Source organism: Curtobacterium sp. MEB011 (genome assembly GCF_030209655.1).
In the GTDB taxonomy this organism is placed as follows: Bacteria; Actinomycetota; Actinomycetes; order Actinomycetales; family Microbacteriaceae; genus Curtobacterium; species Curtobacterium poinsettiae.
The window spans coordinates 1-47,212 of record NZ_JARVRN010000016.1; the positions used below are offsets into that span (position 1 = coordinate 1).

At 73.3% G+C, this 47,212-nt stretch carries 54 protein-coding genes; 26 read left to right on the top strand and 28 right to left on the bottom strand.

The window, feature by feature from the left end; all coding sequences use genetic code 11:
- Positions 1-204: 204 nt before the first annotated feature.
- From QRN30_RS16685 to QRN30_RS16730, 10 genes are all read right to left on the bottom strand, one after another.
- On the bottom strand, positions 205-939 hold the full coding sequence (locus tag QRN30_RS16685; RefSeq protein ID WP_284761488.1) for a zinc ribbon domain-containing protein: 735 nt from the start codon (positions 937-939) through the stop codon (positions 205-207).
- A gap of 2 nt (positions 940-941) precedes the next feature.
- Complete coding sequence (locus QRN30_RS16690; protein WP_017886072.1) at positions 942-1,787, bottom strand: Nif3-like dinuclear metal center hexameric protein; 846 nt, start codon at positions 1,785-1,787, stop codon at positions 942-944.
- 180 nt (positions 1,788-1,967) lie between these two features.
- Complete coding sequence (locus QRN30_RS16695) at positions 1,968-3,062, bottom strand: hypothetical protein (RefSeq protein ID WP_284761490.1); 1,095 nt, start codon at positions 3,060-3,062, stop codon at positions 1,968-1,970.
- Positions 3,063-3,169: 107 nt separating this feature from the next.
- Complete coding sequence (locus tag QRN30_RS16700) at positions 3,170-3,784, bottom strand: RBBP9/YdeN family alpha/beta hydrolase (RefSeq protein ID WP_284761491.1); 615 nt, start codon at positions 3,782-3,784, stop codon at positions 3,170-3,172.
- A 64-nt stretch (positions 3,785-3,848) separates the two neighbouring features.
- Positions 3,849-4,832 carry a helix-turn-helix transcriptional regulator gene (locus tag QRN30_RS16705; RefSeq protein ID WP_284761492.1) on the bottom strand — a complete coding sequence of 328 codons (984 nt, stop codon included), beginning with the start codon at positions 4,830-4,832 and terminating at the stop codon, positions 3,849-3,851.
- A gap of 118 nt (positions 4,833-4,950) precedes the next feature.
- Positions 4,951-5,364, bottom strand: coding sequence for an ATP-binding protein (locus QRN30_RS16710; RefSeq protein WP_017886069.1), 414 nt, complete (start codon positions 5,362-5,364; stop codon positions 4,951-4,953).
- A complete protein-coding gene (locus QRN30_RS16715) occupies positions 5,364-5,699 on the bottom strand; it encodes an STAS domain-containing protein (protein WP_017886068.1) in 336 nt (111 codons plus the stop codon). Before QRN30_RS16715 ends, QRN30_RS16710 begins: the two co-directional genes overlap by 1 nt.
- 59 nt (positions 5,700-5,758) lie before the next feature.
- Positions 5,759-6,961, bottom strand: coding sequence for a multidrug effflux MFS transporter (locus QRN30_RS16720; RefSeq protein WP_284761493.1), 1,203 nt, complete (start codon positions 6,959-6,961; stop codon positions 5,759-5,761).
- A 602-nt stretch (positions 6,962-7,563) separates the two neighbouring features.
- Positions 7,564-10,221, bottom strand: a complete 2,658-nt coding sequence (locus tag QRN30_RS16725; RefSeq protein WP_042537011.1) for a phosphoenolpyruvate carboxylase — start codon at positions 10,219-10,221, stop codon at positions 7,564-7,566.
- Positions 10,222-10,356: 135 nt separating this feature from the next.
- Complete coding sequence (locus QRN30_RS16730) at positions 10,357-11,040, bottom strand: biliverdin-producing heme oxygenase (protein WP_017885635.1); 684 nt, start codon at positions 11,038-11,040, stop codon at positions 10,357-10,359.
- A gap of 84 nt (positions 11,041-11,124) precedes the next feature.
- Here QRN30_RS16730 and QRN30_RS16735 point away from each other — a divergent pair, with 84 nt between their 5' ends.
- Both QRN30_RS16735 and QRN30_RS16740 read left to right on the top strand, forming a co-directional pair.
- Positions 11,125-11,970, top strand: a complete 846-nt coding sequence (locus QRN30_RS16735; protein ID WP_284761497.1) for a siderophore-interacting protein — start codon at positions 11,125-11,127, stop codon at positions 11,968-11,970.
- Between the two features lie 125 nt (positions 11,971-12,095).
- Positions 12,096-12,662 (top strand): GIY-YIG nuclease family protein, encoded by a 567-nt coding sequence (locus tag QRN30_RS16740; protein WP_071251087.1) that lies wholly within the window; start codon positions 12,096-12,098, stop codon positions 12,660-12,662.
- Positions 12,663-12,711: 49 nt separating this feature from the next.
- On the opposite strand, the gene QRN30_RS16745 is transcribed toward QRN30_RS16740, so the two are convergent.
- From QRN30_RS16745 to QRN30_RS16755, 3 genes are all read right to left on the bottom strand, one after another.
- The gene (locus QRN30_RS16745; protein ID WP_284761499.1) at positions 12,712-14,262 is read right to left on the bottom strand and encodes a GMC family oxidoreductase; all 1,551 of its coding nucleotides are present in this window, start codon (positions 14,260-14,262) and stop codon (positions 12,712-12,714) included.
- Positions 14,259-15,644, bottom strand: coding sequence for an alpha/beta fold hydrolase (locus QRN30_RS16750; RefSeq protein WP_284761501.1), 1,386 nt, complete (start codon positions 15,642-15,644; stop codon positions 14,259-14,261). The genes QRN30_RS16745 and QRN30_RS16750 overlap by 4 nt, the downstream gene beginning before the upstream one ends.
- Before the next feature lie 82 nt (positions 15,645-15,726).
- Positions 15,727-16,707 carry a putative endonuclease domain-containing protein gene (locus tag QRN30_RS16755; RefSeq protein WP_017885640.1) on the bottom strand — a complete coding sequence of 327 codons (981 nt, stop codon included), beginning with the start codon at positions 16,705-16,707 and terminating at the stop codon, positions 15,727-15,729.
- 155 nt (positions 16,708-16,862) lie between these two features.
- Between QRN30_RS16755 and QRN30_RS16760 the strand changes: the two genes are divergently transcribed.
- On the top strand, positions 16,863-17,423 hold the full coding sequence (locus QRN30_RS16760; protein ID WP_284761502.1) for a histidine phosphatase family protein: 561 nt from the start codon (positions 16,863-16,865) through the stop codon (positions 17,421-17,423).
- Positions 17,424-17,493: 70 nt separating this feature from the next.
- Here QRN30_RS16760 and QRN30_RS16765 read toward each other — a convergent pair whose 3' ends face one another.
- Together QRN30_RS16765 and QRN30_RS16770 are read right to left on the bottom strand one after the other, a co-directional pair.
- On the bottom strand, positions 17,494-18,516 hold the full coding sequence (locus QRN30_RS16765) for an SLAC1 family transporter (RefSeq protein ID WP_284761504.1): 1,023 nt from the start codon (positions 18,514-18,516) through the stop codon (positions 17,494-17,496).
- 68 nt (positions 18,517-18,584) lie between these two features.
- On the bottom strand, positions 18,585-19,415 hold the full coding sequence (locus QRN30_RS16770) for a DUF1684 domain-containing protein (RefSeq protein WP_240048608.1): 831 nt from the start codon (positions 19,413-19,415) through the stop codon (positions 18,585-18,587).
- Positions 19,416-19,791: 376 nt separating this feature from the next.
- On the opposite strand from QRN30_RS16770, the gene QRN30_RS16775 reads away from it, so the two are divergent.
- Positions 19,792-21,018 carry a cobalamin-independent methionine synthase II family protein gene (locus QRN30_RS16775; protein WP_259495942.1) on the top strand — a complete coding sequence of 409 codons (1,227 nt, stop codon included), beginning with the start codon at positions 19,792-19,794 and terminating at the stop codon, positions 21,016-21,018.
- A gap of 102 nt (positions 21,019-21,120) precedes the next feature.
- Here QRN30_RS16775 and QRN30_RS16780 read toward each other — a convergent pair whose 3' ends face one another.
- Positions 21,121-22,077, bottom strand: a complete 957-nt coding sequence (locus QRN30_RS16780; RefSeq protein WP_284761506.1) for an SDR family NAD(P)-dependent oxidoreductase — start codon at positions 22,075-22,077, stop codon at positions 21,121-21,123.
- A gap of 75 nt (positions 22,078-22,152) precedes the next feature.
- On the opposite strand from QRN30_RS16780, the gene QRN30_RS16785 reads away from it, so the two are divergent.
- Together QRN30_RS16785 and QRN30_RS16790 are read left to right on the top strand one after the other, a co-directional pair.
- Positions 22,153-22,413, top strand: a complete 261-nt coding sequence (locus tag QRN30_RS16785; RefSeq protein ID WP_017885652.1) for a hypothetical protein — start codon at positions 22,153-22,155, stop codon at positions 22,411-22,413.
- Positions 22,414-22,547: 134 nt separating this feature from the next.
- On the top strand, positions 22,548-23,405 hold the full coding sequence (locus tag QRN30_RS16790) for a glycoside hydrolase family 16 protein (protein ID WP_284761508.1): 858 nt from the start codon (positions 22,548-22,550) through the stop codon (positions 23,403-23,405).
- Between the two features lie 27 nt (positions 23,406-23,432).
- On the opposite strand, the gene QRN30_RS16795 is transcribed toward QRN30_RS16790, so the two are convergent.
- Entirely contained in the window at positions 23,433-23,648 is a 216-nt protein-coding gene (locus QRN30_RS16795) for a hypothetical protein (protein WP_139179681.1), read from the bottom strand.
- A 23-nt stretch (positions 23,649-23,671) separates the two neighbouring features.
- On the bottom strand, positions 23,672-24,010 hold the full coding sequence (locus QRN30_RS16800) for a DUF3140 domain-containing protein (RefSeq protein WP_056068404.1): 339 nt from the start codon (positions 24,008-24,010) through the stop codon (positions 23,672-23,674).
- A 114-nt stretch (positions 24,011-24,124) separates the two neighbouring features.
- Between QRN30_RS16800 and QRN30_RS16805 the strand changes: the two genes are divergently transcribed.
- Complete coding sequence (locus QRN30_RS16805; protein WP_156155412.1) at positions 24,125-24,271, top strand: hypothetical protein; 147 nt, start codon at positions 24,125-24,127, stop codon at positions 24,269-24,271.
- Between the two features lie 115 nt (positions 24,272-24,386).
- Entirely contained in the window at positions 24,387-25,334 is a 948-nt protein-coding gene (locus tag QRN30_RS16810) for a methyltransferase family protein (protein WP_056068402.1), read from the top strand.
- Between the two features lie 192 nt (positions 25,335-25,526).
- Here QRN30_RS16810 and QRN30_RS16815 read toward each other — a convergent pair whose 3' ends face one another.
- Both QRN30_RS16815 and QRN30_RS16820 read right to left on the bottom strand, forming a co-directional pair.
- A complete protein-coding gene (locus tag QRN30_RS16815) occupies positions 25,527-26,144 on the bottom strand; it encodes an acyltransferase (protein ID WP_052481956.1) in 618 nt (205 codons plus the stop codon).
- Between the two features lie 135 nt (positions 26,145-26,279).
- Positions 26,280-27,236 carry an AraC family transcriptional regulator gene (locus tag QRN30_RS16820; RefSeq protein ID WP_017885659.1) on the bottom strand — a complete coding sequence of 319 codons (957 nt, stop codon included), beginning with the start codon at positions 27,234-27,236 and terminating at the stop codon, positions 26,280-26,282.
- 106 nt (positions 27,237-27,342) lie between these two features.
- Here QRN30_RS16820 and QRN30_RS16825 point away from each other — a divergent pair, with 106 nt between their 5' ends.
- Positions 27,343-27,672 (top strand): hypothetical protein, encoded by a 330-nt coding sequence (locus QRN30_RS16825; RefSeq protein WP_017885660.1) that lies wholly within the window; start codon positions 27,343-27,345, stop codon positions 27,670-27,672.
- Positions 27,673-27,707: 35 nt separating this feature from the next.
- Here the strand turns inward: QRN30_RS16825 and QRN30_RS16830 are convergent, their stop codons facing one another.
- Positions 27,708-28,022 (bottom strand): hypothetical protein, encoded by a 315-nt coding sequence (locus tag QRN30_RS16830; protein ID WP_139179682.1) that lies wholly within the window; start codon positions 28,020-28,022, stop codon positions 27,708-27,710.
- A gap of 202 nt (positions 28,023-28,224) precedes the next feature.
- On the opposite strand from QRN30_RS16830, the gene QRN30_RS16835 reads away from it, so the two are divergent.
- A complete protein-coding gene (locus QRN30_RS16835) occupies positions 28,225-28,722 on the top strand; it encodes a hypothetical protein (RefSeq protein WP_017885662.1) in 498 nt (165 codons plus the stop codon).
- 25 nt (positions 28,723-28,747) lie between these two features.
- On the opposite strand, the gene QRN30_RS16840 is transcribed toward QRN30_RS16835, so the two are convergent.
- The gene (locus QRN30_RS16840; protein WP_284761513.1) at positions 28,748-29,101 is read right to left on the bottom strand and encodes a hypothetical protein; all 354 of its coding nucleotides are present in this window, start codon (positions 29,099-29,101) and stop codon (positions 28,748-28,750) included.
- Positions 29,102-29,394: 293 nt separating this feature from the next.
- Here QRN30_RS16840 and QRN30_RS16845 point away from each other — a divergent pair, with 293 nt between their 5' ends.
- The gene (locus QRN30_RS16845; RefSeq protein WP_194590553.1) at positions 29,395-30,582 is read left to right on the top strand and encodes a glycosyltransferase; all 1,188 of its coding nucleotides are present in this window, start codon (positions 29,395-29,397) and stop codon (positions 30,580-30,582) included.
- Between the two features lie 191 nt (positions 30,583-30,773).
- Here QRN30_RS16845 and QRN30_RS16850 read toward each other — a convergent pair whose 3' ends face one another.
- Positions 30,774-31,442 carry an arsenate reductase/protein-tyrosine-phosphatase family protein gene (locus tag QRN30_RS16850; protein WP_214519813.1) on the bottom strand — a complete coding sequence of 223 codons (669 nt, stop codon included), beginning with the start codon at positions 31,440-31,442 and terminating at the stop codon, positions 30,774-30,776.
- A 51-nt stretch (positions 31,443-31,493) separates the two neighbouring features.
- Between QRN30_RS16850 and chrA the strand changes: the two genes are divergently transcribed.
- Positions 31,494-32,699 (top strand): chromate efflux transporter, encoded by a 1,206-nt coding sequence (chrA, locus tag QRN30_RS16855; protein WP_284761531.1) that lies wholly within the window; start codon positions 31,494-31,496, stop codon positions 32,697-32,699.
- Positions 32,700-32,713: 14 nt separating this feature from the next.
- Entirely contained in the window at positions 32,714-33,106 is a 393-nt protein-coding gene (locus tag QRN30_RS16860) for an arsenate reductase ArsC (protein WP_017885667.1), read from the top strand.
- Here QRN30_RS16860 and QRN30_RS16865 read toward each other — a convergent pair.
- Positions 33,084-33,878 carry an alpha/beta hydrolase gene (locus QRN30_RS16865; protein WP_017885668.1) on the bottom strand — a complete coding sequence of 265 codons (795 nt, stop codon included), beginning with the start codon at positions 33,876-33,878 and terminating at the stop codon, positions 33,084-33,086. The two genes, QRN30_RS16860 and QRN30_RS16865, sit on opposite strands and share 23 nt — an antisense overlap.
- A gap of 2 nt (positions 33,879-33,880) precedes the next feature.
- Entirely contained in the window at positions 33,881-34,408 is a 528-nt protein-coding gene (locus QRN30_RS16870; RefSeq protein ID WP_017885669.1) for a phenolic acid decarboxylase, read from the bottom strand.
- Between the two features lie 63 nt (positions 34,409-34,471).
- On the opposite strand from QRN30_RS16870, the gene QRN30_RS16875 reads away from it, so the two are divergent.
- Together QRN30_RS16875 and QRN30_RS16880 are read left to right on the top strand one after the other, a co-directional pair.
- Positions 34,472-34,942 (top strand): MarR family winged helix-turn-helix transcriptional regulator, encoded by a 471-nt coding sequence (locus tag QRN30_RS16875; protein ID WP_017885670.1) that lies wholly within the window; start codon positions 34,472-34,474, stop codon positions 34,940-34,942.
- Positions 34,943-35,182: 240 nt separating this feature from the next.
- Positions 35,183-36,127 (top strand): nuclear transport factor 2 family protein, encoded by a 945-nt coding sequence (locus QRN30_RS16880; RefSeq protein ID WP_214562145.1) that lies wholly within the window; start codon positions 35,183-35,185, stop codon positions 36,125-36,127.
- A 31-nt stretch (positions 36,128-36,158) separates the two neighbouring features.
- On the opposite strand, the gene QRN30_RS16885 is transcribed toward QRN30_RS16880, so the two are convergent.
- On the bottom strand, positions 36,159-36,734 hold the full coding sequence (locus QRN30_RS16885) for a GrpB family protein (RefSeq protein ID WP_284761517.1): 576 nt from the start codon (positions 36,732-36,734) through the stop codon (positions 36,159-36,161).
- A 105-nt stretch (positions 36,735-36,839) separates the two neighbouring features.
- On the opposite strand from QRN30_RS16885, the gene QRN30_RS16890 reads away from it, so the two are divergent.
- The 5 genes from QRN30_RS16890 to QRN30_RS16910 all read left to right on the top strand — a co-directional run bounded on the left by QRN30_RS16890 (position 36,840) and on the right by QRN30_RS16910 (position 39,904).
- Entirely contained in the window at positions 36,840-37,688 is an 849-nt protein-coding gene (locus tag QRN30_RS16890; RefSeq protein WP_284761520.1) for an alpha/beta fold hydrolase, read from the top strand.
- On the top strand, positions 37,681-38,253 hold the full coding sequence (locus tag QRN30_RS16895; RefSeq protein ID WP_284761521.1) for a TetR/AcrR family transcriptional regulator: 573 nt from the start codon (positions 37,681-37,683) through the stop codon (positions 38,251-38,253). Before QRN30_RS16890 ends, QRN30_RS16895 begins: the two co-directional genes overlap by 8 nt.
- Entirely contained in the window at positions 38,250-38,684 is a 435-nt protein-coding gene (locus QRN30_RS16900; RefSeq protein ID WP_284761522.1) for a hypothetical protein, read from the top strand. The genes QRN30_RS16895 and QRN30_RS16900 overlap by 4 nt, the downstream gene beginning before the upstream one ends.
- 49 nt (positions 38,685-38,733) lie before the next feature.
- The gene (locus QRN30_RS16905; RefSeq protein ID WP_139179683.1) at positions 38,734-39,273 is read left to right on the top strand and encodes a hypothetical protein; all 540 of its coding nucleotides are present in this window, start codon (positions 38,734-38,736) and stop codon (positions 39,271-39,273) included.
- Positions 39,274-39,376: 103 nt separating this feature from the next.
- Positions 39,377-39,904, top strand: a complete 528-nt coding sequence (locus QRN30_RS16910) for a COG4315 family predicted lipoprotein (RefSeq protein WP_017885677.1) — start codon at positions 39,377-39,379, stop codon at positions 39,902-39,904.
- Between the two features lie 63 nt (positions 39,905-39,967).
- Here QRN30_RS16910 and QRN30_RS16915 read toward each other — a convergent pair whose 3' ends face one another.
- On the bottom strand, positions 39,968-40,621 hold the full coding sequence (locus tag QRN30_RS16915; RefSeq protein ID WP_284761523.1) for a TetR family transcriptional regulator: 654 nt from the start codon (positions 40,619-40,621) through the stop codon (positions 39,968-39,970).
- 178 nt (positions 40,622-40,799) lie between these two features.
- On the opposite strand from QRN30_RS16915, the gene QRN30_RS16920 reads away from it, so the two are divergent.
- The 6 genes from QRN30_RS16920 to QRN30_RS16945 all read left to right on the top strand — a co-directional run bounded on the left by QRN30_RS16920 (position 40,800) and on the right by QRN30_RS16945 (position 46,398).
- Positions 40,800-41,297, top strand: coding sequence for a hypothetical protein (locus QRN30_RS16920; RefSeq protein ID WP_259495968.1), 498 nt, complete (start codon positions 40,800-40,802; stop codon positions 41,295-41,297).
- A 24-nt stretch (positions 41,298-41,321) separates the two neighbouring features.
- The gene (locus QRN30_RS16925) at positions 41,322-42,125 is read left to right on the top strand and encodes a trypsin-like serine protease (protein ID WP_284761524.1); all 804 of its coding nucleotides are present in this window, start codon (positions 41,322-41,324) and stop codon (positions 42,123-42,125) included.
- A gap of 192 nt (positions 42,126-42,317) precedes the next feature.
- Positions 42,318-43,409, top strand: coding sequence for a tyrosine-protein phosphatase (locus QRN30_RS16930; protein ID WP_284761525.1), 1,092 nt, complete (start codon positions 42,318-42,320; stop codon positions 43,407-43,409).
- Positions 43,410-43,571: 162 nt separating this feature from the next.
- A complete protein-coding gene (locus QRN30_RS16935; protein WP_284761526.1) occupies positions 43,572-44,591 on the top strand; it encodes a LacI family DNA-binding transcriptional regulator in 1,020 nt (339 codons plus the stop codon).
- A 134-nt stretch (positions 44,592-44,725) separates the two neighbouring features.
- Positions 44,726-45,376, top strand: coding sequence for a 2'-5' RNA ligase family protein (locus QRN30_RS16940; protein ID WP_017885683.1), 651 nt, complete (start codon positions 44,726-44,728; stop codon positions 45,374-45,376).
- Positions 45,377-45,378: 2 nt separating this feature from the next.
- Positions 45,379-46,398, top strand: coding sequence for a LacI family DNA-binding transcriptional regulator (locus QRN30_RS16945; RefSeq protein WP_284761527.1), 1,020 nt, complete (start codon positions 45,379-45,381; stop codon positions 46,396-46,398).
- A 59-nt stretch (positions 46,399-46,457) separates the two neighbouring features.
- Here QRN30_RS16945 and QRN30_RS16950 read toward each other — a convergent pair.
- On the bottom strand, positions 46,458-47,212 hold a 755-nt coding region (locus tag QRN30_RS16950; RefSeq protein ID WP_284761529.1), incomplete at its 5' end, for an inositol monophosphatase family protein.

The window sequence follows — 47,212 nt, forward strand, 5'->3', positions numbered from 1 at the left end:
ACGACGGACCGGAGGCGCGGCGCGGCGCAACCACGAGCCTCCCGCCGGGCGGCGCGCGCGGTCACGACTCCCCGCTCAGGTTCGCCGATTGGCCACCTGCCGTCGACCGGCACCGCCGCAGGCGACGCGTTGCGACCAGCCCACGACGGACCGGAGGCGCGGCACCAGCCGGCACCGCGCCTCCGCTCCGGACGTCGCTCGCGTCTACAGCCCGGACTCGGCCGTCCGCACCAGGATCGCGTCGCTGTCGGGGCACAGCAGCACGTCGTCGGGCGCAGCCCGGCGGATGGTCTGCAGGTCGGAGTTGTTGAGCGCCACGCCTGAGGCCGTCGACACGCCACCCTGCAGCAGCGAGGCGCCGAAGCCGTAGCGCGCACGCTGCCGGTCGTACAGGGCGAGCAGCTCGGCCGGCACCTTCGCGGCGACGTCGGCGCGGGCCTGCTCGGCGGACTCGCGGTCGGCGGTCAGCCGGGCGATCTCGGCGTCGCGCTCGGCGACCAGACCGCTGCGCGCGGACTCCACCTCGGCGAGCTTGCCCTCGATGTCGCCGACCCGGGCACGGAGCCCGTCGAGGTTCTCCATGATCTCGAGCTCGGCGGTCTCGAGGCCCCCGATGCGCCGCTGCAGCGAGTCGAGCTCGCTCTGCAGTCCGGCGGCGTCCTTCGCGTTCGCGACGTTCTGCAGCATCGTGGTGTCGCGCTCGACACGGGCCTGCGCAACCGCGGTGTCGGACTCCAGACGGGCGAGGTCGCGCTCGGCGTCCTCGACCTCGCCGGTGGCGGCGACGAGTTCGCTGCGGAGGCCCGCGGCCTGCTTGCTCAGCTCGGTCAGCCGGTCGCCCTTCTGCAGCGATGTGATGCGGTGCGCGATGCGGGTGACGTCGTTGTCGAGACGCTGGACGTCGAGGAGGATGACCTGGTCCTCGGGTGCTGCCTTCATGGTCAGGCTCCTTCTGTGGGGGTGGTGGGTTCGGCGGCCGGCAGGACGGCGAAGTCCCACGGGTCGGTACGGAGGTCGCTCACGGTGACGCGGACCCCGGCGTGGGCGCGGAGCTGCTCTGCCGCGACGTCGAGCCAGAGCCACTCGGTGGCCCAGTGTGAGGTGTCGATGAGCGCGGGTCCGCCGCCGAGCAGTGCCTGTTCGCGGAACTCGGACGCCGGGTGGTGCCGGAGGTCGCTCGTGATGTAGACGTCGGCGTCCAGTACCGCCGGATGCCCGAGCAGGGAGTCGCCGGCACCGGCGCAGAGCGCCACGGTGTGGACGGGCTGGTCGAAGTCGCCGGAGACGCGGACCCCGGTCGCGGTGGGCGGCAGCAGGTCGACGAGCTTCCGGGCGAGCGCGCCGAGGGTGGTCCCCGCGGGCAGGACACCGACGCGACCGATGCCGGTGTCGGGGTCGGCTCCGGCGTCGAGCGGGCGCTGCGCGGTCAGCCCGAGGCGGTCTGCCAGGACGGCCGAGGTGCCGGTCGTCACGACATCGGCGTTGGTGTGCGCCGCGAGCAGGGCGCTGCCGCCGCGCACGAGGGTCGCGAGGACGCTGCCCTTGTAGGTGGACTCGGCGATCGTCGTCACCCCGCGGAGCAGCAGCGGGTGGTGCGTCAGGAGGAGCCCGGCGCCGAGCTCCACGGCCTCACGGGCGGTGGCGGGGACCGCGTCGACGGCGAGGTGCACGTGCTCGACGGTGGCGTCCGGGTCACCCGCGACGAGCCCGACGGCATCCCACGACTCGGCACCGGCGGCGGGCCACAGGTCCTCGATCACGGCCTGGAGTTCGCGGAGCGTCGGCATCCCGTCAGTCTACCGAGGCGACCGCCCCGCCACGGGCAGCCGGACCGTGTGAGGTGATCCGGGCCTCCAGGCGGTGCGACCAGAGAGGGTGCAACCGGAGGCAGTACAGCCGGACCCGGTGCAACCGGACCCGGTGCGACCGGAGCCGGTGCGACCGGACGAGGGCCGGACCGAGGACGGTCAGCGACGACCGAGCAGGCCGAGCAGACGCTCGACGAGTCGCGTCCACCAGCCGGCCGGGCCCGGCGTCGTGGTGACCGCCGCGTCGGCGGCGTCCGCGACCGGAGCCGGAGCCGGGACGACGGGTGCGGCGACGGCGTCCGGTAGGACGACCGGCGTGCTCGCGGTGGTGCCCTGGTGCGCCGTGAGGGCGGCGGCGAAGGCCGCGCGGTCGATGACCGTCGGGCCCGTGGCGGGCAGGACGAGCGGGGTGGGTCGCGTGGACGCGGACACCGGCGACACGGCCGGGAGGCCCAGCACCGGTCGGACGGGTTCGTCGCGTTCCGGGACGACGAGTTCCACGACCGGGGCGGGTTCCCGGGTGGGTGTCGGGTCCTGCGCTGTGGTCGCGTCCTGTGGTGCGGTCGCGTCCTGTGCTGCAGTTGCGTCGTGTGCTGCTGTTGCGTCCTGCGCTTCGCGCGCCGGGAGGCGCGCGGGCCGGGTCACGAGCGCCACCGGCGCGGTCGCTGCGCGACGGGCTGCGGCACGGTCGCGGCGGTCCGCCTCGGCGGCGGCGTCGGCGAGCAAGTCGGAGAAGACGGTGTGCGCGAAGGCGCGGGCGGCCGTCACCTCGGGGTCGTCGGAGCCGGCGACGGTGGCCTCCCACGCGGCGAGGCGCGCGAGGTCCTCGTCACGGCGGCGGACCTCGTCCTCGAGCAGGACGATGCGGTCGATGGTGCTGCGACCCGTGGACCGCGATACCTCGACGGCCAGGTCCTCGATGCGCAGGGCCAGGCGCTCCGGCGGCTCGGGGAACGACGGGGCGCAGACGGCGGCGTGGCGGGCACGGTCGCGGCGGAAGGCCGGCGCCGCGACGGGAGCCGAGTCGGTCGTCGAGTCGACCGGTGCGGTGACGGCGACGGGAGCCAGCGTCTCGTCGGTGGTGGTCGTGCTGTCCGCGACGAAGCCGGGGCGCTGCACGGGGCCGGTGACCGGCGGGACGACGAGGTCCGGCACGTACGGCGCGCGGGTGGCCGGGGCGTCGCGGAGCCACTCCTCGAGCTCGCGGCCGAACGGGTCCACGAGCGGGGTGCGTGCGCCGGACTGGGTCTCCATGTCCGAAGGATAAATATCGCGCGGGCCGAAATGCGGGACATCCGCGGTGTGTCGCTGCACCGCCTGCCATATCGGGTCGGAAGTGAGCGGCGTGTCGCGGCCCGCCGTCACCGCGTCCGTCGGAGGCCGTCCTCGAAGGCCCGCAGCAGCTCCCGGCCGGCCGGCCAGCCGCCGACACCGCTGGCGACGTTCACGTGCCCCAGGGCACCAACACGGACGACGTCCGCGCGCATCGCGGCGGCGAACTCGAGGGCTCGGGATACACCGCAGTAGGGGTCGTCGTCGCTCACGACCAGGTGCGTCGGGACCTGCTGTTCCGGGGGCACCGGACGCGGCGGCGCGAAGCCCGATGCCTCGGCCGGGAACGCGTCGCCGAGCGGATCGGGCGGTGCGACCAGGAAGGCACCGGCGACCAGGGCGGGTGCGGTCGTCGTGGTGGCGAGCCAGTCGGCCGCGGCCAGGACGCCGAGGCTGTGGGCGACGAGCACCGGGGGTTCGCTGCACGCGGCGACGGCCGTCGAGATCGCGGCGCGCCAGTCGTCCGCGACGGGGGCGCTCCACGAGTCGGGGGCGATGCGGACGGCGCGGCGGGTCTGCTGATCACGCTGGTCGTGCCGCTCGCGCTCGTCGTGCTGCCGGTTGCGCTCCCAGACGGACTGCCAGTGGTCGGGGTCCGAGTTCCAGATGCCCGGGATGACCACCCACGGTCGCGGTCCGCTCATCCGGGCAGCGTAGCGAACCGGCGACGCACCGAGCCGGAGTGTGACGCGGGGCGTCCTGCCCCGGTCAGGCGTGCGGCACCGCTCCCCGCGGCTGCTGCAGCGTGTCACGCGGGTACTGTCCGAAGCGCGAGGCGTACGCCGCCGAGAACCGGCCGAGGTGCGCGAAGCCCCAGCGCAGTGCCACGCTCGCCACCGTCAGGTCACCGGCCGCCCCGCGTCGGAGCTCCTCGTGCACGCGGTCCAGGCGGATCCCCCGGAGCATGGCGTTCGGTGCCGTGCCGACCTGCCGCTGGAAGGCCTGCTGCAACCCCCGGACGCTCAGTCCGACGTGCTCGGCGACGTCGGTCGTCGTGATCGGGGTGTGTGCGAAGGCGTGCATGAACTCGACGGCCTCGCGGACGCGCCCGGTTGCACCCTGCGGCAGTGTGACGTCGGGGGCGATGGACTCGTGCGGGAACGTGTCGAGGAAGGCCAGCGCAGTCTCGCGCACCGTCTCGGCGAGAGCGAGGCCGGTGAGTGGCGCCTGACCGAGCACCACGGCTGCCGCGCGCTGCACCTGGGCGTTCCACGCGCGGAGGTCCTGGGGCCGGGGCGCCGCGGTGTGGTCGAACACCAGGGGGCCTGGCCGGGTGCCGTGCACCTCGGCGGCGAGGCCTTCGAGGTACGTGCGGTCGAACTGCACCAGGCTCTGCCGGACGTCCTGCAGGTCGAACACGAAGGGGCGTCGCGACGGGAACACCCGGGGCGTCCCCGGTGCGAAGTCGACCTCCTGCCGACCGACGTCCACGCGGCCGCCACCGTCCGAGGTCCACATCACGACGTACTCGTCGGGGACCTCGACCTCGCCGCGCATCCGCCCGTCGAACCGGGTGGAGCGGAAGGTCATCGCGTCGTCGCCCACGACCTGGAACCGGTACGCGAACGGACGATCGGTCCGGGACGCCGAGAACCCCGAGCTCTCGTAGGCCTCTTCGTACAGCTGCACGGCCGCGTCGAGTCCGGCGCCGGACGTCTCGAACCGGATCCGGGGATCAGGGTCGTCAGTCATCGCGCGAATCGTGACACGGTGTCCGGGAAACGCGTCAATCGTCTCCGCGTCATTGCGGTTTGCGGCCCGCGCAGTGCGCTGTGCGGATGAGCGGTGCTGCTGCTGGTGCTGGTCCTGGTCAGTGCCGCGACCGCAGGACCGTCCAGCGGTTCCGGTCCGCGACGCGCTCGTACCGCAGGTCGTCGACGACCATGCGGACGAGGGCCAGCCCGCGGCCACCCTCGGCGAAGTCGTCCGGCAGCACGGCGGCATCGGGGTCCACGGTGGCGGCGACCCCGTCGTCGGAGAGCAGCGCCTGGACACGCTCGTTGCCGACCTGGAGCCGGAGTTCGCACGAGACACCGTCCGCACGCGCGCCGTGCTCGATGACGTTCGAGGTGAGTTCGACGAGTGCGAGCTCGAGGGCCATGCGGTCCTCGGCGGAGACGGTCGGCTCGTGCTGCCACACGCCCGCCAGGAACTCGTGCACGGCGGACACGTCGTCCGGCGGGCACGCCAGTGCGAGCATGTGCTCGGCGACGGGGGCGGTCATCACCAGTCGGTCACCGCGGCGTCCCCGTCGGGGTACGTCCGCAGGATCTTGTCGATGTTGGAGAGCTTGAGCACCATCTGCACCTGTTCCGACGGTGCCGCGATGCGGAGGTCGCCGCCGGCCTGTCGCGCGGTCTTCAGGCTGCCGACCAGTGCGCCGAGGCCGGAGGAGTCCATGAACTCGACGCCGGAGAGCTCGACGACGAGCCGCGACCGCCCGTTGCCGACGATCTGGGCGACGGTCTCGCGGAACGTGGGTGCGGAGACCATGTTGAGCCGGCCACTGCACTCCAGCACGGCGGTGTCGGTCTCCGCCTCGTGTACGACGATGTCCATCTCGGTGGGTCTCCTCAGATCGGTGCGCCTTGCAACCAGCAACCTACCGGCTCAGACCCTCAGGTGTGGGACCGGTTTCGCCGCGTCGCCGTCACCTGCACCACGACGGCCGCAGCCATCAGCGCCGCCATGACCCCGCCCATGGCCAGCGCGGTCCCGCCGAGGGCGCCGGCGAGCGGGGTGCCGAGGCCACCGATGCCGAAGGTCAGCCCACCCTGCAGCGCGGCCGCAGTGCCCGGGTGCGCCGAGCCGACGTGCTGCGTCCGGGTCATCGCAGCCGGCAGGACGAAGCCCCACGCGGCCGTCACGACCGCGAGTGCGCACCACACCGGCACCGGCCCGAGGATCGCGGACACCACCACGGCCGTGGCACCGAGGGTCCCGACGACCAGGCCCAGGGTCAGCAGGGCATCCTCGGTGACCCGCCCGACGAGCCGGCCGAACAGCAGCGTGGTGATGATCATCATCGACGCGTTCGTGGCGAAGACGAGCGTGTACAGCCCTTCGGAGAACCCGTACTCCGACTGGAACACGAACGAGCTCGTCGCAATGTACGCGAAGAACCCGACCGTCGACAGCACCCCGCTCAGCACGTACGCCCGGAAGCGCGGGATCGCCAGGAGCTCGCGGATGCGCCGCCCGTTCGCGGCGAACCCGACGCCACCGCGACGCTCGGGCGGCAGGGTCTCGCGGAAGCGCAGCACCACGGCCACGAAGAACACGGCACCGAGCACCGCCAGCACGACGAACATGAGCCGCCACGTGCCGATCGTCAGCACCGCTCCCCCGGCCAGCGGGGCGACCACGGGGCCGATCGCGTTGATGGCCGCGAGGGTGCCGAACACCTTCGCCATCCGGGTACCGCTCGTCACGTCGGACACCATCGCCCGCCCCGCGACAGCACCGGCCGCACCGGCGAGTCCCTGCGCCACGCGGGCCACCACCAGCGTCACGACGTCCGGGGCGAGTGCGCAGCCGACCGACGCCAGGGCGAACAGGGCGGTCCCGGCGACGAGCATCGGCCGACGACCGATCCCGTCGCTCACCGGGCCGACCAGCAGCTGACCCACCGCGAACGCGACGAGGAACGCCGTGAGCGACAGCTGCACGGCGCCGGGGGTCGTCCCGAGGTCCCGCGCGATGGCCGGGAGCGCCGGGATGTACATGTCGGTCGCGAAGGGCGAGACCCCGACGATGAGCGCCAGCGGCACGATCGGGGGCAGCACGGTCGTCGTCGGTCTCGGCATGCGCTCCGTCGTCACCTCGGACACGCTACGCGTCCCCGAATCGATTCGACAGGGGACTTCGTGAGCAGCAACTGTCGGGTCGCGGTGCCGGACGCGACCGTTGCTGCTCACGGATCGCGGGCCCGCGACGTGGGCGCGGACGGACGGGAGGCCCGGTGCCGGCCCGCCACGGGCCTCCCGTCCGCCGCCGCGAGCGGTCACGACACCCCGCTCACGTCCGCCGAGCGGTCACGTTCCGTCGCCCGGCGACGGCGCAGCCGACGCTTCGTGACCACTCGGCCGGGGCCACCCGACGTGTCGCGACCCCTCGGCGAGGGCAGCGGCGCGAAGCTCCAGCGGTCACGACACCCCGCTCACGTCCGCCGAGTGGTCGCGTTTCGTCGCCCGGCGACGGCGCAGCCGACGCTTCGTGACCACTCGGCCGGGACCACCCGACGTGTCGTGACCCCTCGGCGAGGGCAGCGGCGCGAGACGCCGAGCGGTCGCGTTCCGTCGCGCGGCGACCGCGCGGCCGACACTTCGTGGCCGCTCGGGGGCGCGGCTCGGGACGTGCGCGGAGACGGACAGGAGGCCCGGTGCCAGCTGGCACCGGGCCTCCTGTCCGTGGGGTGGGGGCGTCAGCCCGTGTTCTGCAGGCCGGCGGCGATCCCGTTCACGGTGAGCAGCAGGAGCCGGTGGTCGGCGTCCGTCGGGTCCGTGCTGCCGGACGTGCGGATGGCGCGCAGCGCACGGAGCTGCAGGTGCGACAGGGCGTCGACGTACGGGCTGCGCAGGCGCACGGCGCGGGCCAGGACGGGTCGGTCCTCGAGCACGTCGCTGCCGCCGGAGACGCGGAGCACCCAGTCGCGGGTGCGCACCATCTCGTCGAGCACCTTCGCGGCGAGGTCGTCACGGTCGGCGAGCTCGAGGTACCGGCGGGCGATGTGCTCGTCGGTCTTCGCGAGCGACATCTCGACGTTCTTGATCATCGCGGCGAAGAGCGGCCACTCCGCGTAGGCGGCGCGGAGCACGTCGACGTCGCCGACGGCCTCGAGCGCCGATCCGAGCCCGTACCAGCCGGCGAGGTTGATGCGCGCCTGCGTCCACGAGAACACCCACGGGATGGCGCGGAGGTCCTCCAGCGACTCGACCGACAGCCCGCGACGGGCCGGGCGGGAGCCGAGGGGCAGCAGGCCGATCTCCTCCATCGGGGTGACCCGGGCGAACCACGGCGCGAACCCGTCGGCCTTGACCAGGTCGTAGAAGGCGACGCGCGAGACGTCGTCGAGCTGCTGGGCGAGGTCGGCGAAGCGGGCGGCCGCGGCGGCGGTCCGTGCCTCGTTGGACGGCGAGGACGCGAAGAGCGTCGCCGAGGCCATCTGCTCAAGGTGGCGGGCGGCGATGTCCTGGTCGCCGTACTGGGCGAAGATGACCTCGCCCTGCTCGGTGAGCTTCAGCCGACCGTCGATCGATCCCGGCGGCTGCGCCAGGACGGCTTCGTTCGCGGGACCACCACCGCGGCCGAGCGAGCCGCCGCGGCCGTGGAACAGGGTCAGCTCGATGTCGTTGTCGCGGGCCCAGTCGGCGATGCGGGCCTGGGCGTCGTAGAGCGCCAGGTTCGCGGACACCGGGCCGACGTCCTTCGAGGAGTCCGAGTACCCGAGCATGACCTCGAGCCGACGGCCGGTCGCGGCGAGGCGTCGCTGGAACGCCTCGGTGCGGACGGCCTCGTCGAGGATGTCGACACTGGCGTGCAGGTCGGCGAACGTCTCGAACAGCGGGATCACGTCGAGCACCGGCGCGGCCTCGGCGGACCCTAGCGCGGCGACGGCCAGCTCGTGCACGTTCGCCAGGTCGGCCGGGGACTGCGTGAAGGACACGATGTACCGGTTCGCCGCGCGGACGCCGTAGCGGGACTGCAGCCCGGCGATCGTGCGGAAGACGGCGAGGACCTCTTCCGTGGTCTCGCTCAGTTCACCACCGGCGCGGATCTCGGCGAGGGCCGTGCGGTGCACCTGCGAGTGCTGGCGGACCTCGAGCTCGGCCAGGTGGAACCCGAAGGTCTCGACCTGCCAGAGGAGGTTCTGCAGTTCACCGTTCGCCGGTCGGATCGCACCGGCGGCGATGAGCGAGGCCTGGATGACACGGAGGTCGGCCAGCAGCGCCTCGGGCCCGTCGTAGGCCAGCGTCGTGCTGCCGGTCCGGGTGGCGTCGATGCGCGCGGCGACGAACAGGAGCGCACGTCGGTGCGTCTCGTTCGGTGCGCGGACACCGATGCGCTCCGCGATGCCCGGGTCGAGCGACTCCTGCGCGGCGACGAGGGCGGTGAGCCCGGCGTCGGCGGGGGTGTCGCTCGCGTCGAGGGTCAGGGCGCTGCCGATGCGGGTCGTCGCGCGGGCGAGGCCGAGCAGGATGTGCTCCGCCGCGATCTCGGCGGCCTGACGGGTGACGTCGGCGGTGACGTGCGGGTTGCCGTCGCGGTCGCCGCCGATCCAGGTGCCGAAGCGCACGAACGCGGGGGCGATCACGGGCGCCCGGCCGGCGTCGTCGCCCTGCAGCCGGTCGTCGAGCAGGCGGTACACCTGCGGGACGATCTCGAACAGGGTCTGGTCGAACACGCTCATCGCGGTGCGGACCTCGTCCAGCGGGGTCGGCCGCGTGGTCCGGAGCGGCGAGGTCCGCAGGAGGGTCGTGATCTCCTCGAGCAGGCGGCGCTCGTTCTCGGCGCGGGCCGTGGCGTTGCGGGCACGGTCACGCTCGTCGATGAGGTCCGTGATGCGGCGGACACCCGTCGTGACCGCGCGCCGGCGGGCCTCGGTCGGGTGGGCGGTCAGCACCGGGTGGAACCGCAGGGTGCGGAGCCGCTCGGCCGCCTCGGCCTCGCCCACCTCGGCGACGAGTTCGGCGTACGTGGCGGGGAACGAGTCCCCGGGCACGCCGCCGTCGTCTCCGCGCTGCCGGAGGACGCGCACGCGGTGGTGCTCCTCGGCCAGGTTCGTCAGGTGGAAGTAGGTGGTGAACGCCTGCGCCACTGCCTCGGCGCGTTCGGCCGACATGCCCGAGACGATCGCCTGGGCACGTGCGGCGCCCTCGGCGTGGTCGCCCTCGTAGGCGTCGATCACGGCCGCGCGCAGTGACTCCACGTCGTGGAGCAGTTCGTCGCCCCCGTTCTCGCGCAGCACCCGGCCGAGCAGGTTGCCGAGGTACCGGACGTCGGCGCGCAGGTCGCTGTCGACCGCACCGCTGACGTCGTCCCGCGCGCGCTCGTGGCGTGCAGATCCGTCGATCGCCGTCATGGAGTCCTTTCCGGGTCGTCCGGGAGGCTGGTCCCGGGTCCCAGCAGCGTATCGGCACCCGGGGGCGCATGACGTCGACCGTCCGGACGGACGCGGGGCGGGGTCCGGGCCCGGTGCCGGGCTGCCGCTGCCGCGTCAGGCCGGGACGGAGGCCCCGCCCGGCTCCTGCCGGAACGGCGCACGTCGGGCATCGAGGCCGGCGAGCAGCCCGCGGTTCAGCTCGTAGGCCAGCTCGACCTCGGCGATCACCCGTTCCTGCTCGTCGGCCGACCACGGCGCGGCGTCGAGCTGGGCCCGGTAGGTGTGCTCGAAGTCGCTCGGGTCGGCGACCTGGTCGAAGATGTAGAAGAGGATCCCGTTCGTGTCGAACCCGAACCGCTCCGCCAGCACCTGCCCGATCACGTGCCCGCCGGACACGTCGCCGAGGTACCGCGTGTAGTGGTGTGCCACGAAGCCGCCGGGCCACTCGGCCGCGACCTCGTTCAGCCGTCGCACGTACGCGGTCGTCGCGGGCAGCGGGCACACCAGCTCGGACCAGTCCGGGCCGATCAGGTACTCCAGGTCGGCGCGGATCGCCGGCATCCGGGTGAGCTGCGCGGTGACGAACGGCGCCGCCACGGGGTGGTCGGCCATGCGCTCCGCCGCCCGCTCGAGCGCGTCGTACACGAAGGCGTACTGTCCGAGCAGGTCCGCGTAGTCGGCGACGTCGCAGTCGCCGCCGAGCAGGTCCTGCATGAAGCCGCTCGTGGCCGAGGCACCGTGCGAGCGCCGCGTGCGTCGCCGCAGCAGCTCGGAGAACGGGATGACGGTCGAGTCCATGAGGTAAGGCTAACCTTACTGATGCGCGCGTCAAGCAGGGATCACCCAGGTGACGCCGAACCTCCGAGAGGAAGCTCCCCCACGATGAGCTCGAAACCCAAACGCCAGCAGCACGTCTTCGTCGTCGACCGCACCGAGCGACTCTCGCCCCACATGGTGCGCGTGCACCTGGGCGGCTCGGCGTTCGAGGACTTCGTCGCCCAGGCCGACCCCGACCGCCTCGCCGCCACCGACAAGTACGTGAAGCTCCTGCTCGCGAAGCCGTCGCTGGGGCTCGTGCCGCCGTACGACCTCGAGGCCCTGCGCGAGACCCTGCCGAAGCACGACCGCCCCGCCCGCCGCACCTACACCGTGCGCGCGGTCGACCACACCACGCGGACGATCGCGATCGACTTCGTCGTGCACGGCGACGCGGGCCTCGCCGGTCCCTGGGCAGCGTCCGCGCAGCCCGGCGACCGGATCGCCCTGTCCGGACCCGGCGGCGGCTACTCACCGACCACCGACCCGGCCTTCACGCACGTGCTGCTCGGTGACGACAGCGCCCTGCCCGCGATCGGGGCCGCACTCGAGTCGATGCCCGACACCGCCACCGGGGTCGCGCTGGTCGAGGTGGCCGGGCCGGCGGACGAGCAGGACCTCCGGCGCCCGGCCGGGGTCGACCTGCGGTGGCTGCACCGGGACGCCACCGGCGCACAGCCGGGCACGCTCCTGCTGGAGAAGGCCCGCGGGCTGCCGCGTGCCTCCCGGCCGGTCCAGGTCTTCGCGCACGGCGAGCGGACCGCGATGAAGGCGATCCGTCGACTGCTGCAGGACGACTGGGGGCTGGAGAAACGCGAGATGTCGCTGTCGGCGTACTGGGCGCTCGGTCGTGGCGAGGACGAGTTCCAGGAGGAGAAGCGCGAGCCGGTCGGGGTGATCTTCACCGACTGATGGCGGGCCTGCGTGCCCGTTCTAGGTCGGTACGCCCGATTCGACCAGGGACGCCCGGCACGCCCGGCGCGCGCAACGGCCGGGAGGCCCGGGGCGCGTCGGTGGGTCCGGCTAGCGTTCGGCGCATGGTCACCTCGTCGTGCTGCGTGCCGGGTTGCGCAGGCGTCCTCGCGGACGGACTCGCGGGCGTCCCCCTGTGCGGCGCGCACGTCGCGTTGGTCGCCGACCTCGCGGCCGAGCACCCCGGCGTCGAGGACGCCCTGCCCGGCCCGTGCCCGGTGTGCGCGTCGCGGATCGGGGTGCGCTACCCCTCCGGTGCGGTGTGCGCCCGATGCGAGTGGCGGTGGGGCGAGGTACCCGACGGCGATCTGGCTCCCCCACGGGTCGACGTCGTCTACTACCTGCGCATGCGCGACGACTTCGGTGACCGCATCAAGATCGGCACGACGATGAACCCCCGGCAGCGGCTGGCGGCCATCCCGCACCAGGACCTGCTGGCGTTCGAGCTCGGTGACCGGACGCTCGAGCGCCGGCGGCACGCCACGTTCGCGGCCAGCCGGTACCCGGGTACCGAGTGGTTCCGGGTGACGCCGGAGCTGCTCGCCCACGTCGACGCCGTCGCCGCCGGGGCCCACGACCCGTGGGACCTGCACGCCCGGTGGACGAGCGAGGCGCTCGCCTTGCGGGGCTGAGCCGCGGCAGGGCGGTCGGGGCGCGTGCGCAGCCGGTCGGGACGCCCGCTCAGGCGGCCTGCAGCATGCGGTCCGCGGTGCGGAGCGAGAGCGCCATGATCGTCAGCGCCGGGTTCGCGATGACCGCGCTCGGGAACACCGAGTTGTCAGCGATCCACAGGTTCGGGACGTCCCACGAGCGGCCGTCCTGGTCGACGACGGAGGTCTCGCGGTCCGTGCCCATCCGCGCGGTGCCGATGGTGTGCGCCGTGCGTTCGAGCACCCGGACGTCCTGACCGCCAGCAGCCTCGACGATGGTCGTCATCGTGCGGACCGCGTGGCGGCGGATCGCCTCTTCGTTCGAGCCCGGGGTGAACGAGACCCGCGCACGCGGGACACCGTGCTCGTCGAGTTCGTCGGTCAGCTGGAGGCGGTTGTCGTCGTACGGCAGGCACTCGGCGTTGATGCCGACGCCGGCCGAGAACGGGTAGTCGTGCAGCGCCCGGACGAGTTCTGCGCCGCGGAGTCCGCCGCCTCGGACCAGCGACGTGGCGAAGGTCTGCGGCTGCGCGCCCAGGCTCTGGATGAGGTAGCCGCCGGCGAAGTCGGCGTCCGCGGGCCGCACGAAGTCCTCGGTGATGATCGACGACGGGTACCCGCGGTACGAACGCATCGACTCGTCGAACCGCGCCCACACCTGGGTGGCTCCGTGCGCGGTGAAGTTGCGACCGACCTGCCCGCTGCCGTTCGCGACACCGGTGTGCAGCAGCAGCCGCGGGGTCTCGACACCGCCCGCGGCGAGGACCAGGGACCGGCAGCGCTGGCGGTGCTCGCGCCCACCCGAGGTGTACACGACCGCCTCGACGCGACCACTCGAGTCGAGCTCGATGCCGTGCACGAAGGACTCCGGTCGGATCTCGGCACCGAAGGCCACGGCCGCCGGCAGGTAGGTCGTGTCCATCGACACCTTCGCACCGTTGCGGCACCCCTGGTGGCACGACCCGCAGGACACGCAGGCCTGGCGCAGCCCGTGGTGCTCCTGGTGGCGGTCCTCGGTGGTCAGCCCGACCGGGGCATCGGTCGCGGTGATCCCTGCGGCAGCGGTGCCGCGCATCATCATGTCCGAAGAAGCGTTCCGGGCCGGCGGGCGCATCCGGTAGCGGCGGGACGGGTCCCACGGGTAGTGCTCGGGACCGGCGACACCGACGTCGTGCTCGACCTGCTCGATCCATCCGGTGAGCTCGGCGTGGCTGATCGGCCAGTCCTGCCCTTCGCCGCTCTCGGTGCGGAGCCGCAGGTCGTGGGCGCTCGGCCGCGGGGTGAACGCGCCCCAGTGCAGCGTCGAACCGCCGACACCCGTCCCGCTGTTGTTCGGACCGAAGGCCGTCGGGGCTCCGCCACCGCTCAGCCGCTCGTCCATCCAGTTGATGTCACCGGGGGCGGCGACCTCGTCCGGCACGTGGTCGCCCGGCTCGGTGTTGCGGCCGGCCTCGAGCGCGACGACCGTCACGCCACGGCGGGCCAGCGATGCGAGGAGCGGGGCTCCGCCGGCTCCGGTGCCGACCACCACCACGTCGACGACGTCGTCCGTGCCGTACGTGCGTTGTCCGTCGAGTCTCATCGTGCAGCTCCGGTCGTCGGTGCGGTGTCGATCGTGGTGGCGGTGCCGGGGTCGGCGGGGGCCTCGGGTTCCCAGGCCTCGCGCTCGCCCGCCGCGAGCAGCTGGAAGCCCTGCTTGCGGACGCCGTCGCCACCGTTCGCGTAGCCGTCGAAGTCGATGGCGGCCATGGTGGCGGGGTGCGCGAGCCAGTGCTTCACCAGGTCGACGCTGGCGTCCTCGAACCACGCACGCAGCTGTTCGGCGTCGAGGCCACCGTCGGCGCGGTACCGACCGACCGCCACGGCCTCGAGCGCCTGATCGAGCGCACCGTCGCGGGCGGGTGCGGCGAGGACGTCGAGCGCGGCACGGTAGGCCTCGGCGTCCACCGGCAGCCCGTCGGGTCGCCAGCCGTCGCCGAGCCCGGCGGCGAGCTGCGCATCGACCCGCAGCGCCAGGTCGACCTGGTCGGGACCGGGCTGCGGGACGACGATCCTGGCGACCGCGCGGAGGGTGTCCAGCTGCGTCGGGGTGAGGGCCTGCGGTGCGGCCGCCGGGTCATCGGGCAGGGCACGAGCGGCGAGCAGGCCCCGGGTGCGGGCGCTGACCCGCGGCGAAGCGATCACGCGGGCGTGCTCCACGGGGACGACCGGCGACCCCGCGACCCGGCGTTGCCAGAAGTCGCGGATGCGCGCGGCCACGGCCTCGGGCTGCTCCCACGGCAGCAGGTGGGCGGCGCCGTCGACGACGTGGAGCTCGTTGTTCGGCCAGTGCGGCACGGTCAGGCGGCGCTGGGCGTCGGCATCGAGGTCGCCGTCCTCGGCACCGGCGAGCACGAGGGCGGGCACCGGGTTCGGCGCCGCGTCGGACCAGTCTTCACGGCTGCCGCGGGTCAGCCAGTCCCGCCAGGCCTCGGGGTCGGTCCGCTCGACGTCCCGCACCGCCGCCGTGTGGCGCGACGGTGCGAGGGCCGACGCGGTGTTCGCGGCGACGAACTCCTCGGCGTCGTCGGCGCTGATCGGGCCGTCGGCCGCCCACGACAGCATGGACCGGCGGCGGTCCTCGTCCATCGGCTCCGGGGCGAGCGGGGACGCGGCGAGGAGCACCACGGCACGCAAGCCGAACAGACCGTTCGCGCCGGAGATCGTCCGGTCGGCGACCACCGTGGCGACCTTGCCGCCCATCGAGTGCCCGAGGAGTACCCATTCGGTCGAGCCGCTCGCCCCGATCGCGCGCTCCACCAGGACGGCCATCTCCTCGACGGTGGTGCCGGACGACGCCGGGCTGCGGCCGAAGCCGGGCAGGTCGATGCCGATCAGGTCGAGGTCGCCGACGAGTTCGGCACGCAGCAGCGCGAACTCCTCGGAACTCGCGCCGAGGGCGTGGAGACAGAAGACGGTGGTCACCATGTATGCCTACCCGTCCCTTGCGGCCGCTCCCAGCCGGGCCGTACCCCGCCGGGTCGTGCGTGTACCCCGATCGACGGCGTCACCGGGCGTACGCGTCGACGAACAGGGCGCCCCGGAGATCACGCAGGGTGTCCGCCAGGCGATCGACGGTGCGGCCGGAGATGCCCGACACCTGCAGGTCGTGCGGGCCGAGCGCCGGCAGCCGTCCGGTGCGGATGCGGACGACCTCCCACCCCACGGCGCGGACGGCGCGGTCCTTCTTCCGGTCGGTCTCCTGCCGCGGGCCGACGTGCTCGAGCCCGTGCCGCCCGGTGGAGTCGTACTCGATGGCGACGCGCAGCTCGGGCAGGATGATGTCCGGCCAGGCCTCGACGTGGTCGAAGAACGGGCGGTCGAGCCGGATCGCGGAGTGGTCGTAGGTGAACGCGAACCGCTCGGACAGCATGCCCCGGAGCTCGGCCTCGACCGCCGAGGCCGTCGCCGGGGCGCAGACGCTCGTGAACGACTCACCCGACGGCAGCCGCGGGGTCTTCGGGCAGATCGTGCGGGGAACGGACTGGGCGCTCCGCCGTGGCGCCCCACCGGCCGACCCGGCGACGGGCCGACGGGACCGGGAACGGCTCGACGCGACGGCGCCGGCCGGGACCCCGCGCACCGGAGCCGCGGGCAGCGTCTGTCGTCCCGCGCTCCGGACGACCCGCTGCGGCACGGGGACCGCCTGGGGCCAGTCCGACGGCAGCACCGGCCACCGCTGCGGCTGCGCCTGCACCGCGCACTCGGGGCACCAGACGGAGCGGCGGCGCTCACGGCCCGGACGGGACCGCTGTTCGGACGGGGTCGCCACGAAGACGTGCCCGACGTCGCACTCCCAGGTGAGCAGGACCTCGGCCGCCGGGGGGACCTGGGTCAGGACGACGCCGTGGTTCCAGTCGGGGTGGTACTGCCGGATGAGCACCGGGTACGGCGCCCAGTCGGCGCGGAACTGTCCGACGGCGTACGGCACCGCTTCGCCGCGCGACCACTGTCGGCGGCGCCACCACGCATCGACGGGTTCGGCCACGCCACCACGCTAGGAACGACCACCGACACCCGCCGCGGCCGGCATTGCTCGGTGCGAGGTTGCCCTCTCGGTGCGGCGGAACAGGGCGGCACGGAGCGGGCAACCTCGCACCAGACTGGGCCAGGGGCGGGCGCGCACCGTGCGAGGATCGCCGGATGGTCTCGTCGTTCCTGACCCACGCTGAAGTGGTCGTCGACCCCGCGGTCCCGATCGAGTCGTGGGGGCTGTCGCACGAGGGCCGCGCACGGGCCAGGGCCGCGCACCCGTTCGCGTGGACCCCGGACTCCCGCCGCATCGTCTCGAGCACCGAACGCAAGGCCGTCGAGACCGCCGATCTGCTCGCCCTCGCCGTCGAGCTGCCCGTCGAGCAGGACCCCCTGCTCGGCGAGATCGACCGGAGCGCGACCGGCTACCTGCCGCCGTCCGAGTTCGAGGCCGTCGTCGACGCGTTCTTCGCCGAGCCCGAGCAGTCGGTCCGCGGCTGGGAGCGAGCCATCGCCGCCCAGGAGCGCATCGTCGCGGCCGTCCGCCGGCACTGCGCCGCCGGCGACGTCACGATCGTGTCGCACGGTGCGGTCGGCGCGCTGCTCCTGGCCCACCTGCGCGGCGTCCCGATCACGCGCGCCCTCGACCAGCCCGGCATGGGCAGCGTCTTCCGCTTCGACGCGCCCGCCTGGCAGGCGACCAGCGGCTGGAGACGCGTCCCCGCGACCTGACGGGAGGCGCGGGGCGGGGCCGCCACGGGCCTCCCGTCCGCCGCCTTCGCGGCCCGACCGCCCCGCTTCGTCAGACCACGCGCGTCGCGCCCGTCACGGGGCCGGGAGCGGCGTCCTCGTCGTCGGCGTCGTGCAGGGTCCGCTCGGCCTGTCCGAGCAGGTGGTGCACGGCGAGTCCGATGGAGCGGGCACCGACGACCGCGACGAGCACGCTCAGCAGCGCCAGCAACGCGGCGGTGGGGATCCAGGCGGACGGCAGTGCGCGTGCCCGGAACCACTCGACCGATGCGGTGGCGACCGCGGCGGCCGGGAACACGAACGACCAGAACCCGAGCGAGAACCCCAGTCGGACGTACCGCGGCAGCAGGGCCAGCTGCACGAGCACCATCAGGACACCGAGCCCGGCGACTGCCTGCACGGGCAGGGTGACCGCACCGTCGGTGAGCGCGAACAGCGACAGGGTGGCGACCGCCGGTGGTGCGACGAGGATCGCCATCGTCGGCACGAGCGGCCCGGGCAGCGCCGGTCGGAACGCGAGCCGGATGAGCAGCAGGCCGGTCATCACGCCCCAGAAGAACACGCCGACGCCGAGGGCCGGCCAGGACAGCCAGCCGACGCCGACCTCGTGCGTGGCGACCGAGGCGACCAGGGCCGCGGCGACGGTCGGCAGCAGGTAGCCGCCGTGCACGGACTCCAGGGCGAGCCGGCCCTCGAACCAGGTGCTCAGCAGCCAGGCGGCGAACCCGGCAGCGGTGGCCACGGCGGCGAGCACGACGACCTGCCCGGCGACGGGGGCGAACCGCGCGAGGTCGACGCCGAGCAGCATCGCGGTCGCGGGGACGAGCGCGGCGATCGGCCCCTGGGCCGGGTGACGGAGCTGGTCGACGAGCCGTTCGCTGACGCGTGCGCCCCGGACGGCGTGCGCCCCGAGCAGCCACACCCACGCGACGGCCGCGATCGCCCAGAACACCTGCGGCACCACGGTGGGCAGGTGCAGCACGGGGGCGGCGTACGACCACGTCTCGGCGAAGCCGGCGAGGCCGAACGGGACGGCGAGGGTGTTGAGCGGGATGCGGGAAGTGGGTCGTGGCATGGCTCCCCCATTGTCTTGGACGGGTCGGGTGTGCCGGTGCGCGCCCGTGGGCCGTGCGTGCTCCGCGGTCAGGCTGCGGGCAGTTGCTCGCCCGCCTCGATCGCCACGTCGAGCCGGTTCTCGGCGGGCGGCAGCGGGCAGGTCGCGTGCGGGGTGTACGCGCACGGCAGGTTCGTCGACCGGTTGAAGTCGATGCGGGTGGCACCGTCGGCATCCGGTGCGGCGATGTCGAGACTCCGGTTCGCCGCGTACGTCGTGACCCCGCTCGTGCGGTCGGTGAACAGCACGTGCAGGCCGCCGGCGTGCCCGTTGAACGCCAGGAGCGACCGTGGCCCGTCGAGGTCGAACGTCAGGACGCCGGGGGCCTCGTAGACGTGCAGCAGGCCGTCGACGACGCTGCCGACGGTGACCTCGCGCGGGGTGTCGAACGGCTCGAAGTGGGCGTCCACGACGAAGCGTTCGGTGGGTGCGTACGCGGGGGTGCCGCGGTACGCGACGCGCGTCGGGTTCGAGGGGTGCCGCGGACGCAGCAGGTCGCTGCCGCCGCGCCGGGCGACCTCGATCACCACGGTCTCGTCGCCGTCGCGCCACACCACGTTCGTACTCGAGCGCTCCGGCAGCGGGCCGAACCGGTGCGTCCCGCTGACGTGCTGCCCGTCGACCTCGATCGACTCGCCGTCGGCCAGTGCGACCACCGGGCCGTCCTCGTCCGTCGACCAGCTGCCGGGGGCGTCCTCGAACCGTTCCGGCGTGGCGGTGAGCCAACGGATGCTCGAGATCGCGAGGAAGCCGTGCTCGCTCGCCCGGGCCTGTTCGTGGTCGTCGTGCCAGGCGGTCCACGCTCCGGCGAAGGTCGGAGCGGCCGGGGTCGTGGCGTTCGCCGGGGTCGTCGTGCTCATGGATCGACCGTACGACGCGTGGCCCGGCGGCGCGACGATCGTGTCGCCGTGCGTCGGCGGGCGCGGCGGGGAGGGCGGCGGGGCGGGCGGCGCGATGCGCGGCGGCGCGGGCGGCGCGATGCGGAACGACACCGTCGACGTCGCACGACATCGACCCTGTCGTTCGCACGCGCCTGCAACCGTCCGCGCGCGCAACGAGCGACCGAGTCGGTGTCGGACGACGTCGGCCATGTCGTTCGACGTCCGCACGCATCCACAGTCGCGGAACGTAACGGGCCCGATCCCTCGTGGCAGAGTGGCACTGCAGCGCACCGCGAAGCCTCGCGCGCGGCCCCCGACTCCCGACAGTCCGTCCCCATCGAGAGGAAGGCAGCGCATGCCCTTCGAGAACACCGACCGCATCCAGGCCACCACCGCCGGATCGCTCCCCCGGACCCCCGAGCTCATCGCCGCGAACGCCGCGCGGCCCGTCGCCGCCGACGGCTTCACGCTCGAGACCACCGACGAGGTCCGGGCCCTGACGAGCGCGGCCGTCGACGACGTCGTCGCACGGCAGACCGCGCTCGGCATCACGCAGCCCGGCGACGGCGAGTTCGGCAAGGCGATGTCGAACAGCGTCGACTACGGCGCCTGGTGGGGCTACTCGTTCCAGCGCGTCAGCGGCCTGAGCCTGACCGACGAGAACATCTTCTCGCAGCAGCCGGTCCGGTCCACCCCGGGGAACATCCGGCTGACGAGCTTTCCGGACCGCCGCGACTGGACGATCTTCCACGACGCCTACACGGACCCCGAGTCGGGCATCGGCACCGGCAAGAACGCCACCGCGTTCCCGACCACCACCGGCCCGATCACCTACACCGGACACGAGGCCGCGGCCACCGACGCCGCGAACCTCAAGCACGCGGTCGAGGCCGCCGGCGCGGACAACGGCTTCATCACGGCACTCTCCCCCGGTTCGGCCGCCCGCATCGCGAACGAGTACTACGCGACCGAGGAAGAACACATCTGGGCCTGGGCCGATGCTCTGCGCGAGGAGTACACGACGGTCCTCGACGCCGGCCTCGTGCTGCAGATCGACGACCCCTCGATCGCCGAGAACTGGGACCAGATCAACCCCGAGCCGAGCATCGAGGACTACCGGGCCTTCACCCGCATCCGCGTCGAGGCGCTCAACCACGCGCTCCGCGGCCTCGACACGAGCCGGGTGCGCTTCCACCTGTGCTGGGGGTCCTGGCACGGCCCGCACACCACCGACATCGAGCTCCGCCACATCGTCGACCTGATGCTCGACATCGACGCCGGCGCGTACTCGTTCGAGGCCGCGAACGCCCGCCACGAGCACGAGTGGACCGTCTGGCAGGACGTCACCCTGCCCGAGGGCAAGGTCATCGTCCCGGGCGTCGTCAGCCACGCCACGAACGTCGTCGAGCACCCCGACCTGGTCTCGCAGCGCATCGAGCGGTTCGCCTCGGTCGTCGGACGCGAGCGTGTCATCGCCAGCACCGACTGTGGCCTGGGCGGACGGGTGCACCCGCAGATCGCCGCGGCGAAGCTCGAGTCGCTCGGCGAGGGTGCCCGGCGCGCGAGCGCGAAGCTCTTCTAGCCGCCCGTTCCTTCCCAGAACGGCTGCGGTACCTGGCGAGACCGGGCGCACGCACGAGCGGACGGGAGGCCCGGTGCCAGCTGGCACCGGGCCTCCAGTCCGTCAGCGGCGTCGGCCCAGCGCGACGGCCGCGACCGCGGCGACGCCGAGCCAGACGAGGGGGCGCGTGACGCGCCGTCGCTTCGCGACCCAGCCGCCGTCCGTCGCGTTCGCGGCGTCGGCGGGGGCGTAGAGGTTGCCGTCGGTCGGGGCGCCCTTGCCGCGGAGCGCGAACGTCTCCACCATCGGCTTCGTGATCTTGTGGAACAGGCCCGGGAACGCGTACTGCAGCGGCACGAGCGATGCCTGCAGTCGCCCGACGAAGCGGTAGCGCTTGGGGTGCGTGGCGGCGTGCACCACGGCACGGCCGGCACGCTCGACCGAGACGGTGGGCGGCAGCGGGTGCGAGTTCTTGCCGGTGTAGTTGGCGCCGTTCTGGTAGATCGGGGTGTCGATCGTGGACGGCAGCAGGGCGGTGAACCTGATGCCGGTGCCCGCGAACTCGTCGCCGAGCACGTCGACCAGGCCGAGCGCCGCGTGCTTGCTCGTCACGTACGCCGACTGGTACGGGGCGGACAGCAGCGACTGGATCGAGCCGACCAGCACGTAGGTGCCCTTCCCGCGCTGCTTCCAGTGCGGCAGCAGGTGCGTGATGGCGTTGAGGTGCCCGTAGAGGTTCGTGTCGACGACGCGCTTGAACGCCTCGGTGGGGGTCTGCTCGAACAGGCCGTAGACGAACAGCGCCGCGTTGCCGACGAAGACGTCGATGCGACCGAAGCGCGTCGTGACGGTGCCGATGAGGTCCTTGACCTGGCGCTCGTCGGCGACGTCCGTCGGGATCGCGATCGCCTCGGCGCCGAGCTTCCGGCACTCGGCGGCAGCGGCCTCGAGCGAGTCGTGCCCGCGCGCGGCGAGCACGAGTGTGGCGCCCTGCCGGGCGAACTCGTGTGCGGCGGCCCTCCCGATGCCGCTCGATGCTCCGGTGATGACGACGATCTTCCCGCGGTACCGATGTCCCATGCGTCCTTGGTACCCGTCGTCGGTCCGTTCCCGCACAGCCGGGCCGTACCCCTGGGCACGGTGCGAAGATGGAGCATGCGCAAGGACGACCTGACCGTCGACGAAGCCGCGGTCATCGCCGAACACGCCCGCTCTGGTGCCCTCGACGTCGACGACCCCGAGGTGCGGAAGGTCGTCGAGCAGGCGAACCGGGTGCTGGTGCGTGCGCAGATGTGGGGCGAGGAGCGGAGCCCGAAGCTGCGGCGCCGCCGACGGTTCATCGCGATCGGGGCCCTCGTGATGGTGCTCGTCTGGGTCGCCGGGTTGCTCGTGCCGCTGGCACTGCGCTTCGGCTGACGGGTCCGTCAGCGCCGACTGCGGTGTGCGCGGTGTGCGCTGTGTGGACCGAACACGGTCAGACCCTGGTCAGACGCGCCCAGATGGTGCATGATCCGACGACCACACCACCGCCGCGCTGCAGGGAGCACGACTTGGACCAGCACATCGATCGACGGCGCTTCGTGTCGCTCGGACTCGCAGGCGCTGCCGCCACCGCGCTCGGCGTCACGGCGATCGGCGCGGACGGGTCGGCGCAGGCGGCGACCGGGGCTGCGGCCCCGACTGCCGAACCCGTCCTGCTCGCCGCCGACGAGTTCGACGGCCCGGCCGGCAGTGCACCGAACCCGGCGGTCTGGCGGTACGACCTGGGTGCCGGCGGCTGGGGCAACGCCGAACTGGAGACCTACACGGACTCGCGGCGGAACGCGGCGCTCGACGGCGCGGGCAACCTCGTCATCACCGCACAGCGCGGAGCCGACGGCTCGTACACCTCGGCCCGGCTGAAGTCCGAGGGCACCTCCACCGCGCAGTACGGCCGCATCGAGGCGCGGATCCGGATCCCTCGGGGGCAGGGCATCTGGCCGGCGTTCTGGATGCTCGGCGCCGACATCGGGCAGGTCGGCTGGCCCGCGTGCGGGGAGATCGACGTCATGGAGAACGTCGGGTACGAGCCGGGGATCGTGCACGGCACGGTGCACGGGCCCGGGTACTCCGGTGCCCAGGGCATCTCGGCGTCGTGCACGGCTCCGTCCGGCGCAGCGTTCGCCGACGACTTCCACGTGTACGGGGTCGACTGGCGCCCCGGTTCGATCACCTGGACGGTCGACGGTGTCGCGTACCGGACCCTCACCCGCGACGACGTGGGGTCGAACCCGTGGGTCTTCGACAAGCCGTTCTTCGTCATCCTCAACGTCGCGGTCGGCGGCACGTGGCCCGGGTCGCCCGACGACTCGACGCAGTTCCCGCAGCAGATGACCGTCGACTGGCTGCGGGTCCACCAGAACGCCTAGCCGGAGTCGCGCCGGAGCAGGAGCGTGTCAGGGACGACGGTTCGCCCGGGCGACGAGCCACAGGTAGGTGCTGTGCCCGACCAGGGCGAGTCCGAAGAACACCGCGGCGACCGCGTACACCCGGTCGAGCTTGCCCTGCCCGATCACGAGCATCACGACGCAGAACACGACGGCGATCGCGAGGACACCGACCTGCACGGTCGACCAGATCCGTCGGAAGCGCGGCATGCCCGTCTCGTTCACGTCACCCATTCTGCCCGATGCCGTCAGTGCTTCTCCGGGTCGTGTCCCCAGTTCATGAGCGAGTACCGCCACGGGGTGTCGTGCACGTCGCCGTCGGGGCGCTGCTCCGCGTGCCGGGCGACGTAGCCGACGACCTTCCGCATGTGCGCCAGGTCGTCGTCGGTGCGGTCGGCCTTGTGCTTCTGGAGGATGCGGATGATGTGCCGACCGCTCTCGTGCCCGGTCGACTCGCCGCCGCCGGAGGGCTTCTGCCCGACGGACTTCGACTCGTCGGTGTCGAGCCACTTTCGCAACTCGGTGGCGGTCATGTTCACCGCGTCATCGAAGTCGGCCCGGGTCTGCTCGTCGTCGTGCTCGCTCATGCGGTCGAGACAACCCGTCGGTCCTGGACGACTGCGCAGTGCGGGCCGGGTCAGATGGGAATGGAACGACCCCGCGCGGTGTCGAACTCTCCACTGACCACGAAGGAGCCCACCATGAGCGTCGACCTCCACGAGAGCACCGGCACCCGGATCGTCACCGACGAGCGGACCTGCCTGCAGACGACCGTCCTGCCGAAGCTGCACGACGAGCGCACCCCGTCCTTCGGCCGCTGGCTCGGACAGATCAACCACACCGGCTGAGCCGGCGCCCGGCGACGGCACGCACGGCCCGGCCCAGACACCCGGCCCGCCAGGCCCGCCAGGCACGGCCTGTCGCCGCCGCGGTCGCCGTCGCCGGCACTGCTACCGTGCACCCATGTCCTGGGGCCGGCGGTACTACGCGCTGCAAGCCGTCGGCGGAGCGGCCTGGTGGATCGCCGTCGCCACGCTGCCGTGGGTCCGGACCACCACGCTCGGTTCGCTCGACCCGGTGCTCGTCGCCGTCCTCGACGTCCCGTTGTTCGTCGTGGCCTCGGCCCTTGCCGCCGCCGGTGTCCGGGCCGCCGCGGTCGTCACGACGGGGTGGACCGCCGTGGTGCTCTGCGCGCTCGCCGTCTGGGCAACGGCCACCGGCGAGGCCGGCTGGGGCGTGCTGATCATGCTCGCGGCCACGATCGGCTCGGTGCTCGCGCTCGGCCTCGTGCTGCTCGGACGGATCCCGACCGAGTGGGTGACGAGCGGCCCGCTGCGGATCCGCACCGCCGACGCCGACGCCCCGCGGTCCCGGCACGTCGCCGCGACCGTGCTGCAGATCGTCGTGTTCTGGGGTCTGTTCCTCGGGGTGTTCCCCCTGGTCATCGCGTTCGCGGAGCACCGATGGGGCCTGCACCCGGACCCGCCCGTTCCCCTGGTGAGCGCCTCGACCGTCCTCGGGGTGGTCGTGCTCCTGCTGGCGAGCGCACTCGGCATCGCGTCGGCGGCGGCCATGTCGACGAAGGGCGGCGGCACCCCGCTGCCCTCGGCGACGGCGAACCGCCTGGTCGTCGCGGGGCCGTACCGTTCGGTGCGGAACCCGATGGCCCTGGCCGGCATCACCCAGGGCGTCGCCGTCGGCCTGCTGCTGTCGTCGTGGCTGGTCGTCGTCTACGCGGTCGCGGGTTCCGTCGTGTGGAACTGCATCGTCCGACCACTCGAGGAAGCCGACCTCGACGAGCGGTTCGGCGACGACTTCCGCCGGTACGCCGAGCAGGTGCGCTGCTGGGTGCCTCGGTGGCCGATCCCCGCTCGGGTGGGCTCGGTGCCGCTCACCTCGTCGCGCCGCTGAGCGGTTTAACGACGCCGGCGTCGTCGTTCGGCGCCGCCGGGTCGTCGAGACGCCTCCGTTTCCGGCGGCGTCTCGACGACGGGGCGGCGTCTCGACGACACGCCGGCGTCTCGACGTGACGCCGGCGTGTCCGGACCGGCACCGACACCGGCCTGGAGGCGCCAGGCGGCGCCGCCACGGGCCTCCTGTCCGTCAGCCGGCCGGGTCCACCACCGGCGGCCGCGCGGACGGGGCGAGCGCACGGATCCGCTTGGCGGGGACGCCGGCGTAGACGCCGTGCGCCGCCAGGCGGCCGACCACCACGGCGCCGGCTGCGACCACCACGTCGTGCTCGATGTGGGCCCCCGGCAGGATCGTTGCCCGACCGCCGATCCAGACGTGCTCCTCGATGAGGACCGGGCGGCCCGTCGGGACGTCGTTCCACCGGCCGTCGGCGTCGATGTCGTGGTGGCTCGTCATGATGAGCACCTGCATGCCGATCGCGGTGTTCGCACCGATCGTCACGGGTGCCACGGCCTCGACGGTGACGTTCCGGTTGCAGAACACGCCCCGGCCGATCGTCAGGTGCCTGGGATCGCCCGTCAGCGAGAACCCGGCGCCCACACCGGACTCCGCGCGGGCCCCGGCGACGAGCAGCAGGAGCCGCCGCACGATCCGCGGCAGCAGCGCCGACCCGAGCACGGCGGTGAAGAGCAGGTGCTCCCTGGCGTGTGCGGCATCCTCGACGAGCCGCCGACCGAACGTCGACGGGGCAGCAACCGCCGGAGCGGGTGCCGAGGTCGGGACGGGTGGTGCTGCTGAGCCGGCCATGGGGTCTCCAGTCGTCGTGGCTGCGTGTCCGTGCAGCGCCACCGTAGGACGACGACCGTCGGCGACCGGCCGGACGACGGGCGGTTGCGGGATTCTTGCGGGGCCGCGCCGCTCGGCGGCCACGCGCCGGCTCGGCTACGCGCGTGCGCCGTCGCGGGCGGTGGACGCCGTCTGCCGGGGCAGCTCGCCGAACTCCTCGCGGTAGCTCCCCGCGAACCGGCCCAGGTGGGCGAACCCGGTGGCACGGGCGATCTCGGCGACGCTCCGGCCGTCTCCGGACTCGAGCTGTTCGCGCGCGAGCAGCAGCCGGATCCGACGCAGGTACATCGTCGGGGTGATGCCGTGGTGGCGCTGGAACGCCGCCTGCACACCGCGCACGCTCAGGCCGGCGGCCTCGGCGACGTCGTCGACGCTGATCGGTTCGGTGGCGTGCTCGAGCAGGAACGTCTCGGCTCGGGCGAACCGGGCCGTGGCGGCCACGACCGGTTCGTGCTGGCCGACGGGCCAGTGCGGGATGGCGGTGAGCAGGCCACCGGCCGCGAAGCGGGCGAGCTCTCGCTCACGCTCGACCGGCACGGTCTCCGGTCCGGCCAGGACCTCCTGGGCGACGGACCGGACCATCAGCCACCAGGCCGCCAGCGGTGCGCCCTCGGGGACGTGCCGCGGACGGAACTCGAGCGGGCCCGGGGCCCAGTCCCCACGCTCCGCTGCGACCTGCTCGACGATCGCGCGGTCGATGCGCAGGACGTCCTTGTTGCAGTCGATCCACCGGAAGCGCTGCGGGCCCTGCCGGAACAGCATCGGGCGGCCGATCTGCACCGGCTCGCCGTCGAGCTGCGCGACGCCCGACTTCATCCAGACGATCATCATCTCGCTGCCCGGCTCGATCGCTCCGCGCAGGTCGCCCGTGCAGCGGGTGGACTCGAGTGACAGCAGCGACGTCCCGCGGATCCGTTCCTCGAAGACGAACTCGGCGTCCGTCGGCTCGACCGACAGGTCGTGCGTGGTGTGCGTCCGAGCCAGGGCCTCGGCCGCGACCGACGGCTCGACGGTCTGGATCTCCCGCAGCAGGCGGTGCATCGTCTCGGGCACGTGACGATCCTCCCGAGATCTCGGCGTCCGCGCAACGAGCGACGCGCCGGGTTCCTGGACGGCGACCAGCGAGGGCACTGTTTGCTGTGCTCCAGGAGGTCGCCACATGAAGCAGATCCAGTACGACCGCTCGACGATCCTGACGAGCGACGACGTGGCCGATGCGGTGATCGAGTACGCCGCGGCCCTGGCCGGCGGCAACCGGGCGGACACCGTCGCGATCCCCTCGGTGGCGGCGGACGGCACCATGACGACCACCAAGGTGCTCATCGGCCCGTCGAGCCAGCTCGTCGTCGCCGATGCCGACGAGGACGAGCTCGAGCGCGAGGACGCGGACTTCGTCGAGCGGTTGCGTGCCGCCGCACTGACGTTCGAGCACGACGAGGTGATCCACGCGGACACCCGGTCGGACCTGACCGAGGGGCCCGTGGCCTAGCAGGGCCTGCGGGCGCGGGGAGGTGGACCGCTGGACTAGCGCCCGAAGTCCGGCGGCGCGGCGCTCGTGTCCACGGCGAGCACCGCTTCGGTGCGGCGCGCGACCTCGAGCAGGAACGCTTCGCCCTCGGGTTCGAGGTCGTCGTCGGGTGCGGGCTCCACCGCGACCGGGACACCCGGGGCCAGCAACACCTCGACGGTGCTCGCCACCCCGAAGTCGTCGGCGGTGGGGATCGACACGACGTCGCTCAGTCGGCTCTGGTGCAGCGCGGCCGCGTACCGGATCACCGCTTCGGCGATCGAGTCGCTCGTCAGGACACGGACGGTGCCCGCGTAGTTCACGTACTTCAACGTTGCTCCCTGGTGAAGAGGAGCATCCGCCGCGGTGACGGTTCCCTGATCCGGTGCCACGGTAGGCCGCCGTCGGGCCACGCACACATCTTCGCGGACAGAACGGGGTACGCGGCGCCCGGCCGGTCGGTGCCGGGTGACCGGTGTCGGGGGACGCTCCCCCTGAACCGTCGCCCACCGCGAGCGGCCTACGTTCTGGCCCATGTCCACGCGAGCGAAGACCGTCACGGCGCTGTTCGGCGCCGCCACCGTAGCCCTGCTGCTCACCGCCTGCGACCCCGGCGGAGCGCAGAACATCGACCCCGTCGGCAAGGTGCCCGGCTCCGAGCAGAAGTCCCAGTCGGCGCAGTGCGACGTTGCCGCGAGTGCCACCGTCGACATGATCGACGAGGCGGTCGGGTCGCACGACACCACCGAGTTCGCGAACGTCCAGGAGGGCGACGGCGGCTGGTACCTCGGTGCGGCGATCGTCCCGGCGGACAGCAACGACTCGAACGACGACGAGATCACCGTCTGGGCGACCACCGCCGACCCCACGGCCGACGGCTTCGACGGTCCGCTGTACGCCGTGAACGACGTCGCGAAGCAGGCCGTGGCCGACGAGTCGACCACCACCTCGGACGCGCCGACGCCGTTCGCCGACGACTCCGAGGCCGCCCAGCAGGTCGAGAGCTGCGTCGTCGAGGCGTCCGACCGCTAGTCGCCGGACACCCTGCCGTGGCCGGTCAGCCCTTGGGCTGGTCGGCCACTTCCACGTCCACGTGGTAGTCGTCGCCCCCGTCGGTGCTGATGGTGGACACCGAGTCGTAGACCACGTCGTAGCCCGCGGTGTTCACGTCGCAGTGCACCTCGGCGCCGTCCTCGATCGCGATGTCGTCCTCGCCGCAGTCGACCTCGGGCGTCGCGTCCGAGATGTCCGCCAGCGCGTCGACGACGACCTGTTCGAAGGCCTCCGGCGTGACGGTCCGCGAGGACGAAGCGGTCGAAGTCGACGTCGTCACCGTGCACCCGCTGAGCGTCACCGCCAGCGCGATCGTCGCGGTGAGCGTCGCGAGTGTGGTGGTGGTGCGCTGCTGCATGGTGTCCCCCGTCGTCCCCTGGCCGGTGGCTGCCCCGCGATCGGGGCCGGCCGTTCCCGACGGTAGTCGCCGCGACGGTGCGAGGACGCCGTCTGGTCCGAATCCGGTGGCGCACCGGCGGCTGGACGTCCGCCCGGGGTGTCGTGAAGGGGCGCTCAGCAGGTGGGCGAGTTCACTAGACGATCGTCTTCTGAACCCCTACGGTTCCGAACACCCCGTCCTGCCGCGAACCGTGAGAGACCGCATGCGCACCCCTCGTCAGACCACACCCCTGATCGGGACCGGCAGCTGACGTGGCAGCTGCGAAGGTCACCGTCCTGCTCGTGAGCGACTTCCCGCTGTCGGCGATGCGCGGCGAACGAGCCGCCCTGGTCCAGCAGGCGAAGGCGTTCGCCGCGTCCGGACACGTCGTCTGGGTGGCGACTCCCCCGACGAGCGACACCGCCGACCTGCGGAAGTCCGGTGTGCGCCTGCTCGAGGTCGAGCCGTCGATCAGCGTCCCGGGGGCGGACCTGCCGGTGGTCCGCAACTCGGTGCGGGTGCGTCGGCACCTCGGCACGGTGATGCTCGAGGAACGGATCGGTCTCGTCGTCACCCACTCGGACTTCGGTCTCGCCGCCGCAGCCCTGACCACGGCGCGCTCGCTCGGGCTGCCGACGATCCACACCGTGCACGGTTCCGCTCCGATCCGCGGGCGGACCGCCGCGGCGTTCGCGCCCCTGGCACGTCGTGCCCACCGCGTCGTGACCGGGCTCCGGACCGGCCGGCACCGCGTCGGCGGCCACCCCATGGAGGACGCGCGCCGCAGGATGGCCGTCGCCGTCTCCGCGGCCGCCGACGTCGTCGTCACCTCGACCACCCGACAGGCGGGAGTCCTGCGTGCCGCCGGCCTGGACGAGGTGCACGTCGTGCCCAACGCCATCGGGAACCGCACGGTGACCCCGCCGCCACCGCCGGAGCTCGGCCCGCTCCGGCTCGTCTGGGCGTCGCGGTTCACGCCGGACAAGCGCCTCGACGTGCTCTTCAACGCGATCCGGCTGGTCGAGATCCGGTTGGGGGCACACGCGGTCCGGGTCGACGTCGCTGGCGGGACCGTCCCACCGACGCGCACGCCGGTGTCGGTGCGCGTGCACGGCCGCCTGTCCCTGCAGGGCGTCCACGACCTGCTGCTCTGCGGGCACGCGGCGGTCATCTGCTCGCTCGAGCACGACGGCCAGCCGATGACCGCGCTCGAGGCGTTCCGCGACCACCGTCCGGTCATCGTCTCCGACATCCGTCTGGCGAGCGAGTTCGGATCCGCCGCCGTCCTGACGGACGACGAGACCGCGTTCGGGCTCGCCACGACGATCATCGAACTCGCCTCGGACCGGGACCTGCTGCGACCGCACACCGACGCCGCGATCGCGCACGCCCGACTCGCGACGGCGGAACGCCACACCGAGCAGGTCCTCGGGCTCGTCGCGGGTCGCTGCGGTCCCTGAGCGCACCGTCCCGGAGCGCGCGGTCCCCGCGGCGACGCGCTCGGCCGTGGGGCCGCCACGGGACGGACGGGAGGCACGGTGCGGGCCCGCCCCGAGCCTCCCGCCCGGCGGTGCGTGCCGACCACGGCACAGGGAGAACGCCCCGATGAGGAGGGGGGATCTCATCGGGGCGTTCCGTTCGTGGGGCCGCGTCAGGCGGCGAGGCGCGCAGCGAGCGCCGTGGCGCGGGACCGGAGGTCCGCGTAGGTGGCCTCGTACGCGTCCGGCGTGCCGGTGCGCGAGGGGTTCGGCAGTGACCAGTGCAGGCTGTCACCGTCGTCGATCGACTCGTGCGCACGGTCGCAGACCGTGACGACCAGGTCGCCGTCGGCGACGACGTCGTGGAAGGACCGCGGGACGTGGTCGCCGAGGTCGAGGCCGTGGCGCGCACCGACGGCGACCGCGCCGGGGGCGATGGCGGGGGCGGGACGCGTCCCGCCGGACAGGGAACCGATCTCGCTGACCTGCGCCCAGACGCCCGCGGCCAGCGGGGAGCGCGCGGAGTTGCCGGTGCAGACGAACAGCACGCGCGACACCGGGCCCGGCACCGCCGCCGCCCCGTGCGGGACACCGCTCGGTTCGAGGTGCAGGTAGCTGCGACGGCCGTCGCCGTCGGAGCGGCGCCGCGTGACCAGCCCGGCCTGTTCGAGGACGCGCAGGTGGTGCGCGAGGAGCGGGCCGGACAGGCCGAGGGCGGCCCGGACCTCGCTCGGGCTGGCGTCGGAGGCCGCGAGCAGGTCGACGACCGCCAGGCGTGCGACGTCGCCGAGGGCCGCGTGCTGCGCCGCGCGCTGCTCGAGGTCCTGCTGCCGCATGTTCATCAGTTCAATGTTGACTGAACCATCTGCCGTCGTCAAGATGAGCGGGTGACGATGAGCCCCGAGCCCCTGCGGGCGTCCGCTGCCTCGGTGTTCCTGGTGTTCCTGCGGCTCGGGCTGACCTCGTTCGGCGGGCCGGTCGCGCACCTCGGGTACTTCCGAGAAACCTTCGTGGTGCGTCGGCGGTGGCTGGGCGACGACGCCTACGCCGACCTCGTCGCGCTCTGCCAGTTCCTGCCCGGGCCGGCGTCGAGCCAGGTCGGGATGGCACTCGGCCTGCAGCGCGCCGGGATGCTCGGACTCCTCGCCGCCTGGTGCGGGTTCACGCTGCCGTCCGCGGTGCTGCTCGTCGCGTTCGCCCTGCTCGTGTCCGGCACGCCCGACCTGGCCGGCGCCGGGTGGCTGCTCGGGCTGCAGGCCGCCGCGGCCGCGGTGGTGGCGCAGGCGGTGCTCGGCATGGCGCGCTCGCTCACGCCGGACCGCCGACGGGCGACCGTCGCTGCCGCAGCCGCGATCGTGGTGCTGCTCGTCCCCGGCCCGGGGCCGCAGGTCGCGGTGATCGCGGTGTGCGGTGTGGTCGGCGCCGTGTGGCTCCGCGGCGTCGTCGCCGTGGGCGTGGATGCAGGCGCCACCGACACGGGCGGCGCCGTCCGGCTCCCCCGCTGGGTCGCGGTGTCGGCGCTCGTCGCGTTCGCCGCCCTGCTCGTCGCGGCCCCGATCGCCGCGCACGGCACCGGTGCCGTGCGCCTGTTCGGGGTCTTCGCGCAGGCGGGCTCGCTCGTCTTCGGCGGCGGCCACGTCGTCCTGCCGCTGCTCGAGTCGCAGACCGTGGCCACACACCTGGTGGGGCACGCCGACTTCCTGGCCGGGTACGGCGCCGCACAGGCCGTACCCGGGCCGCTGTTCACCTTCGCCGCGTACCTCGGCGCCGTCGCCCACGGCAGCCCCGGCGGGGTCCTCGGCGCAACCGTCGCACTCGTCGCGATCTTCCTGCCCGCCGCGCTCCTGGTCATCGGCGCACTGCCGTTCTGGCACGTGCTCCGCGCCCTGCCGTGGGCCCGACGCGTGCTCGCCGGCGTGAACGCGGGGGTCGTCGGGCTCCTCGCCGCAGCGCTCTGGGACCCGGTCATCACCGAGGGGGTCCGCTCGGCCCCCGCACTGGCGCTCGCCGTGGCTGCCTTCACCGCCCTCACCCGCTGGTCCGCTCCCCCGTGGGCCGTCGTCATCGGAGCCGGCCTGCTCGGCGCCGTCGTCCTCTGATCGGAGCACCCCGCATGCCCACCGTCCTGTTCGTCTGCGTCCACAACGCCGGCCGTTCCCAGATGGCCGCCGGCTTCCTGCAGCACCTGGCCGGTGACCGCGTCGACGTCCGGAGCGCCGGCTCCGAACCGGCCGACCAGCTCAACCCCGTGGTCGTCGAGGCGATGCTCGAGGAGGGCATCGACATCCGGGGCGAGCAGCCCGCCCTGCTCCGCACCGACGCCGTCCGTGCCGCCGACGTCGTCATCACGATGGGCTGCGGGGACGCCTGCCCGGTGTTCCCGGGCAAACGCTACGAGGACTGGGAGCTCCCGGACCCCGCAGGGCTCGACCTCGACGCCGTCCGGCCGATCCGCGACGACGTGCGTGCGCGGGTGCAGGACCTCATCGCCCGGACCGCTCCCTGACGCGCTCGAGCAGGCGGTCGACGAGCTGCTCGCGCCACGGGACCGACGACCAGACGTGGTCCGCACCCTCGACCGCGGTGAACGTCGCCCCGCTGAGCAGTTCGCCGTAGCGCCGGCCGTACTCGACCGGGACGATCTCGTCGGCGGTACCGTGCAGCACGTCGACCGGCCCGTCGTACCCGCGCGCCTGGGCGTAGACGTCGAGTCCGTCCCGGACCTCGTCGACGAACCCGCGCCCGAGGGCGGTCCCAGCGAAGTCGAACCAGCCGCGGTCGCGGACGGGCGCGAGCGGCTGCCCCTGGATGGTGTCGTGCACGGCGATGTCGTCGACCACGACCCCGGCCGGCGACCACAGGGTCAGGCTCCGCACCAGGTCGGGGACCCTCGCCGCCGCCATCGCCGACTCGACGGCGCCCAGGCTGTGGGCGACGACGTGGATCGGTGCCCCCTGGTCGGCCGAGAACGCCCGGATCATCGTGACGACCTGCTCGACCTCGTCGCCGATCGAGATGTCCGCGAAGCGTCCGTCGCTCGTGCCGTGCCCGAGACGGTCGTAGGAGCGGACCGTCAGACCGCTGTCGGTCAGGGCGGTCGCGGCCTGCACGAAGAGCTGGCGCGGACCGATCGACGAGTCACCGAACCCGTGCACGAACAGCACCGAGCCGCCGGCAGCCGCGGGCGCCGGGTGGTACTCCCACCCCCGGAGCGCCCCGCCCCGGTGCTCGAGCCGGATGCTCGTCAGGGCACGCTCCAGCGGACGTTCCGCAGTCACGCTCAGTTGCTCCGGTCGGCGAACCCGGCCGGCAGGTCGGCGGGCGCGGTGTCGACGACGGTCTCGTCGTCCTGGCCGACGAACTCGAACAGGGTGATGTGGGCGAACTCGGGGACGACGTAGATCGGGTAGGTGGGGCCGGCGTCGCGGTACTCGCGCATCCGGTCCAGGTGGTCGTTCTGGAACAGCACGGTCTTGCTGCCGTCCTCCTCGACCCAGTGCGGGAAGAAGATCGTGCCGTGCAGCACGCGCTCCCCCGGCACCACGGTCACGACGACGCTCGTGCCGGTGGGCTCGTTCCACGACACCTTGTAGACGCCGGCGGTGAGCACCACGAGGTCGACCTGCTGGTCCTTGACCCAGCGCCCGCCGACCATGCCGGAGTGGATGCGGTAGTCGATGGTGGTGGCGTTCTTGACGTACATCTCGTACTGCCAGCCGTTGGCGTACGTGTAGATGAACCGGTGTCCGACGATGCCGGAGAGGTCCTGCGACGGGACGGGCTGTGCGACTGAGGTGGTGATCGTCATGCACCCATCCTGCGCCAAACATAGTTTTGTTGCAAACCTTTTTCGAGGACCTAAGCTGAGGACATGGGCAGCGAGCACGACACCGCAGGACTCCGGGACATCGCTCGGCGGCTCAGCGACCAGGTCGGCCCGTTCCGCCGCACCCTGCTGAACGCGTCACGCCGTGACGGTGCGCTGCCGGAACTGCCCGACGCCCAGATCGAGGTGCTGCGACGCCTCGACGAGGCCGGGTGGCTCACGCCGACGGCGCTCGGCCGGTCCCTCGGCCTCGCCCGCTCCACGGTCAGCAACCTCGTCACCGCGATGGAGCGCGGCGGGCTCGTCCACCGGCGGCTCGCCACCGGCGACGGCCGCAGCACCGAGATCGCCCTGACCGAGCTCGCGTCCGAGCGGCTCCGGGTCTACGACGCCTCGGCCGAGCACGTCCTGGTCGGCGCGCTCGAACGCCTGGGCCCGGACGGGGTCGACGCGCTGCGCGCCGCGCTGCCCGTCCTCGCCGAGCTCCGTCTGGCCATCGACGAACCCGGAGCGTAGGGATCGGCTGACAGTGCGCGTGAGCCGTCGCACAGGTCCGGCTCGTCGATCACCAGCGGGAGCGGGTCACCCTGGCAGGGTGTTCGCAGACCACCCGGGAGGTCCGCACCGCGCCTGAGAAGTCGGTCACGGTCGCAGCACGCGACGGCTCCAGGGCGCGCGGCGGCCCCCAGGGACCGGTTCCATCGTTCTGCCGTGCAGACGACATCACTTCTCCCCATCATCGCCAAGGCGTGTGCGGTGGCAGCTCCGGTCGCCATCGCCGTATCGCTCGTGGCCGGCCCGGCCGTGGCGACACCCCTCCACACCTCCACCACCACGACCTCCGCGCACCACACGGTGTCCCGCGCGGCGCGGACCACCGAGGGCGGCACGGCAGTCTCGCGGCTCGACCGTCGCGCCGAGCAGCGCAACGAGGCCACCGTCCGGCACCTGTTCCGGTGCGCGTTCCGCTCCCCCGCCTCGGCGACGGCACGCGCTGCGGCCCGGACCGCCGTGGCGTCGGGTGCCGTCGCCCACGGTGCGAAGAGCGCCTCGGGTCCGGCTGCACTGCTCGCCGAGTTCACCGCCGACCGCGCCCGGGTCCCCGGTGCCCACGCCGTGATCAAGCACATGGCCGGTGACGCCGACCTGGTGGCCGTGCACTGGCAGATCACCGCGAAGCCGAAGGACGAACGCACCGGTGACGCCGCCGTCGACCTGTTCCGCATGCGCAACGGCCGCATCAGCGAGTGGTGGGCGCTCCGGCAGACGGTCCCGACGGGCACGCCGGCCAGCGGCAACACGAACAGCATGTTCAGCGACCTGTACCCGGCCGCCAAGCGTGACCACCACCTGACCGAGCGGCAGGAGGAGCACAACCGGGTGCTCGCGGTGACCGCGTACAACCGGCTGTTCCGCGACCACGACGTGTCCGTGCTGGACGAGAAGTTCGACCCGGCGTACCTGCAGCACAACTCGGTCGCCGCGAACGGCACCGCCGCGCTCAAGCAGTTCTTCGCCGGCAGTGCCGCGCAGGGTCTGCCGAAGCAGGAGTCCGTCATCTCGCTGGCCGACGGCGACCTGGTGTGGACGTTCTCGAAGCAGGTCGGGGCGAAGGCCGACGCACCGTTCGGCGCAGCCGACCTGTTCCGGGTCGACGGCAACCTGATCCGCGAGCACTGGGACGTCGTCCCGACGAGCTGAGACCGGGCAGCGGGAACCGGAGCCGCGCGTCTCAGGACGCGCGGCTCCGGCGCGCCCGCTCCTTGATCGCCGTGATGACGGCCGTCTTCGCGTCGGCGTAGGCGTTCATGTCGTCCCAGCTCCGGCCGAGCAGCTCCCGCTTGGTGCGCTCGTACAGCGCGCGGTCGTCGGCGTCGACGCGCAGGTGGTCGCGGAGGAGCAGGTACTCCTCGACCGCCGTCGCGCCCTGCTCGTAGACGTGCACGTGCACGTCGCGAGCCGGTGTCCGGACCAGACGGTGGCCGGGTTCGCGCACGCGGAGCTCGTACCCGGCCGCGAGGAGCTGGTCGAGGTAGGTCGCCTCGGCGGTGATGTCGGCGACGACGACCACGATGTCGACGATGGGTTTCGCCGCCAGGCCGGGGACGGCCGTGGAGCCGATGTGCTCGACGACCGCAGCGTCCGCGCCGGAGCCGGGCAGGGCCTCCAGGATGCGTCGCCGGTGGTCCGCGAAGACCGCAGCCCACCCGCTGTCGGCGGGGTGCAGGGTCACGGTGACCGGTTCTGGGCCGCCGATGATCTTGACGGTCGTGACGTCCGGTCGGGGGTGGTCCTTGTCATGGTGCACCCGGCCATGATGGCAGCACCCGGAGCGCGGACCAGAGCAGTCCTTGACTTTCCGGCTACGAGTATTAGCCTTTGAGTTACTACCCGTAGCCGAAGGAGCCACGTCATGCTCGAACACCTGGACACCGAGGGCGGCACGATCGCCTACGACCTCTCCGGCTCAGGGCCGCTCGTGGTCCTCGCCCACGGGATGGGCGACAGCCGCCACTCCTACCGCTTCGTCGTGCCGGAGCTCGTCGCGGCCGGCTACCGGGTCGCGAACGTCGACCTGCGGGGTTGCGGCGACTCGAGCACCGGGTGGTCCGGGTACGAGCGCTCCGACATCGCACGCGACCTGGTCGCCGTCGCCCGGCATCTCGGCGGCCCGGCCGTGGTCGTCGGGCAGTCGATCAGCGGCGGCGCAGCGACGATCGCCGCGGCCACCGCACCCGACCTGGTCGCCGGCATCGTCGAGCTGGCACCGTTCACGCGCAAGCAGTCCGTCGACCTCGGTGGGCTCCTGCGCAACCGCCGACACCGCGCCGGCACCGTCCAGCTCGCACGCGTGATGACGAGCGGCAGCCTGCCCGGCTGGCTCGCGTACCTGGACATCGCGATCCCCGCCAAGCCCGCCGGCTGGGCGACCGAGCGCGGCCGCATCGAGACGACCCTGCGGCAACCGGAGCGGATGGCGGTCCTCCGCGCCATGACCCGCACGTCGCCCGCCGACGCCGGCGAGCAGCTGGGTGCCGTCCGGTGCCCCGTGCTCGTCGTCGAGGGCAGCGCCGATCCGGACTGGGCCGACCCCCGCGCCGAGGGCGAGCGCGTCCTCGCCGACCTGCCCGACGGCCTCGGGGAGCTCGCCGTCATCGACGGCGCCGGCCACTACCCCCACACCGAGACGCCGACTGCACTCCTCGCCCTGCTGCTGCCGTTCCTCGCCCGCACCTTGCCCGTCGCAGGCCCCGTTGCCTAGGGCGGGGCTCGACCCGGCGACCGTCACCGAGACCGCGGCGACGCTGGCCGACGAGATCGGTCTGGCCCGACTGAGCATGAGCGTCGTCGCCGACCGCCTCGGGGTGAAGGCACCGTCGCTGTACAAGCACGTCGACGGACTCGGTGACCTCACGCGCAGGATCGCGATCCTCGGCGCGAACGAGCTCGGGGACGCACTCCGCGACGCCATGCAGGGGCGCAGCGGCCGGAGTGCGCTCGAGGCGGCGGTGCAGACCGTGCGCCGGAGCGTCCGGGAGCACCCGGCGCGGTACCAGGCAGCCGTCAGCGTCCGGCCGACCGACGCCCAGGACCCGCTGGCCGTCGCGCTCGGCCGCACCCTGGCGTCCTTCGCCGCGGCGCTCCGCGACTACTCGCTCGACCCCGCCGACGAGGTCCACGCACTCCGGGTGCTCCGCAGCGTCCTGCACGGGTTCGCCACGATCGAGGCGTCCGGCGGGTTCCAGATGGACACGGACGTCGATGCGAGTGCTGCGTGGATGGTCGACTTCCTGGATCGCGGGTTCCGTGCCGCGACGACACGGTGACCGTCACCACGGCGGCGCGCGCGTCGAGGCCCGTCGGTCACGACCCGCTCCGTGGCGGCCTGCGGTTCACGGCGGAGCTCGTCGCATGGGTGGCCGTGCCCTGGGCGCTCTGGCCCCGTTCGCCGGTGCTCGCGATCGCCGCCGTCCTGCTCCTCGTCGTGCCGCCGGCGGTCTTCGGGACGCCGGGTGACCGCCCCGGCGGCGACCCACCCGTCGCGGTACCGGGAGTGGTGACGATCGCGTCGGTCCTCGCGCACCTGGTCGGAGCCATCGCCGCGTCCTGGGTCGTCTGGCCGGCTGCGGTCGCGGTCGCCGTCACGGTCCTGTGCGTCGCCGTCGTCATCTCGGAACAGCGGCGGTGGCGCGTCCTGGTGGGGCGCGGGCGCGGGCGCGGACGCGGGCGAACAGACGATCGTCTGGCCAAGCGGTAGCGTGTGGCGTGGCGACTTCCGCCACACGCCGTCCACGAAGGGGCCGACCATGTCGCGCAGCACCGACCGGGTCCGGGTGTCACCGATCGTCCTCGCCGCGGGGATCGCCGCGCTCGCCGTCGCGCTCGCCCTGCCGGCGCCGCCACCGACCACGACGGGTACCGAGACACTCGGCCTCGGGGCATCGGGAGCGCTCGGTGCCGCACTCGGCGCACCGCCCTCGACGAGCGGCGCGCACCGGTTCGCGATCCGCCCACCACGGACGGTCGGTACCGGCGGAGTCGTGAGCGTGCGCTTCGCCGGGAGGGGCACCCCCGGCGCCGTCGTGGTCATCCACTACGGCGAACCGCGGGACGGCACCGGGGACGATCGCGTTGCGGAGATCGCGCCGGGCAGCAGCGCGGTGGGTCGGACCGGCCGGTTCGCCTTCACCGCGGTCCTGCCGGAGTTGCCCCGCGACGCCGATCAGGCGTCCTGGAGCGCCCGACTGATCGACCCGGAGTCGCTGGACGTCATCGGGCGTGTCGACGGCGTCCACGTGGTCGAGCACACGGACCGCCGCTCCCACGATCCGCGGCCCACCGGATGAGAGGCCGCGCAGGGTGCTGGCCGCCGCTCGGTACTGCGGCTACGTTCGCTAGACGAACGTCTGGCCAGCAGTCAGCGGCGAGACCTGACCACGAGGAGCCCCCGTGTCGACACCCCACCGCACACCGTCATCCCGATCCGTCTCCGTCCTCCTCGGTGCCGCACTGGCCCTGAGCCTCGGACTCGCCGGCTGCTCCACGGCCGGCTCCGCGGCACCGTCGCCCTCGCCGTCCCCCGCCGCACAGGGCGACGCGCCCGCGACGACCGACTCGTCCCCCTCGGTCGACGCGACCGTCGCTTCGACGACACTCGGCAAGGTCGTCGTCGACGGCAAGGGCATGACCGCCTACTACTTCGACGCCGACGTCAAGGACTCCGGCACGAGCACGTGCACCGGTGCGTGCGCGGCGGCGTGGCCGGCGATCGAAGCGTCGACCACGAAGCCGAAGGTGTCGGGCATCACCGGGACGGTCGGCACCATCAAGGGCGTGGACGGCGGGCGGCAGATCACGATCGACGGGCGCCCGATCTACACCTTCGTCGGGGACAAGAAGGCCGGCGACGTGACGGGACAGGGCGACAAGGGCGTCTGGTACGTCGTCAACCCGGACGGCAGCGAGCAGAAGAAGTAGGCCCGGCGCCCCGGTGGACCAGCAGTCCGCCGGGGCCCCTCGGGAGGGGCGAGCCCTGCGGGGTCAGTCCCCCGGGGTGGCCGGGTGTCCGCCGACCCGCACGGGCTCCACCTGTTCGAGCAAGCCGTGCACGCCGGGCAGTCCGAGCCCGGTGAACAGTGCCGCCCACAGGTCCCGGAGCTGCCCCTCGGTGTCACGGGTCAGTCGTGCACTCGTCCGGGCCCACATCACCCCGAAGGTCGACGTCAGCACGAGGTCCGCCGCACGAGCCCACCCGGGATCGGTGGCGGGGCCGACACCCCCGCTCGAAGCCGACAGGTGCCGGCGGACGTAGTCGTCCCACGTGAAGACCCGCGGGATCACCTCTCCCGCACCGCGGAGTTCGTGACTCAGACGGATGGCCCCGGCAGCCACCGGACACCGGATGGCATCGGAACAGGCGGACGTCAGCATGACGAGCAGGTGCTCGAGGCCCTCGGGTTGCGTGATCAGCGAGTCGATCACCGCCCAGCGGGCCTGCTGCCGCTCGATGACCGCGAAGGCGAGCTCGTGCTTGGACGAGAAGACGTGGTAGCCGATCGCCGACTTCGGGCGGTCCATGGCGGCGGCCACCCGGGCGAACGACGTCCCCGCGTAGCCGTGGCTCGCGAACACCGCCGCCGCGGCCTCGATGATCTGCTCGCGGGTCCGGGTCTTCGCCTGCTGCCGCTGGTTCATCGCACTCCTCGTTCGGGTCTCGGGTCATCATACGAACGTCTGACAGCACGAGGGGAGCACGCCGTCCGGACGGTTTGCCTCTGATCCACTCAGCTTCCGGCATGCGCTAGACGATCGTCTGGCCCGTTGTTAGCGTTCACGCACACCGAGTCGACCCGAGCCGAACCGAGGAGTCCCCATGCGTCCCACCCCGTCCACCGCCCGCAAGCCGGCGTCCCGGCGGCTGACCGCGCTCATCGCCAGCGTCGCCCTCGGCGGAGCACTCGCCGCCGGCGCCCTGGTCCCCGCGCAGGCCGGGGCCGCCACGATCCCGCACACCACGTACACCGCCCACGCCCCGACCCGGTCTGCAGCCGTGGCGTTCACCGCGAAGACCCACGGCGGACCAGACCGGACGAGCTTCACCGGCACCACCTTCGCCGGCGCCGGCAAGCCCGGCACCCTGGTCATCGTCTACTACGACGCACCGGGCAAGCCCCGCGGCCTGTTCAGCAAGCACATCGCCGAGGTCACGAGCGGGGACGACATGGTCAGCGCCAGCGGGCACTACCGCTTCACCGCGGCGTTCCCCGACCTGCCGCGCGGCACGACGACGCTGCACTGGCACGCCCGCCTCGCCGACCCGGACACCCTGTCCGTGATCGGACGCGTCAACGGCACCCGCCGGCTCGGCTGAACCGTGTTCCGTCACACGCAAGCGGTGCGCGTCCGCACCCTGGCCGTCGCCCTGTCCGTCGCGGCCGCCGTCGGCATCGCCCTCGCCGGCACCGCACCGGCCTCGGCTGCCACGAGCGACCCGGACCGCACCGCGGCACCGATCATCGCCGGCACCCAGGTCGGGGTCCCCGGCAGCACCTGCACGGTCGGGGCGGTCCTGACCGCCAAGGGCTTCCGGAGCCAGGTCACCGCGTACCAGCGGGCGACCAGGTGGGTCGTGCTGGCGAAGCGCTGCGCGCCGCTGCAGGCGCCGGTGCGGCTCGACGGCGCGGCCGTCGGCAGCGTGGTCTGGCAGTCCGCGGACTCCGACGTCGAGCTCGCGGTCATCCCACCCCTGGCGTGCACGCGCGTCCGGGCGGCCGCCGGGTCCTGCGACCCGTCCGTCTCGACGTACACGCCGCGAGCATCCGGTCGTGTCTTCACCCGCGTCGGCGGCGACCCGGCACGTGCCGCCGTCACCGGCACCGGCCAGCCCGACGCCGATCCCTTCTGCACCAGCGGGGCGGCGAGCGGGGTGCTCTGCTCCTGGACGGCCACACGGGTGCCGACAGCGAGCCGCGCCGGCGCGCAGCACCTCGCCGCCGCACGCACCGATGCCGGCGTGGGCATCGAGCCGGGTGACGCGGGCGGACCGGTGATCAGCGCCACGAACCGGCTGTACGGGATCATCTCGGGCAGTTCGACGACGGGCACGACGAGCACGACGAGCACGACGGTGCTGCTCTACACGCCCGTGCAGCAGGTGCTCAGCGAGCTGTTCCGGTACCGGCTGGCCCCGGCGTCCTGAGCCGGCTGCGACCGGGTGGTGCACCCGGCCGCGGCCGTCTCGGCGACTGAGCGCTGCCTCATGACCCGGACACACCCCGGTCACCTCGCAGCCACTCGGCCGACCACCCACCTCGCGATCCTGCGGGGATCCGGACGTCACCGCGTCCGGATCCCCGCGACCCCCGGGTCCTGATCAGATCGAGGATGCCCCGTGCCCCCGCTCCACCGCTCCCCCCTCACCCACTCCCCGCGCACCGCCCGTGTGGCCGCGACCGCACTCGCCGGCTTTGCCGTCGTCGCCTCCGCCGCGTTCTCCGTCACGGCCGCCCACGCCGACACCGCACTCCAGCCCGCGTTCACCGCCGCGGACCACCCGATCACCGACGTCCCCGGACTGGTCAACGGTCGCGAGCTCGCCGCGGTGCACGGCCGGTCCGGTCAGACCGTGAACGCTCCGCGGCTGATCCGTTCCGAGTCGCTCGACAAGATCACCGCAGCCGGGGCCACGACCCTGGCCGACGAGTACCACGTCGACCTCGTCGTCGACCTGCGGACGTCGTCCCAGATCGCCGCGAAGCCCGATGTCGCGATCCCCGGCGCGCGGCACGTCGACATCTCGATGTTCGGCGCGGACGGCGACTACAGCGACGACACGGCGATGTACCACGACCTGGTCGACAAGGGCCACGTCGACCCGGCGACCCCCGGGTCGATGATCACCGCCTACCGCCGCGTGCTCCGGATCCTCGCCTCGCACACCAGCGGCACGGTGCTCATCCACTGCTCGCACGGCATGGACCGAACCGGCACCGTGGTGGACCTGCTCGACCGGGTCCTCGGCGTGGACAGCGCCGACATCCTGCACGACTACCTGCTCTCGAACACGCAGCTCGGGGTCACCTGGGCCACCCCGCAGCTGCTGCAGGGCACCTTCGAGCAGGACATCGCCACCGACTTCGGTGGGATGGACGCGTACCTGCGCGACACCATCGGCGTGACGGGGCACGAGGCCGCCGCACTGCGCCAGCGGTTCCTCGTGTCGAGCGACGCCACCGTCTCCTCGATCGCGGTCGCGGGCGTGCGCGTCCACCTGCCCGCCGCCGCCTCGTCGCAGGGTGCGACGGTGACGGCGCCGGTCCGGACGCTCCGGGCCGCCGACGTCCACGTGCACACGACGAACCCGAACGCGGTCGCCACCGTGCACGTCTCCGGCCGGACCGCACGCATCACGGTCACCGCGCAGGACGGCACCACGAAGAAGGAGTACCGCCTGACGGTCCGTCGACCGGCGACGCACCGCTGACCCGACACCGCCACCGGCCGCCACCACCGGCCACCCACGCCGACCGCTCGGACTCCCCCGGGCGGTCGGCGTGACCAACTGTTCACCACCACCGTCGCCCGCTCCGGGCGTCCGTCCGGCTACCGTGACACTCGTGCAGTCATCTGAACGACGGTGCCCGCGGTGACCGGACACCCGGCAGTCCCGACCATCCACGACGTCGCAGCGCTGGCCGGAGTGTCGAAGTCGGTCGTCTCCCGTGCCCTCGCGGGCTCGTACGGGGTGGCGCCGTCGACGACCGAACGCGTCAAGCGGGCGGCACTCGACCTGGGCTACGTGGCGAACGCGAACGCCCGCGGCATGTCGGCACACCGCACGCACACGCTCGGGGCGTTCGTCCGTGATGCCTCGACCCCGTTCTACGGGCACCTGCTCACCGCGTTCCAGCTGCAGGCCGCCGCGCGCGGGTACCGCGTCGTCACCGCCACCGGCGCGGGGTCGTTCCCGGTCAGCGAGGAACGCCGGGCGCTCGAGACCCTGGTGTCCCTGCGCGTCGAGGGGCTCATCGTCTGCAGCGGCGCGTTGCCCATCGACGACGTCCTGCCGTTCGCCCGACGCATCCCGACGGTGGTCTCCGGACGCCCCGAGACGGACCCGGCGGTGAGCAGCGCCTACTGCGACGAGCGCGGCGGCGGTCGCGGCCTCGCCGACCACGTCGCCGACCTGGGGCACCGTCGCGTCGCCGTGCTGACGGTCACACCGTCCGGGTCCCTGACGCAGTCGGCCCGCACCGACGCGATGGTGCGCCGGCTCCGTGCGCGCGGCGCCGAGGTGCTCCGGATCCGCTCCGAGGACCACGGCGCGGACCCCGAGGACCTCGACTCGTTCCTCGAGCAGGTCCTCGGCGCCGGCGGCGTGACGGCGGTCATGGCACCGAGCGACCGCTGGGCCGTCGGTGTGCTCGAGTCGATGCGCCGCCGTGGTCTCCGTGCACCAGACGACCTGTCGGTCACGGGCTTCGACGGGGTCGCGCCGCTCGCCACCGAGCTGCTCGGAATCACCTCGTGGCGACAGCCGCTCGGCCTGATCGGCCGCCTGTCCGTCGACGACGTGGTCGACCAGATCGACGGCCGTTCGACGGGCGTCGCCCACAACGCCGTCGACGGCACCCTGGTGCCGGGCCGGACCGCCGCACGCGTCTGACCCGGCGTCGCCGACACCGATCGTTCACCGTCCCGTCACGGGCCGACGGGTGAGATCCGGGCCGCTCCGGTCGATCATGGGGAACGTTCCCGACGATCGGGAACGTTCCCCATCGACCGACCCCGGACGGACCCATGCCCCAGAACGTCACCGCCAAACTGCCGCGCGACCCGAGCGACCCCTACCGCCACGGCATCTACCTGCGCCCTGATGCCCGCACCTGCCGCGCCGTCACGGTCGTCACCGACCAGCTCCGCGCGCAGTACGGCCTGGTGTCCGCCGGCGCCTTCCCGCCGCACGCCACGCTCGTCGGCAGCCAGCCGTTCGGCAGCAACGAGGACCAGGTCATCGCGGCCGTCACGGCGCTGCTCGACTCACGCCCGGCGTTCGACGTCCACAACGCCGGCGTCCGCGAGCAGGGCATCGGGTTCGTCTACGACGTCGCGACCCGGCCCGACGGCTCGCACAACGACGACTTCGTCCGACTCGCCGCCGACATCGATGCCGTGGTCGCCCCCTTCCGGCAGCCGATGCAGGTCCCGCCGTCGAACGACTACGACCCGGAGCAGTACCGCGCGCACCTCTCGCTCGCCTCGCACGACCTGTACGTCCGCCCGGACCTGCACGACGAGGTGGGCGCGTACATCCACGAACTCGACGTCGACGTGCCGACCGGGTTCCGCGGCGACACCGTCGTGCTCTACCGCACCGCGAGCCCGGACTGGTCCGGCCGCTGGTGGCAGACGATGACCTGGGAGCACGTCCACACCTGGAAGCTCGCCTGACCGTGGCCGCCACCCTCCGCGACGTCGCCGAGCGCTGCGCTGTCTCGCGATCGCTCGTGTCACTCGCCCTGCGGGGCGACGACGGTGTGTCGCGACCACGTCGGGAACTCGCGGTGCGGACGGCGGACGAGCTGGGCCTCCCGGTCGGCACGCTCGCCCGGCGACGCGCGCAGGGCGCGCCGCTCGTGCTCGGCGTGCTGGTCACCGAAGCCGCGAACCCGTTCCACGACGAAGCGCTCCGGAGCGCACGCGCGACCGCCGAGACCCTGGGGTTCGCGCTCCGCGTCGTGGACGGGTTCCGTGACCCCGCCCGGCTGGCCGACGGCCTGGAGGCCCTGCACGCCTCCCGCGGGTCGGCCGACGGCGTCCTCGGGGTCGCGGTCCTGAGCAGCCGGGTCGCCCCGGCACGGCTCGCTGCGGTCGCGCGCGACCTGCCGGTCGCGGTCCTCGGCTCGAGCGGGTCGGGTCTCGCCGGACTCGGACTCGACACCGTGCGCGCCGACGAGGAATCGGGCATGCGCCACCTGGTGCTCCACCTCGCCGCACTCGGGCACCGGCGCACGTGTTTCGTGGCGGAGTCGGACCACCCCTCGACGACCCGTCGTGCCGTCGCGCACGCCACGGTCTCGGCGCAGCTCGGCCGGCCCGGTGACCACCGTGTCGACGACGTCGATGCCCTGGCGGCGGACCCGGCGCGGATCGCCCGGCACCTGGGCGACGGGGTGACGGCGTTCGTCGCGACGAACGACGCGACCGCGGCGCGGCTCGTGGCGATCGCCGACGGCGCGGGACTCGCGCTCCCCCGGATGGTGGCGGTGACCGGGTTCGACGGCACCGGTCTCGGCGACCGGCTCGACCTGACGAGCGTCGACCAGCCGCGGGTCCGGATGGGCGCGCGGGCGGTGGAGCTCGTCGTCGAACGGCTGCGCGGGCGACGCGGTGACCGCCACGAGGTCCTGCCGACGCGCCTGCTGCAGCGGGGGTCGACGGCACGGGCGGTCGCCGGGCACCAGGTCGGCTGAGCACCGCGCCGCCGTCGGCGGCGCGGCCGTCGGCGGATCGGTCCAGTGGGCGGTGCGGCTCAGCGGGCGGTCGGGTCGGCGGCGGCGGCGTCCGTGGCAGTCGTCGCCGACAGGTCCTGCACCCGACGGACCAGCTCGGCGTGCGATCCCCCGGCGCCGGCAGCGACGTAGTCGTCGGCCAGGTGCGCACGGTCGACGGGCTCGCCCCCGCGGAAGCCCCGGAACCACCCACCGGCCCGCTCGAGCACCAGTGCCCCGGCGGCGACGTCCCAGGGGTGCGTGGCGAAGCCCATCGTGGCGTCCGACCACCCCGCGGCGACGTGCACCAGGTTGAGGGCGCCGCTGCCGAGGCTGTGGTGGTGGCGGTACCGCACCGTCAGGTCACGCAGCAGGTCGAACGCCGCGGCCTCGCCGAGCAGGTCGAGGTCCTGCTGCACCGGGAAGCTCGTCAGCACCGTCGCGGCGTCGTCGGGGCCGGACGACGAGTGCATCGGCGCACCGTCGAGCCAGGCTCCGTCGTCGTCCGCCGCGAACACGTGGTCGGCGACCGGGTCGAAGACCACCCCCGCGACGACCTCGCCGTCGACCTCGGCCGCTATCGAGATGCACCAGTACGCGAGTCCGCGGGCGAAGTTCGCCGTGCCGTCGATCGGGTCGACGATCCACCGCACCACGGCGTCCCCGGTGGTGTCGGCGCTGCCGGTGCTGCCCGTGGTGTCGGCGCTGCCGGTGGTGTCGGCGCTGCCGGGGCCGCCGGCAGCGCTGCCGGTGCTGCCCGTGGTGTCGGCGCTGCCGGTGGTGTCGGCGCTGCCGG

Coding starts and splice junctions, on each gene's coding strand:
- QRN30_RS16840 (WP_284761513.1), bottom strand. CDS start 29,101: ATGCAGCAGCGCACCACCACCACACTCGCGACGCTCACCGCGACGATC.
- QRN30_RS16715 (WP_017886068.1), bottom strand. CDS start 5,699: ATGGACATCGTCGTACACGAGGCGGAGACCGACACCGCCGTGCTGGAG.
- QRN30_RS16760 (WP_284761502.1), top strand. CDS start 16,863: ATGGTCTCGTCGTTCCTGACCCACGCTGAAGTGGTCGTCGACCCCGCG.
- QRN30_RS16710 (WP_017886069.1), bottom strand. CDS start 5,364: ATGACCGCCCCCGTCGCCGAGCACATGCTCGCACTGGCGTGCCCGCCG.
- QRN30_RS16860 (WP_017885667.1), top strand. CDS start 32,714: ATGCCCACCGTCCTGTTCGTCTGCGTCCACAACGCCGGCCGTTCCCAG.
- QRN30_RS16905 (WP_139179683.1), top strand. CDS start 38,734: ATGTCGCGCAGCACCGACCGGGTCCGGGTGTCACCGATCGTCCTCGCC.
- QRN30_RS16725 (WP_042537011.1), bottom strand. CDS start 10,221: ATGACGGCGATCGACGGATCTGCACGCCACGAGCGCGCGCGGGACGAC.
- QRN30_RS16780 (WP_284761506.1), bottom strand. CDS start 22,077: ATGGGACATCGGTACCGCGGGAAGATCGTCGTCATCACCGGAGCATCG.
- QRN30_RS16810 (WP_056068402.1), top strand. CDS start 24,387: ATGTCCTGGGGCCGGCGGTACTACGCGCTGCAAGCCGTCGGCGGAGCG.
- QRN30_RS16890 (WP_284761520.1), top strand. CDS start 36,840: ATGCTCGAACACCTGGACACCGAGGGCGGCACGATCGCCTACGACCTC.
- QRN30_RS16770 (WP_240048608.1), bottom strand. CDS start 19,415: ATGAGCACGACGACCCCGGCGAACGCCACGACCCCGGCCGCTCCGACC.
- QRN30_RS16765 (WP_284761504.1), bottom strand. CDS start 18,516: ATGCCACGACCCACTTCCCGCATCCCGCTCAACACCCTCGCCGTCCCG.
- QRN30_RS16815 (WP_052481956.1), bottom strand. CDS start 26,144: ATGGCCGGCTCAGCAGCACCACCCGTCCCGACCTCGGCACCCGCTCCG.
- chrA (WP_284761531.1), top strand. CDS start 31,494: ATGAGCCCCGAGCCCCTGCGGGCGTCCGCTGCCTCGGTGTTCCTGGTG.
- QRN30_RS16705 (WP_284761492.1), bottom strand. CDS start 4,832: ATGACTGACGACCCTGATCCCCGGATCCGGTTCGAGACGTCCGGCGCC.
- QRN30_RS16740 (WP_071251087.1), top strand. CDS start 12,096: ATGGTCACCTCGTCGTGCTGCGTGCCGGGTTGCGCAGGCGTCCTCGCG.
- QRN30_RS16940 (WP_017885683.1), top strand. CDS start 44,726: ATGCCCCAGAACGTCACCGCCAAACTGCCGCGCGACCCGAGCGACCCC.
- QRN30_RS16850 (WP_214519813.1), bottom strand. CDS start 31,442: ATGAACATGCGGCAGCAGGACCTCGAGCAGCGCGCGGCGCAGCACGCG.
- QRN30_RS16695 (WP_284761490.1), bottom strand. CDS start 3,062: ATGGAGACCCAGTCCGGCGCACGCACCCCGCTCGTGGACCCGTTCGGC.
- QRN30_RS16805 (WP_156155412.1), top strand. CDS start 24,125: ATGAGCGTCGACCTCCACGAGAGCACCGGCACCCGGATCGTCACCGAC.
- QRN30_RS16690 (WP_017886072.1), bottom strand. CDS start 1,787: ATGCCGACGCTCCGCGAACTCCAGGCCGTGATCGAGGACCTGTGGCCC.
- QRN30_RS16825 (WP_017885660.1), top strand. CDS start 27,343: ATGAAGCAGATCCAGTACGACCGCTCGACGATCCTGACGAGCGACGAC.
- QRN30_RS16800 (WP_056068404.1), bottom strand. CDS start 24,010: ATGAGCGAGCACGACGACGAGCAGACCCGGGCCGACTTCGATGACGCG.
- QRN30_RS16730 (WP_017885635.1), bottom strand. CDS start 11,040: ATGGACTCGACCGTCATCCCGTTCTCCGAGCTGCTGCGGCGACGCACG.
- QRN30_RS16875 (WP_017885670.1), top strand. CDS start 34,472: ATGGGCAGCGAGCACGACACCGCAGGACTCCGGGACATCGCTCGGCGG.
- QRN30_RS16920 (WP_259495968.1), top strand. CDS start 40,800: ATGCGTCCCACCCCGTCCACCGCCCGCAAGCCGGCGTCCCGGCGGCTG.
- QRN30_RS16685 (WP_284761488.1), bottom strand. CDS start 939: ATGAAGGCAGCACCCGAGGACCAGGTCATCCTCCTCGACGTCCAGCGT.
- QRN30_RS16915 (WP_284761523.1), bottom strand. CDS start 40,621: ATGAACCAGCGGCAGCAGGCGAAGACCCGGACCCGCGAGCAGATCATC.
- QRN30_RS16785 (WP_017885652.1), top strand. CDS start 22,153: ATGCGCAAGGACGACCTGACCGTCGACGAAGCCGCGGTCATCGCCGAA.
- QRN30_RS16870 (WP_017885669.1), bottom strand. CDS start 34,408: ATGACGATCACCACCTCAGTCGCACAGCCCGTCCCGTCGCAGGACCTC.
- QRN30_RS16700 (WP_284761491.1), bottom strand. CDS start 3,784: ATGAGCGGACCGCGACCGTGGGTGGTCATCCCGGGCATCTGGAACTCG.
- QRN30_RS16835 (WP_017885662.1), top strand. CDS start 28,225: ATGTCCACGCGAGCGAAGACCGTCACGGCGCTGTTCGGCGCCGCCACC.
- QRN30_RS16775 (WP_259495942.1), top strand. CDS start 19,792: ATGCCCTTCGAGAACACCGACCGCATCCAGGCCACCACCGCCGGATCG.
- QRN30_RS16735 (WP_284761497.1), top strand. CDS start 11,125: ATGAGCTCGAAACCCAAACGCCAGCAGCACGTCTTCGTCGTCGACCGC.
- QRN30_RS16745 (WP_284761499.1), bottom strand. CDS start 14,262: ATGAGACTCGACGGACAACGCACGTACGGCACGGACGACGTCGTCGAC.